Below are 57671 nucleotides of genomic sequence, written 5' to 3'. Positions count from 1 at the left end.
GGTTTATCATTTGATATCTCCGCCGATTCATTCGGCATCAAGGATATTCACGAATCATTTTACAGAATTTACTTAAGTAGAAAGTAGAATCAGAAGCGGAATATTTTGCAACTGGCATTTCGCGCGAATTCGCGCTTGCCGATCAAAATATTCAACTAAACATCGGCTAATTTTAAAGCGAATATGTTAGTATATATAGATATATACTTCCGTCGCGCGACCGGCTGCATAGCGGAATATCCCCGCACCAGTCCTGCCGCACGACGTCGGAAAAGCCTGCCACGACGCCGTTGAACGCATTCGCCTTGACTTTCCCGCAGCTTTCCTGTTTATCGCGCCCAATCCGCGACGAGTAACAGACTCCGAGCCGCCGACCGGGACTGGATTCCGGAGGTCAACATCCGACAGCGCGCTGCGCCCTCGGGTGCTTTTTGGCTTTGCGTCTTGTTTTCGTCAAGGAAAAGCACGACGTTCCAGGGCATCCCAAAACTCCCCGAAACGTATCAAGGAAGAGCCGATGTTTGAGAACCTCCAGGACCGTCTTGGTTCCATCCTGAATGGACTGACAGGCCGTGGCGCGCTTTCGGAAAGTGATGTTTCCGCAGCGCTGCGGGAGGTTCGCCGTGCGCTTCTGGAAGCCGACGTTTCGCTGGAAGTGGTCCGCTCCTTTACCGACCGCGTGCGTGAAAAGGCCGTTGGCGCCGAGATCCTGAAGTCGATCAAGCCCGGCCAGATGGTCGTCAAGATCGTCCATGACGAGCTCATCGAGATGCTCGGCGGCGAAGGTGTCGGTGTCGACCTTCATGCGGCAGCCCCGGTCGTCATCATGATGGTCGGCCTGCAGGGCTCCGGCAAGACCACGACGACGGCGAAGATCGCCAACCGTCTGACGACGCGCGAGAAGAAGAAGGTGCTGATGGCATCGCTCGACACGCGCCGTCCGGCAGCGCAAGAGCAGCTTCGCCAGCTCGGCGCCCAGGCAAACATCGACACGCTGCCTGTTATTGCCGGCCAGTCTCCGACCGATATCGCCGCCCGCGCCGTTCAGGCCGCCAAGCTCGGCGGCCATGATGTCGTCATTCTCGACACCGCCGGCCGTACCCATATCGACGAACCTTTGATGGTCGAAATGGCCGACATCAAGAAGAAGTCGAGCCCGCACGAAATCCTGCTGGTCGCCGATAGCCTGACTGGCCAGGACGCCGTCAACCTCGCCCGCAACTTCGACGATCGCGTCGGCATCACCGGCCTCGTTCTGACCCGCATGGATGGCGATGGCCGCGGCGGTGCGGCCCTTTCCATGCGCGCCGTTACCGGCAAGCCGATCAAGCTGATCGGCGTCGGCGAACGAATGGGCGAGCTGGAGGAATTCCATCCCCGTCGTATCGCCGACCGTATCCTCGGCATGGGCGACATCGTCTCGCTCGTCGAGAAGGCTGCTGAAAACATCGACGCCGAAAAGGCGGCTGCCATGGCCGCCAAGATGGCCAAGGGCAAGTTTGACCTGAACGACCTCGCCGACCAGCTGCGTCAGATGCAGAAGATGGGCGGCATGGGCGGTATCATGGGCCTGATGCCCGGCATGGCCGGCATGAAGGACAAGATGGCCGCCGCCGGCTTGGACGACAAGCTGTTCGGCCGCCAGATCGCCATCATCCAGTCGATGACCAAGGCCGAGCGCGCCAACCCTGATATGCTCAAGCATTCGCGCAAGAAGCGCATCGCTGCCGGCTCCGGCACGGATGCGGCTGCCATCAACAAGCTTCTGAAGATGCATCGGCAGATGGCCGACATGATGAAGATGATGGGCGGCAAGGGCAAAGGCGGCATGATGAAGCAGATGATGGGCGGCCTTGCCGGCAAGATGGGGCTGGGGGGCCTCGGCGGCATGGGCGGCATGCCTGATCTCTCGAATATCGACCCGAAGCAGCTTGAAGCGCTGCAGAAGCAGGCGGAAGCCGCGGGTCTCGGAAAACCGGGTGGGGGTATGCCCGGTCTAGGCGGAGGCTTGCCGGGCGGATTGCCCGGTCTTGGCGGCGCAAAGCTGCCGGGCCTTGGTGGTGGTTTCCCGGGCCTGCCCGGATTGCCCAAGAAGAAGTGAAAGGATCGCCTGCCCCATGATTGATCCAGACGTCAAAGCCCAGCTTTCGAGCTACCGCCAGTCGATCGACAATATCGATGCGGCGCTCGTTCACATTCTGGCCGAACGCTTCCGCTGCACCAAAGAGGTCGGCGTGCTGAAGGCTAAGTACAAGTTGCCGCCGGCCGATCCGGCGCGCGAGGAATACCAGATCGCTCGCCTTCGTCAGCTTGCCGAAGATGCGCATCTGGACCCGGATTTCGCCGAGAAGTTCCTGAACTTCGTCATCAAGGAAGTCATCCGGCATCATGAGCAGATCGCTGCGGACCACGCTGAACAGAGCGCCGCAGCCCGATAACCATGCCGCTCAACAGAGCGGTTCAAGAAAAGCCTAAGGAGTAAAGAATATGGCACTGAAAATTCGTCTCGCACGCGGTGGTTCCAAGAAGCGCCCGTACTACCACGTCGTTCTCGCCGATGCCCGCAGCCCGCGTGACGGCCGCTTCCTCGAGAACCTCGGTTCCTGGAACCCGATGCTCGCCAAGGACGACGAGAAGCGCGTTCAACTGAACGGCGAGCGCATCAAGCACTGGCTCGACCACGGCGCCCTGCCGACCGACCGCGTCCTGCGCTTCCTCGACGAAGCCGGCATCTCCAAGCGCGAGACCCGCAACAACCCGGAAAAGGCAAAGCCGGGCAAGAAGGCTCAGGAGCGCGCTGCCGAAAGGGCTCAGAAGGCTGCTGACGCTGCTGAAGCTGCTGCTTCTGCCGAATAATCGGTTTCGACCCAATCCTGACGGGCGGCATGGCGACATGCCGCCCGTTTTCGTTTCCATTCCCGCGCACTTCGTTTATGAGAAGCGTGATCTCAGCTTCTTGCCTGCGTTCGAATGAAGGACCCCATGACCAAGCTTGAAAACCCGGTGCTGATGGCGACCATCGGTGGCGCCCAGGGCATTCGCGGCGAGGTGCGTGTAAAAGCCTACACGGCCGACCCGACCGCGCTCGGCGATTATGGCCACCTGCACAGCATGGATGGGCGCATTTTCGAGGTTCTCGAATTGCGCGAGATGAAGAATATGGTCGTCGTCCGCTTCCGCGGCGTCAACGACCGCAACGCCGCTGAGGCGTTGAACGGCCTGGAACTCTACATCGAACGCGACAACCTGTCGGATGAGGAACTGGAGGACGACGAGTTCTTCTATGCCGATCTGGAAGGGCTCGAAGCCTTCGACGATCAAGGCATCAGCTACGGGACGGTGACCGGAGTCTTCGATTTCGGCGCCGGCGATCTTCTGGAACTCAAAGGCCCCGGCAAGCGTCCGGTGCTGATCCCCTTTTCGGAAGCCTCCGTGCTTGAAATCGACCTTGAAGCCGGCAAGCTGCTCATTGATCCGCTTGCCGCCGGCCTTATCGACGATCCCGACGATCTGAAGGGCCTCACTCCCGCCAAGCCGAAGAAAAAGAAGTAGGCGCCATGGCTTTCCGGGCGACCGTTCTGACACTTTACCCGGAAATGTTTCCGGGTCATCTGGGATTTTCGCTAGCAGGCAAGGCGGCAGAGCGCGGACAATGGTCGCTTGATGCCGTGCAGATCCGCGATTTTGCCACTGACAAGCATCGCACCGTCGACGACACGCCGGCTGGCGGCGGCGCCGGCATGGTGCTGAAGCCCGACGTGCTCGCCCGCGCCATCGACAGCACTTCTGAAAATGACAACCGCCCGCGCCTGCTGATGAGCCCGCGCGGCAAGCCGCTGACGCAGGAGCGCGTGCGGCAGCTGGCGGCCGGCGACGGAGTGATCATCCTCTGCGGCCGTTTCGAAGGCGTCGACCAGCGTGTGATCGAGGCACGCGAACTCGAGGAAGTCTCGATCGGCGATTACGTACTGTCAGGCGGCGAGCCGGCGGCCCTGATCCTGCTCGACGCGATCGTACGCATCCTGCCTGGCGTCATGGGCAATGACCTCTCCGGCCTGCATGAAAGCTTCGAAGGCGGGCTTCTGGAACATCCGCATTACACCCGCCCGCAGGAATGGGAAGGCCGCGAGATTCCGGCGATCCTCACTTCCGGCAATCACGGCGCCATCGAGAAGTGGCGCCATGAACAATCCGTCTCGCTGACGAAGAAAAGGCGGCCAGACCTGATTGGGGCGCAGAAGCCCGAAAAAGCGGGCTGATTTCACAAATTTGTCGTCCAAGGGATGACAGGTGGAAGTCTTTCGTGTAATGGCGCACGCGGAAATGGGGTTTAACCCCGTCTGCCAGCAAACAAAGAATGGCGAATCCGCTCCCGCCCGCAAGGGCAAACTCCGGAGGCATCGACCGAAGGACCGTATGAGCGCTCTGGCTGTTTCAGAAGAACCAAAGGTTAAGACGATGAACATCATTCAGCAGCTTGAGGCCGAACAGGCCGCCAAGATCGAAGCCAAGCGCACCCTTCCCGAATTTTCCCCGGGCGACACCGTCCGTGTCAACGTGAAGGTCACGGAAGGCAACCGTACCCGCGTTCAGGCCTATGAAGGCGTTTGCATCGCCCGCTCCGGCGGCGGTCTGCAGGAAAATTTCACGGTCCGCAAGATCTCCTACGGCGAAGGCGTCGAGCGCGTATTCCCGGTCTACTCCCCGATGATCGAAAGCGTCGAAGTCGTTCGCCGCGGTAAGGTCCGTCGCGCCAAGCTCTATTACCTGCGCGATCGTCGCGGTAAGTCGGCTCGTATCGTCGAGAACACCGGCACCCGCGCCCGCAAGCTCAACGATGCCGAGCGTCAGGCCCTTGCTGAGGAAAAGGCACGTATCGAAGCTGAAAAGGTTGCAGCAGCACAGGCTCTCGCCGCCGAAAAGGCAGCAGCAGAAGCCGCTGAAGCAAAGGCCGCCGCAGAAGCTGCAGCCGCTGCTGAAGGTTCGGCTGAATAAGCAGCTCGCGAAAGCGAAATCATTGCATGGGAAAGGCGGTCTTTGGGCCGCCTTTTCTTTTTTGCGCTGATCGGCGACGCCTGCAGCCTTGCCATATCAGCATCTTCCGTGACAATTCTGCCGTTCAAATATTGGGGAGCCACACCATGTTCTTTCGTCGCACCGTACTTGCCGGCCTGACCGTCGCAATGCTTTCGCCGCTCGCAGCCTTCGCCGCCGGCCTTCCGGATCTTGGCGGCAAGACTGTCGTCGTGGTGACGGAAAACGCCTATCCGCCGCTGCAGTTCGTCGACCCCAAGTCCGGTCAGCAGATCGGCTGGGAATATGACGCAATGAACGAGATTGCCAAGCGGCTGAACTTCAAGGTCGAATACCAGAACACCAGCTGGGATGCGATGATCCAGGCTGTATCCGACGGCCAGTACAACATCGGCATGACCGGCATCACCATCAAGGACGACCGCAAGCAGAAGGTCGACTTTTCCGACCCTTACATGCGCTCGCAGCAGTTCATGCTGGTGCGTGGCGACGAGAAGCGCTTCACCGATGCCAAGAGTTTCGGCGCCTTCAACGATGGCCTGATCGGCGCCCAGCCCGGCACCTCACCCTTCTATACCGCCGTCTATGAAATCCTCGATGGCAACGAACAGAACCCGCGCATCAAACTCTTCGAAACCTTCGGCGCAACCGTGCAGGCTCTGAAGACCGGCGATGTCGATCTCGTCCTGACCGACGGTGTCGCTGCCAAGGGTTATGTCGATTCCTCGAATGGCGGGCTGAAGGTCGTCGGCGAACCGCTCGGCACCGAAGACTTTGGCTTTATCTTTCCGAAGGGTTCCGATCTCGTCGCTCCCGTCAATGCCGCCATTGCCGACCTGAAGGCGGACGGCACCTTTGATGCGCTGAACAAGAAGTGGTTCCTCAACTACAAGATGGGCCAGTAATCCTCCGAGCGATCGCAGATGGCACTACCACCGTCCCCGCGACATGAGAAGGACGACCGTCCCTGGTGGCTGGTCGTCCTTATCCTGATCGGCATCCTCCTCGCCGTCGTCATCATCACCAACGATATCTACGCGCAGGTCTTCCGGACCGTCGTGAATGGTGCCGGTATCACCGTGTTCGTGACGCTCGTTGCCTTTGTGCTGGCAACCGTGCTCGGTCTGGGCATTGCGCTACTTGGCCTCTCCGACAGCATCGTGCTGCGCCAGATCGCCCGCTTCTACATCGAGATTATCCGGGGCATTCCGATCCTCGTGCTGCTCTTCTATATCGCCTTCGTCGGCGCACCGGGCGTTGTAGCAGCCTATAATTTCCTGATCACACCCCTGGTAAAGACCGGCATTGCCGAGCCAATCCTCGTGCGCGACCTGTCGCTGATGTGGCGCGCCATCATCGCCCTGATGATCGGCTATTCCTCTTTCATCGCCGAAATCTTCCGCGCCGGCTTCCAGTCGGTCGATATCGGCCAGATCGAGGCGGCCAAGTCGCTCGGCCTGTCGCGCTACCGCCGTTTCCGGCTCGTTGTCTTCCCGCAAGCGATCCGGGTGATCTTCCCGCCGCTTTCCAACGACTTCGTCTCGATGGTGAAGGATTCCTCCCTCGTCTCCGTTCTCGGCGTCGCCGACATCACGCAGATGGGCAAGGTCTATGCCTCTGGCTCCTTCCGCTTCTTCGAGACCTATTCGATCGTCACCTATATCTACCTGATCCTGACGATCGGCCTGTCGCTCTTCCTGCGGCGGATCGAGAAGAAGATGAAGCAGATGCCGCGACGCTAGAGCGCCGTACGATTGGAATTGCCGTTTCGAACAAAAATCGCTATATCCAGCGCCATGGAATCCAAGTTCAGATGCATCGGTGCGCATATTTTCGTGCTGCAGGACCATTATCGCCTGCCGGCACGTTTCTTTGCGTCCGTTTCCGGTGCGCTCAACAGCCGACTTCGTTGATCGAACGACGGCTGGCGGAGCCTGTCCGCCATACCCTTAAATTCCATGCTCCAGCCAAAACGGACTATAGCCATGAGCGCACCGCGTACCCTTTACGACAAGATCTGGGCCGACCATCTGGTCGACGAACAGCCTGACGGCACCTGTCTTCTCTATATCGACCGTCACCTGGTCCATGAAGTCACCTCGCCCCAGGCCTTCGAAGGCCTGCGCATGACCGGCCGCAAGGTTCGCGCGCCGGAAAAGACGCTTGCTGTCGTCGACCACAACGTTCCGACCTCTGCTGACCGCCATCTCGGCATCAAGAACGAGGAAAGCCGCATTCAGGTCGAGCAGCTCGCCAAGAATGCCGCTGAGTTCAACGTCGAATATTATTCCGAGAACGACAAGCGCCAGGGCATCGTCCACATCATTGGGCCGGAACAGGGCTTCACCCTGCCGGGCATGACGATCGTTTGCGGTGACAGCCACACCTCTACGCACGGCGCCTTCGGCTCGCTCGCTCACGGTATCGGCACGTCGGAAGTCGAGCACGTTCTCGCGACCCAGACGCTGATCCAGAAGAAGGCGAAGAACATGCTGGTGCAGGTCGACGGCCAGCTGCCGGCAGGCGTCACCGCCAAGGATATCGTCCTTGCCATCATCGGCGAGATCGGCACCGCAGGCGGCACCGGCTACGTCATCGAATATGCCGGCGAAGCAATCCGCGCGCTGTCGATGGAAGGCCGTATGACGATCTGCAACATGTCGATCGAGGGCGGCGCCCGCGCCGGCCTGATTGCGCCCGACGAGATCACCTTCGAATATATCAAGGGCAAGCCGCGTGCGCCCAAGGGCGAGGCGCTGGAACAGGCGATCGCCTACTGGAAGACGCTGAAGTCTGACGAAGGCGCCCATTTCGACCGTATCGTCAAGCTGAACGCTGCCGAGCTGCCGCCGATCGTCTCCTGGGGCTCATCCCCGGAAGACGTCGTCTCTGTACAGGGCATCGTTCCGAACCCGGACGATATCCAGGATGAGACAAAGCGCGCCTCCAAGTGGCGTGCGCTTGATTACATGGGCCTGAAGCCGGGCACGCCGATGACCGATATCAGCATCGACCGCGTCTTCATCGGCTCCTGCACCAACGGTCGCATCGAAGACCTGCGCGCTGTCGCCAAGGTCGTCGAGGGCAAGACCGTTGCCTCGACCGTCAACGCCATGATCGTTCCGGGCTCCGGCCTTGTGAAGGAACAGGCAGAGCAGGAAGGCCTCGACAAGATCTTCAAGGCCGCCGGTTTCGACTGGCGTGAACCGGGCTGCTCCATGTGCCTCGCCATGAACGACGACCGCCTGAAGCCGGGCGAGCGCTGCGCCTCGACCTCGAACCGCAACTTCGAGGGCCGTCAAGGCTTCAAGGGCCGCACCCATCTCGTCTCGCCGGCCATGGCCGCCGCAGCCGCAATCGCCGGCCACTTTGTTGACATCCGCGAGTGGAACTGATCTCTCTCGCACATCCGAGATGATAAAAGCCCGGCGCTCGCGTGCCGGGCTTTTTTAATTGCGCGAGGCTGAGAAGACGGCGCTTAGAACGTCGCCGTGTACGGATCCGGACCCATGCGAGCGCCGGCGCTATCGAGCTTGGCAATCGCGGCCATGTCTTCGCCATCCAGCTTGAAATCGAAGACGTTGAAATTCTCCTCGATGCGCGAGGGCGTCACCGACTTCGGAATAACGACGAGGCCGGTATCGATGTGCCAGCGTATGATCACCTGCGCCGGCGCCTTGCCGTGCTTGGCAGCAATCTGACCGATGACCGGATTGGAAATGAAACGGCCCTGGCCGAGCGGGCTCCAGGATTCCGTGACGATGTTCAGTTTCTTATGCGCTTCCTGCGCCGCTTTCTGCTGAAAGTCCGGATGCAGCTCGATCTGGTTGATAACAGGAACCACGCCTGTATCGCCGACGATATGGTCGAGATGGTCCGGATAGAAGTTCGACACGCCGATGGAGCGGACGCGGCCTTCTTCCCTCAAGCGCACGAAAGCCTTCCAGGTTTCGCGGTAAAGCCCGCGATGCGGCGACGGCCAGTGAATGAGATAGAGATCGATATAGTCGCTGCCGAGCTTCTTCAGGCTGACCTCGAAGGCACGCAATGCATTGTCATAGCCCTGGTCGGTATTGCGCAGTTTCGTGGTGACAAAGATATCCTTGCGGTCGATGCCGGAGGAGCGGATGCCTTCGCCGACGCCCTCTTCGTTGTCATAACCGGACGCCGTATCGATGTGGCGATAGCCGGCGGCAAGTGCAGTGCGCACGGTCGGAGCCGCGATATCTTGCGGCGTCTGCCAGACGCCGAGACCGACCTGGGGAATGGAATGTCCGTCGTGGAAAGTAATGATGGGCTGAGTGGTCACAATATATCTCCGGAAGTTTGAAGGATTGGCCAAAGACACGAATTGAATGGGGCATGAATTGAAGCCGCGAGGCGGTTTTCCCTGGACGCATTGCAGCCCGCGCGCCCGGTCGAAAGTCCATATAGGACAGAGAGTCCGCAATACAATCAGAGAACGCGGAGGATCGTTCCCTTTCTGAGGTGAGGCAGGATGCGGCGCATGTCGCGGGCACTGATCGCAACACAGCCGGCGGTCGGCTCGTATCCTGGCCGGATGAGATGGAAAAAGATCGCTGAGCCGCGATTGCGCGCCCGAGAGGTCACGTTCCAGTCGAGCACCAGGCAGATATCGTAAAGCCCGTCCTTCCGTTTCATCTCCTCATGGCTCGGTTTGAACGGCGCCTTGACCGGCCTGTTGTAATTCGCATCGGCAGGCTGATCGCACCACAGCATTTCGGGCCGGATGCGCTTGATGGGCAGCGCTGTAGGGAGATGGCCGTTTCGTTCGCCGCGCCGGAAACCGTAGAGCAGCCGCATGGCAGCAATCGGCGTCGCCCCGTCGCCTTCCCGCTTGATCACGGTCCGGCCGCTACGGCCGATCGCGGCGGGCAAGATGAGCGGGCCAAAACGGACGATGGCTCTGTTTGGCTTGCCCGGCGCTGCACGCACCACGAGGGTTGAGGGCTGCCCATTTCGCCTTCGCCTTGCTTTTTCCATTTTTCTCGCATGTTCTTGAATTGCCTTGGGCTTCGATTGAAACCATATGAAACCTCAGGCAGCAACAGCAGCAGATCGCCAATCCTTGCCAAATGTGGAATTTGGCGTAGGAGTATCTGACCAACGCAAGGACGCACCCGCATGACCGCACGCACCATTCTTCTGGTGGATGACGACGACGACCTTCGCCAGACACTGACGGAGCAATTGTCGTTGTATGAGGAATTCACGGTTCTGCAGGAAGCGACCGCGGGCAAGGGCGTCCAGGCCGCCCGTTCCAATCCGGTCGATCTGCTGATCATGGACGTCGGTCTGCCCGATATGGACGGCCGCGAGGCGGTAAAGCTGCTGCGCAAGGGCGGCTTCAAGGCGCCGATCATCATGCTGACCGGTCATGACACGGATTCGGACACGATCCTTGGCCTTGAGGCCGGCGCCAACGACTATGTGACAAAACCTTTCCGCTTCGCCGTGCTTTTGGCGCGCATCCGCGTACAGCTTCGCCAGCACGAGCAGAGCGAAGATGCCACTTTCACTGTCGGCCCCTATCTCTTCAAGCCGAGCCAGAAGCTGCTGACCACAGACAACGGCCAGAAGATCCGCCTGACGGAAAAGGAGGCGGCGATCATCCGCTACCTCTACCGCGCCGAACAGAAGGTCGTGACCCGCGATGTGCTCCTGGAAGAAGTTTGGGGCTACAATTCCGGCGTCACCACACACACGCTGGAAACCCACGTTTACCGTCTACGCCAGAAGATCGAGCGGGACCCGTCCAACGCCGAGATCCTCGTGACGGAGAACGGCGGCTACAAGATCATCCCGTAGCATGTCTCTTTCCGACGATATCCATCTGCTGGCGCAGCTTCCACTCTTCAAGGACATGAACGACGACCAGTTGCGCCTGATTGCCTTCGGCGCAGACCGTCGCGTGATTGCGGCCGGGCAGATGCTGTTCCGTCAGGGCTCGCCCGCCGAAAGCGCCTATGTGATCACCAGCGGCAGTCTCGAGCTCAGCGTGACGGGCTCGGATGGTATGGCGCGGACGGAAGCCATCGCTGGCCCCGGTACATTGATTTCGGAGCTGGCCCTCATAACGCTGGTGGAGCGCAAGTTCACGGCAATTGCCCGCGAAGACACCGGCATCATCCGCATTACGCGCGCGCTGTTCCTTCGACTGATCGAGGAGTATCCATCGGCGGCGCGCATTATGGAAAACCGTATCCGCGACAGCATTGCCGATCTCGCGGCACAGGCCGCAAGCCAGTTTCACCGTTTCAGCTGACGTTTCAGAGGCTGAGATGCACGGTCACCGGCACATGGTCGGACGGTCGCTCCCAACCGCGTGCTTCCTTAAGCACCTCGATGCGCTGCAGATGCGGACCGAGGTCGGGCGAGGACCAGATATGGTCGAGCCGTCGGCCCTTGTCGGCAGCTTCCCAATCCTTCGCCCGGTAGCTCCACCACGTATAGAGCTTCTCATTGGCGGGCACATGCTGACGCATGAGATCGTGCCAGCCGCCACGCTTCATCACCTCGATGAGCCCGTCGGTTTCGATGGGCGTATGGCTGACGATCTTCAGAAGCTGTTTGTGAGACCAGACATCATGTTCCAGCGGCGCGATATTGAGATCGCCGACGAGAATGGCTGAGGTGTTCGGCTCGGCGCTCGCCTTGAGGTTCTTCATCTCCTCGATGAAATCGAGCTTATGGCCGAATTTCGGATTGATCGTGCGGTCCGGCTCGTCGCCGCCGGCAGGAACATAGAAATTATGCAGGCGGATGCGCCGGTTGCCGCGCTCGAAGACCGCCGAGATATGGCGCGCATCCCCGACATTGCAGTAATCCTGCCGATGATCCTCGGCCAGCGGCACGCGGGAGGCGATGGCAACTCCGTGATAGCCCTTCTGGCCGTGGATGATGATATGCTCGTAGCCCATGGCGCGTAGCGGTGCCAACGGGAAGAGGTCGTTCGGAACCTTGGTTTCCTGCAGGCAGAGAATGTCGGGCCGGTGCTTCAGCACCAATTGCTCGACGATCGGCATGCGCAGCCGCACCGAATTGATGTTCCAGGTGGTGATGGAGAAGCTCATGCCCTGCCCTTTCAGATCCCTCTGAAAAGGCTTTAGAGCAAAGGCGTCGGCGAGAAAACCGCTCGCAGGTAAAAGCGGCCGGCGATCAACCGAAAAGCATCAGTCGCGGTTTGCCGAGGTGCCCTTGATATCCTCGTAGGGCACGCGGAATACGCGCTCGTCGAAAGCAACGCCGGTCTTCACGTTGAAGATCATCACCGACGTGTCCTTGCCCTGGTTGTCGGTGATCGTCCACTGGCGCAGGTCATAGGTCTTCGGGTCGAACATCATCGTGATCGTCGAATTGCCGAACACCGTATTGTTGCCGAGCGAGATCGTCGTCAGATCGGACTCTTGCTTCACGCCCTTCACCATGCCGGCGGAAAGGTCGATACGCGGCGCAAGCAGCAGGCTGAGCGGCGTCTTGGAAAGCGGATAGAGATCCCAGGTCTTCAGCTTAATGTTGCCGATCGCGACATTCCTGCCGTCGGCAATGACGCGCATCGGCGACGGATCGTCATAGTTGAAGCGCAGCTTGCCGGGACGCTCGATGAAGAACTTGCCCCCGGTCTGCTCGCCACGAGGGCCAAACTGCACGAACTCGCCCTGCATGGTGGCGACGCCGGAGAAATGATCGGCAATCGCCTGTGCCGTAGCGTTGTTGGCAGCAGGTGCTGCCGCCTGTGCGACCTGAGCGAGAGCGGGAAACGGAACGGCGTTTGCAACGGCCGCAGCAGCAAAGACACCAAGGACGGCGCGGCGGCTTACCGGCAGGCCGGAAAAGATGGATGCGGAGTTGGTCATGTGAACCTCCTGTATGCGATCTGCATGCCGCCGAAAGGCGGCGTCTTCAAGGCGCCGTGATCGCCCGGTGAAAGGTAACGGATTACATGCCCCGAGGTTTCCAACGGCTGGGCTGGGCTGCAAAATTTTCCTGTATCAGCGGTCGAGAATATCCCCGTCCGTCGGCACGAGAATTTCGCGTTTGCCGGCATGGTTGGCCGGTCCGATGATGCCCTCCTGCTCCATGCGTTCGATCAGCGATGCCGCACGATTATAACCGATGCCGAGCCTGCGCTGAACATAGGAAGTGGAGGCCTTTCCGTCGCGCAGCACGATGGCAACGGCCTGATCATAGGGATCTTCCGAATCGGCGAGATTTGCCGTGCCGGCCGGACCGCCACCATAGTCACCATCCTCGTCGTCATCGGCAGTGATAGCATCGAGATATTGCGGCGAGCCCTGCGTCTTGAGATAGGAGACGATCTCTTCGACCTCAACGTCGGATACGAACGGACCGTGGACGCGCTGGATGCGGCCGCCGCCGGCCATATAGAGCATGTCGCCCATGCCAAGCAGTTGTTCAGCGCCCTGCTCGCCAAGGATCGTGCGGCTGTCGATCTTGGACGTGACCTGGAAAGAGATGCGGGTCGGGAAGTTCGCCTTGATCGTGCCGGTGATGACGTCGACCGACGGACGCTGCGTTGCCATGATGACATGGATGCCGGCCGCACGCGCCATCTGCGCGAGACGCTGCACGGCGCCTTCGATATCCTTGCCGGCTACCATCATCAGGTCGGCCATTTCATCGATGATGACGACGATATAGGGCATCGGCTGCAGATCGAATTCCTCGGTCTCATAGACCGCTTCGCCGGTCTGCCGGTCGAAGCCGGTCTGCACCGTGCGTGAGATCGTATCGCCCTTGGCAAGCGCCTGCTCGACACGCGTGTTGAAGCCATCGATGTTGCGAACACCGATCTTCGACATCTTCTTGTAACGCTCTTCCATCTCGCGGACGGTCCATTTGAGCGCGACGACGGCCTTCTTCGGATCGGTGACGACAGGGGAGAGAAGATGCGGAATACCGTCATAAACGGAGAGTTCCAGCATTTTCGGATCGATCATGATAAGGCGGCACTGCTCCGGAGTCATGCGATAGAGCAGCGACAGGATCATCGTGTTGATGGCGACGGACTTACCCGAACCGGTGGTACCGGCAACGAGCAGATGCGGCATTTTCGCGAGATCGGCGATCACGGCCTCGCCGCCGATCGTCTTGCCGAGCGCCATGGCAAGCTTCGCCTTGGAGCTTTCGAAATCACGCGAGGCAATGAGCTCGCGCAGATAGACGGTCTCGCGCGTCTGGTTCGGCAGCTCGATACCGATCGCATTGCGGCCCGGCACGACGGCAACGCGGGCGGCAATCGCACTCATCGAGCGGGCGATGTCGTCGGCAAGGCCGATGACGCGGGACGACTTGATGCCGGGTGCCGGCTCCAGTTCATAGAGTGTGACGACAGGACCAGGGCGGACATGGATGATCTCGCCCTTGACGCCGAAATCCTCGAGCACGCCTTCCAGCATGCGGGCATTCTGCTCCAGCGCATCGGCCGAGAGTGTGGAATCGCGCACCACGTTCTTCGGCTCCGCAAGCAGATGCATGGAGGGAAGCTGGAAGCCCTCCGGCCGGATGAACGAGCCTTGCGCCTCGCGTTCGACGCGGGCGCCGGGCTTCGGACGAGATGAAGCGGGAATGACGCGCGGCTCGGGTTTACCGGCCGATTTGGCCGGCGCGCGGATCATCCAGTCGTCATCATCGTCATCGGGCAGGATATCGGCCGGACGCGGAGGCAAGTCGGTATCGAACGGCGGATCGTCATCCTCGTCCTCGTCGTTGAGCGAGATGGAAGGCGCCGAAACGACCCGACGGCTCGATAGGCCACGCGGCTCCATGGAGGGATCCATGCGTTCGCCACGCGCTGCGGGCTTGGCGCGCACCGGCTCGTTCAGCGTACCGAATTCGTCATCGTTGAAGTCATAGGGTGATTCGAAATCGCCCTGACGGCGCTTGCGCGGTCCCATGCCGAAAAGCCGTCGGAAACGCGCCTGGTTCATATACCACGCGTGTGTCATGGCACCGCTAAAGGCCATCCAGCGGGACCCGTCGTCCTCATCGTCCTCATCGCCAACGACACGCACCTTGCTGCGCGTATCGACATAATCCTCTTCTTCGTCCTCCTCTTCATCGAGCTCGCTGCGGCCGACGATGCCGGCCGCAAAGAGCATCATCCACGCGGTCGGGACAGAGAAGATGCAGCCGACGGCGGTGGCGAAGACACCGGTCGGATAGGCGCCGACGAAGAGTGCCGGAAAACGCAGGATCATGTCGCCGATAACACCGCCGATGCCGTTCGGAATCGGCCAGGTGAGCGGTGGTGGGAAACAGCCGATGACGGCGGAGGAAAGTATGGTGCCTACGAGCCAGGCGCCGGCGCGCGCCGGAATGCGGCTGATGCGACGGCCGGAAATCAGCGCCAGCGCCCAGGCCACGATCGGCAGCATCGAAACGACACTGGCGAGCCCCAGGAACTGCATGGCGACATCTGCAAAGGCAGCTCCGCTATAACCGAGAATGTTGGTCGGCAGGTTGCCGGTGGCATAGGAATAGCTGGGATCGGTGACGTTCCATGTCGCAAGCGCCGCAACCGCGAGCGCCAAGACCAGGAAGACCGCAAAGCCGGCAAGAGCCTGGATCTGTCGCAGCATGAATGCCGAGAAGGAGAACCGGTCAGGACGGCCGTCCATCGCCGGCGACGTGCTTCTTGCCATATGTCAAACCCGTCCAATGCCTGGGGGCACGCGAATCGCCAATGCTTCGTCGCGCCAAATGCGTCCGCTCTACCTAATCAAAGTAGGGTTAAAGCGATGTTAACCATGCATATGCCGGATCGCTAAAAAGAAAAGGGCCCGGACCTTGAGAGGTCCGGGCCAAGAGCGGCTTATGGTTAGATAGGCCGCGACGGGCTGTTCGGCGGCGCCCTTGTGCCGGGCGCCGCAAATCCTGCGATTACGAGTGGTAGGCGGCTTCGCCGTGCGTTGCGAGGTCGAGCCCTTCGCGCTCGGCTTCGACCGAAACGCGCAGGCCGATGATGACATCGACGATCTTGTAGAGGATCGCCGAGCCGATGCCCGACCACAGCAGCGTCGTGAGCACACCCTTGGCCTGGGCCAGGACCTGCGTTGCCGTGCCGGCGTAGGAGGCAGCGAAATCGGCCGTCGAGTAGTCGACGATACCGGCGCCGCCGAGGGCCGGGTTGACGAGGATGCCGGTACCGAGAGCGCCGACGATGCCGCCGATGCAATGGACACCGAAGACGTCAAGGCTGTCGTCATAGTTGAACTTGTTCTTCACGACGTCGACGAAGAAGTAGCAGACCGGCGAGACGATGAGACCGAGGACGATCGACCCCATCGGGCCGGCAAAGCCTGCCGCCGGGGTGACAGCGACGAGGCCGGCGACAGCGCCGGAAGCGCCGCCGAGCATGGAAGCCTTGCCGCGAGCGAAGCTTTCGACGATGCACCAGGACACGGCGGCAGCGGCCGTCGCGACGAAGGTGTTGATCATGGCGAGCGATGCATAGGCATTGGCTTCGAGGTTGGAGCCGGCGTTGAAGCCGAACCAGCCGACCCAGAGCAGCGATGCGCCGACCATGGTGAGCGTCATCGAGTGCGGAGCCATGATCTCCTTCTTATAGCCGGTGCGCTTGCCGAGCATGATGGCGCCGACGAGGCCAGCGATACCGGCATTGATGTGAACGACCGTGCCGCCGGCAAAATCGATTGCACCATAGGAGAAGATCAGACCGGCCGGCGAGGTGTAGGAGCTCGGACCGCCCCAGAACCAGACCATGTGCGCCATCGGGAAGTAGATGAAGGTAACCCAGAGCACGACGAAGAGCATGACGGCCGAGAATTTGATGCGCTCGGCGAATGCACCGACGATCAGGCCGGGCGTGATGCAGGCGAAGGTCATCTGGAATACAATAAAGGTATATTCAGGGATGGCGACGCCCTTCGAGAAGGTTTCTGCGAGCGACGAGGTGTTAACCCCGGCGAGGAACGCCTTGGAGAAGCCGCCGACGAAGCTGTTCAGCGAGCCGCCATCGGTGAAGGCGAGCGAATAGCCGTACGTCACCCAGATCAGCGCCACGACGGCAGTGATCATGAAGACCTGCATCAGAACGGAGAGCATGTTCTTGGCACGCACGAGGCCGCCGTAGAACAGCGCCAGGCCCGGGATCGTCATCAGGAGGACGAGCGCCGAGGAGACGAGCATCCAGGTATTGTCACCCTTGTCCATGGTGAAGGCAGGCGCAGCGGCAGCTGCAGCGGCCGGGGCTGCTTCCTGCGCGAAAGCGACGGCCGGCGCCAGGAGGGCAGCCGAAAGGGCGCCTACCCGTGCGATGTTGGAGGAAAACTTCGAAATTGACATTGGAAATGGCTCCTTGATCTGCCGTTCTTTACAGCGCTTCTGAATCGGTCTCGCCCGTACGGATGCGCACGGCATGGTCGATCGAGTAGACGAAGATTTTGCCGTCACCGATCTGGCCGGTCTTGGCAGATGCTGCGATGGCCTCGACCGCCTTGTCGACGATCTCGGATGCGACCGCGATTTCGATCTTGAGCTTCGGCAGGAAGCTGACCGCATATTCAGTGCCGCGATAAATTTCCGTGTGCCCCTTCTGGCGACCGTAGCCCTTCACTTCGGTCACAGTCAGGCCCTGGATGCCGATCGCCGTGAGGGCTTCGCGGACCTCATCGAGCTTGAACGGCTTGATAATGGCCATCACAATTTTCATCTGGTTTCCCATCCTTCGTTATCCTCGGCGCGGAGCCGACTCTCCTTGCCGCTGACGGTTTCCTGACCAGCGACCGGCGATAGACATTCAAAGGACGTGCCAGATTCGTGACGGCCAATAAGTTATTGAAATATAAAGGCTATAATTGAAGACGCCAATAAACAGGCAAATGATGGGCCAATAAGCGCACAAATAATGCGCAAATTTATAAATATGCACATTATTTATTCATTTGCCTTTTTCCGAATCAGGCCCTCCTGCGCCACCGACGCGATCAGGACACCGGATCGGGTAAACAGGCTACCACGGGTCAATCCCCGGGCGCCCGAAGCCGACGGACTGTCCTGCGTATAGAGCAGCCAGTCACCGAGCTTGTCGGGACGGTGGAACCACATGGCATGGTCGAGACTTGCGACCTGCAGGTTCTGGTCGAAGATGGACGTTCCGTGGGCATGCAGCGATGCATCAAGCAGCGTCATGTCCGAGAGATAGGCAAGGACGGCGGCCTGATAGAGCCTGCTGTCCGGCACGGGACCGGCAGCACGAACCCAGACATCCTGCCGTGGTTCAAGCTTCTCGCTCGTAAAATAGTGCTTGAGCGAGACAGGCCGGATTTCGATCGGCCTCTCGCGCTCCCAATATTTGCGCACAGCCGCCGGAGCATGAGCGAGATACTGTTCCTTGATCTGCTGTTCGCCGAGCAACGTTTCCGGCATCGGCACCGGCGGCATGGAGATCTGGTGGTCGAATCCCGGCTCCTCCACCTGGAACGAGGCCGAGAGCGCGAAGATCGCCTTGCCGTGCTGGATCGCGACGGCCCGGCGTGTGTTGAAGCTTGACCCGTCCCGGATGCGCTCGACCTGATAGATGATCGGCACCGAGGGATCGCCGGGGCGCATGAAATAGGCGTGCAGGGAGTGAATGAAGCGATCGTCCGCCACCGTGCGCTGCGCCGCCATCAACGCCTGCGCGATCACTTGTCCGCCGAACACTCGCTGCCAGCCGACCTGCGGACTGCGGCCACGAAAGATATCGACCTCGATCGGCTCGATATCGAGCGTCGAAATCAACGTTTCCATGGCGGTCGGCTTATCCGTTTGTTCCGTCATTTGTTCGGCTCCCGGCGGTAGGAAGTGGTAACCTGATGATCTATATAGATCGCATCTGATCGTAGAAAGTAAGAGGAGCGGGCTATGCTGGACATGCTGGTTGTGGGCGGAGGTTATGTCGGCCTGTCCGTGGCCGTGGCGGTCAAGCAGGCGGCGCCGCATCTCGCTGTCGCTGTCGTCGAGGCCGCTCCCGAACATGCCTGGAAGAAAGATATGCGCGCTTCCGCCATTATCGCGGCCGCGACAAAGATGCTCGAAATCTTTGGCATCTGGGACGAGATCGAGCCGGAGGCTCAGCCGATCACCAAGATGATCGTGACCGATTCCAAGATGTCCGATCCTGTTCGCCCGATCTTCCTGACCTTCGACGGCGAAGTCGCCGATGGCCGGCCATTTGCCCATATGATCCCAAATGTCGTTATGGTCGGCGCGCTGCGGGGCGCCTGCGAGCGGCTCGGCATCGAAATTCGCCATGGCCTCAGCGCCACCGGCCTGAAGACGGGCGATACCGATATCGAGATCAACCTGTCCGACGGCAGCGCGCTGCAATCGCGCCTGCTGGTCGCCTGCGATGGCGTACGCTCCAGACTGCGCGATTTTGCCGGCATCAAGACCGTCACCTGGGACTACGGCCAGTCCGGCATCGTCACCACCGTCGAGCACGAGCGTCCGCACCACGGCTGCGCCGAAGAACATTTCCTTCCATCCGGCCCCTTTGCCATCCTGCCACTGCGAAACAACCGTTCGTCCCTGGTCTGGACCGAGCGGACAAATGACGCAAACCGCCTTGTTGCAGCCGACGATCTGGTTTTCGAGGAGGAACTGGAACGCCGCTTCGGCCACAAACTCGGCGCTCTCAAGGTGGTAGGCGACAAGCGCGCCTTCCCGCTCGGTCTCACACTCGCCCGCTCCTTCGTCGCACCGCGCTTTGCGCTGGCCGGTGATGCCGCACACGGCATTCACCCGATCTCCGGCCAGGGCCTCAATCTCGGCTTCAAGGACGTAGCCGCCCTTGCCGAAACCATCGTGGAAGCCGATCGCCTTGGGCTCGATATCGGCGCCATCAACATCCTGGAGCGCTACCAGAGCTGGCGCCGGTTCGACACTTTCCGCATGGGCGTCACGACAGATGTGTTGAACCGGCTGTTTTCCAATGACATGGCGCCGATCCGCATCGCCCGCGACTTCGGCCTCGGCATCGTCGATCGCCTGCCCGGCCTGAAATCCTTCTTCATCGGCCAGGCGGCAGGAACGACTGCCAAGGACAATCCGAGGCTGCTCGCAGGTGAGGCGATTTAGAGCTAAAGCTTAGTCTTCGAGGCTTCTGGCTTCCGAAACCAGCATGATCGGAATGCCGTCCCTGATCGGATAGGCAAGACGGGCCTTTTCCGAGACCAGCTCGTTATGCTCGCGATCATAAGAAAGCCGCCCCTTGGTGAGCGGGCAGACGAGGAGTTCGAGAAGTTTGGGATCCACCCGACTGAGTTTTTCGTCCATCGCGCCCTCTACTGCAGCACGGTATCGGAATCGCCGAAGACGCGGGCTAGCACGATTTCGGTGATGGCGATCAGGGTTTCCGCCCTCGTCTTGAGGTCGGGCGCTTCGAGCAGCGCCTGCTTTTCGGCGGGGCCGAATGGCGACATCATGGCGAGCGAATTGACGAGGGTAAGGTTGCTCGCCCGCTCCACGCTCTCCCAGTCCGCCTCGAGTTTGTTGGCGTCGAGATAGGCCTTGAAGGCCGTCAGCAGCGCGCCGCGGTCGACGGCTTCTTCTTCGTTCTCCGCAGAAAGATCTGATATGAACGGCGCGATACGGAAGCTGCGGAACGGCTGGCCGTGCGATCGCTCCTCCAACAGCCGGAAGCGGCAGACGCCCGTCAGCGAGACAATATAGCGCCCATCACCGGTTTCGGCATAAGAGGTAATCCGGCCGAGGCAACCGACAGCCGCAAGCTCGGGAGCATGCGTCTTATCTTCATGCTCGCCATGTGCCGGCTGCACCATGCCGATCAGACGGTTTCCGGTCAGGGCGGCATCGAACATCGCAAGATAACGCGGCTCGAAGATATTGAGCGGCAACTGTCCGGCGGGCAGGAGAAGCGCACCGGTCAAGGGAAAAACTGCAATCTCATCCGGTAGATCGCCGGGCTTCAGATATCTCGCATTGCCGACTTGCATGAAGAACTAGTCCCGCACTCTTTCGGCGGGCGCATCTTCGGCGCCCGTCCTCACGAGGAATGTGGTGCCCTTGCGTAAAAACGCAAGGGCGGATGCGGCAAAGTCAGGAAAACAGGATCGAGGAAAGCTTCCGGCGGGCTGAAACCGTCGCCGGGTCCTTGAAGCCCCAGACCTCGAAGAACTGCAGAAGCTGGCGACGCGCACCGTCATCATCGAAGGCACGATCCTTGCGCATGATGGTGAGCAGGTGTTCGGCCGCCTCCTCGCGCCTGCCTTCGACATTGAGGATCTTGGCGAGTTTCAGGCGGGCTTCGTGATGATCGGGGTTCGACGCCAGCTCGCGCTCCAGGGCGACGGGATCACCGAGCTTACGGGCTTCTTCGATCTGGTCGAGCTTCTTCAGGATCGCCTGGATACCTGCATCCTTGCCAAGCTCTTCCGGCAGCTCGCTCAGCATCTGGCGGGCCTCACCGTGCTGGTCGGCTGCGATCAGGCATTCAGCCATGCCGGCAAGCGCCTTGGCATTTTCCGGGTCGGCCTGCATGACGGCACCATAAAGCTGGCCCGCTTCATTGATGTTTCCGGCAGCGAGCAATTCGCCAGCCTGCGCCAGATAAGCCTCGATCTCTGCAGTCTGGTCAGCATCCGCAGGACCTGCGAGGCGATCAATAAACTGGCGAACCTGGCTTTCGGGCACCGCGCCCATGAAGCCGTCGGCCGGGCGGCCGTTGACGAAGGCGATGACGGCTGGAATGGACTGGATACCGAGCTGGCCGGCGATCGAGGGATGATCGTCGATGTTCATCTTGACCAGCTTGACGCGGCCTTGACCTTCATTGACAACCTTTTCCAGGACCGGCGTCAGCTGCTTGCACGGGCCACACCATGGTGCCCAGAAATCGACCAGCACCGGCTGGTTGCGCGAATCCTCCAGAACGTCCTTGGTGAAATTCGCCGTCGTTGTGTCCTTGATATAGCCGCCGCCCGTCGCAGGCTGAGGTACGGCGCCATAGCTTGCCGTTGCCGACATCTGGTTGCCAAAGGAACCGTTATAAGGATTGTCGCTGCCGCTCATAGGTATCTCCCGCCGCGCCGATCTGCCGGCGTCTCTGATAGCGCTAAAATCGTATGTCAGGACGTCACTTTCAAGACAAGCGGCTTATGCCCAGTCGCTTCCATGAATCGTATCAGATCGGCGCTGGCGATCGAAGTCGTCGCATCGTTGGAAAGCGGATGGCAGTTGATGACGTCATCGCGCATCAGATCCGCATCGAGTACGAAGGTGACATCGTTGCCGGTATCATTGATCGCGCCGAGCGCGGTAACAGCGCCCGGAATGACACCAAGATATTCCATGAGCTTCTCGGGCTTGCCGAAAGAGACGCGGCCGGAAGCGCCGATAAGGGTATGAACCTGCTTTAGGTCGACAACAGCGTTTTCCTCCACCGTCAGCAGGAAATAGCGATCTTTTTTGTCCTTCACGAACAGGTTCTTGGTGTGCCCGCCGGGAATCTCATCCCGCAGCGCCACCGATTCGGCGACGGTAAAGACGGGTGCATGGTCCTTGGTCGTGTGGGCGATGCCGAGGCCATCGAGAAAAGCGAGAAGATCCTGGCGAGTCCTGGGCTTATTTTCGGTCATCGTCATCCATCAGACAGGAGAAAAGCAGATTGGACTGTCTGCTTACGTCCGCCTCATGCGCTTGGCAATCATCAGGACCGACGCTTTGCCCTGCATTCGCGGCGTTTCCGAAGCCGGTTTTCCACCGCCAGAACTTTTCTTCGTTTTTCCGTCATTTCCCTGTTGCATTTGAAAATCGTTTGGGCGATATAGCGCCCGTCGCCGCAAGGTGGCGCCCACGGTCCGCTACTTACTACCCCGGACCGGTGCGGATTTGAGCGGGTGTAGCTCAGGGGTAGAGCACAACCTTGCCAAGGTTGGGGTCGAGGGTTCGAATCCCTTCGCCCGCTCCAGTTTCTCCTTCTACGTCAGTAAATGGTTGGCGTCACGTGATCTTGTGACGCATTACAGGTGCATCCGGTGTTGTCATCACCGGTCGTCCGTTTTCTGCCTTTGTGAGATACTGGCGACATCCGATCCTCCTGACAGCGTCGGCCAAATCACTCCCCATCGCAGCATATCGGCTATCGCTCGCGGTACTAGTTGCGGCCCCCGATTGATCCTGCTCAATGCAAACCACGCCGGTATCTGGCTAGGTTTTCCTGGCGCAGACGAATGATGTTCACATCGTTCGGCCTCGATAGGCATTGCACACACTTTTTGCCAGATCGCCGAGATGAGTTTAATATCGTTCAGCCTCGATAGGCATTGCACACACTTTTCGCCAGATCGCCGAGATGAGTTTAATGTAGCCGGAGCTAGATCTACATGCTTGTCAAAGATGTCATGACGACAGCCGTGGTCACATTGTCACCTGACAATAGCGTTCGGCATGCAGCCAAGCTGATGTCCGACCAGCACGTGAGCGGTCTTCCCGTCGTCGACGATGGAGGGCGCTTGGCGGGCGTGATCAGTGAAGGCGATCTGATCCGTCGAACGGAACTGTCAATCAGCGCGTTCGTCCTGAATGCGAACATGGAACTTGGTCCCGATGACAGGGCAAACGCTTTCGTCAAGCGATGCGCGTGGAGAGTGGGCGATGTCATGACGCCCGATCCTGTCACGATCGACGAAGATGCTCCCCTTTCTCGTGTTGCGGAACTCATGCAGGACCACGGCATCAAGCGCATTCCGGTTCTTCGGGCCGGCAAACTGATCGGCATCGTTAGCCGCGCCGACCTCCTGCAGGTCATTTACTCGGCAAAACCGGACGATACGGCAGCTGGTGACGAAGCCATTCGACGCAGCATTCTCGTTCGACTCGGTGAAAACACCGGCCTGGAGGGATTGAACCTGTCAGTTACCGTCGCTGACGGTATCGTGCATTTTTGGGGCAACCTTGAGACAGCAGCTCGCCGCAGGGCCGCGCGGATCCTGGCGGAGGGCGTCAACGGTGTCCGCGGCGTGGTGGAGCATTTCCCGGAATCTCCGCCTCAATAGTGCAGCAGCAACAACATAAGACTGCACCGGCCCGGAACGAGCCGGCGAAATTCAGCAATGTCATTTTGATGGGAGACTCAAATGGCTTCACCTGAAACGGCAGTGATGAAAAAAGCCGCCTCGGTAGTGTCATCTGTGGGAGTGCCGCTTTCGTCCGGGGAACTCCGCCTGATGGATGCCTACTGGCGAGCGTCGAACTATCTGTCGGTCGGCCAAATCTATCTGCTCGACAATCCCCTGCTTAAAAAGCCTCTGGCGCGCGCGCATATCAAGCCGCGATTGCTCGGGCATTGGGGAACGTCGCCCGGCCTGAACATGCTTTACGTGCACCTCAATCGGGTGATCAAGCGCGACAATCTCAACATGATCTACGTAATCGGTCCTGGCCACGGCGGACCGTCGCTGGTTGCGCATGCCTATCTGGAGGGAACCTACAGCGAATTCTACCCGAATATTGGCCAGGACGAAGAGGGCATGAAAAGGCTGTTCAAGCAGTTCAGCTTTCCCGGCGGCATCCCGAGCCACGTCGCTCCTGAAACACCGGGGAGCATTCATGAAGGTGGTGAACTCGGTTATGCGCTCAGCCATGCCTATGGCGCAGCCTTCGATAATCCCGATCTGATCGTCGCCTGCGTTGTCGGTGACGGCGAAGCCGAAACCGGCCCTCTCGCCACGGGATGGCATGGAAACAAATTCCTCAATCCGGCTCGCGACGGATGTGTTCTGCCGATCCTGCACCTCAATGGCTACAAGATCGCCAATCCCTGCTTCCTTGCGCGTATTCCCAAGGAGGAATTGATGAAGTTTTTCGAGGGCATGGGGTATGCGCCCCTCTTCGTGGAGGGCCATGAGCCCGATCAGGTACAGCAGCAGCTTGCCGCAGCCATGGATACTGCCGTCGCGACGATCAAGAAGATCTGGGCAGAAGCGCGGGATAAGAAGAGTATCCGCCGTCCGGCATGGCCGATGATCGTTTTCCGTACACCGAAGGGCTGGACCTGCCCCTCCGAAATCGACGGCAAGAAATGCGAAGACTACTGGCGCTCACATCAGGTTCCGATGGGCGACATGGACAAGCCGGAACATATCAAGGTGCTTCAACACTGGATGAAGAGCTACAGACCCGAAGAGCTTTTCGATGACGAAGGCAGGCTGCAAGCTGAATTGGCCTCGCTGGCGCCGGCGGGGCATCGACGGATGAGCGACAATCCGCATGCCAACGGCGGCCTGATGCTTCGCGATCTCAAGATGCCGGATTTCCGCGATTATGCCGTCTCAGTGCCCAAACCCGGATCGGTGAACGCGGAATCCGCTCGTGTCATGGGCAAGTTCCTGCGCGATGTGATGAAGCTCAATCTTAACAGCAAGAACTTTCGACTGTTCAGCCCTGACGAGAACAATTCCAATCGCTGGCAGGACGTGCTGGAAGTGACCGATCGCTGCTATATGGCCGAGATTTATCCTGAAGATGATCACCTGTCGCCCGACGGACGCATCATGGAGGTGCTAAGCGAACATCAATGCCAGGGCTGGCTCGAAGGCTATCTGTTGACTGGGCGGCATGGCTTCTTCTCCTGCTACGAAGCCTTCATTCACATCATCGACTCGATGTTCAACCAGCACGCCAAATGGCTGAAAGTGTGCAATCACATTCCCTGGAGACGGCCGATCGCATCGCTCAATTATTTCCTGAGTTCGCATGTGTGGAGGCAGGATCACAATGGCTTTTCTCACCAGGATCCGGGCTTCATCGACCATGTGATCAACAAGAAGGCGGAGGTTATCCGGGTCTATCTTCCGCCGGACGCCAATACGCTCCTGTCCGTTACTGATCATTGTCTGCGCAGCCGCAACTATGTGAACGTCGTTGTCGCAGGCAAGCAGCCGGCTCCGCAATGGCTGACGATGGATGAGGCGATCAAACATTGCACCGAAGGTCTCGGCATCTGGGAATGGGCGAGCAATGATCGCGGCTCAGAACCGGATGTGGTCATGGCCTGCTGCGGCGATGTGCCGACCTTGGAAACACTCGCCGCCGTCCAGCTGATCCGTGAGCACCTTCCTGACTTGAAGGTGCGCGTCATCAATGTCGTCAATCTGATGAAACTACAGCCCTCGAGCGAACATCCCCACGGGCTTTCGGATCCCGACTTCGATGCGCTCTTCACGAAGGACAAGCCGATCATCTTCGCATTCCACGGATATCCCTGGTTGATCCATCGGCTGACGTACCGGCGAACCAACCACAAAAATCTGCATGTCCGAGGATACAAGGAAGAGGGAACGACTACGACCCCATTCGACATGGTCGTTCTGAACCAGCTCGATCGCTTTCATCTCGTTGAGGATGTCATCGATCGGCTGCCACAGCTCGGAGCGCGTGCGGCCTATTTCAAGCAGGCGATCCGCGGCAGGCTGATCGAGCACCGGCAATATATCGAGACACACGGCGATGACATGCCACAGATCAGCGGCTGGACATGGGATGTCAAGAGCACGGGAAAAGTGAAGGCGGCGACCTCCACTGAGGGAGACAATGCCTAGGCGACAGGGTGCGCACAAATCATGCCGGCAGGCGTCCGATCAGAGTCGCCTCCGGATGCTCGACGAAACCATCTGACTTCCTCGGTTTGCCTATCATGTCGGAGCAGCTGTCCACCGATCCCGAACTGAACCGGATGCCGACGGATGAAGATCTCGGCCGCCTTCAGTTCACGACGTTGCTCTACTATCTGCAATGCACGAATCCGGATAACGGATTGGTGCGCGACAAGACGCAGGCCGGCGCCCCGGCAAGCATTGCGGCGATAGGTATGGCGCTTGCCACCATTCCCGTCGTCGTGGAACGCGGCATCGTCATTCGCGAGTTTGCCGCCAAGATCGCCCGGCGGCGACTGGAATTCCTGATGTCCTGCCATCAAGGGCCGGAACCGGACGCGTCAGGTTACAAGGGCTTCTTCTACCATTTCCTGGATATCGAAACGGGACGGCGGGTCTGGCAGTGCGAATTGTCGACGATCGATTCTGCCTTTCTCTTCGCCGGCGCCTTGACAGTCGCGGCATATTTCGATGCGGACACCGAGGACGAGGCGAAGGTACGCGCACTTGCCATGTCGCTCTACGAGCGCGTCGACTGGAACTGGGCGCGCAACAACGGCGCCACGCTTACCCATGGCTGGCGGCCGGAAAACGGCTTCATTCCCTATCGTTGGCGCGGCTACGACGAAGGTCTGCTTCTCTACATTCTCGGTCTAGGCTCACCGAGCCACCCGCTGCCTCCGGAAAGCTTCACGGCGTATACGGAGAGCTACGAATGGCGGAATATTTTCGGTCGCGAGCTACTTTATTCCGGTCCGCTCTTTACACATCAGCTTTCGCATATGTGGATCGATTTTCGTGAAATTCGCGACGATTTCATGCGCGAGCATGACAGCGACTATTTCCGCAACAGCCGCCATGCCACTTTCGTTCAGCAGGAATACGCAATCCGCAATCCGCTGAACTTCAAAGGCTACGGCGAATATTGCTGGGGCTTCACGGCAAGTGACGGACCGGGTTGGACGAAGCGGACTATCGACGGGATCGACCGGGAATTCTTCGACTATGTTGCGCGTGGCGCACCCTATGGACCGGATGACGGAACCGTATCTCCCTGGGTCGTGGTCGCCTCGCTGCCATTCGCTCCGGAAATCGTCATCCCGACCGTGCGAAATTTCGCTCGAATGAAGCTTGGCATGACACGCCTTTACGGATTCAGGCCGTCGTTCAACCAGACCTTTACGATGGGAAACAAGGACGAGGGATGGTGGGTCAGCCCTTACCATTTCGGAATCGACCAAGGGCCTGTCGTCTTGATGGTCGAAAACTATCGAACCGGCCTGCTGTGGAACATCATGCGTCGGTGCGAGCCGGTCGTGGTCGGGCTAAGACGGGCAGGGTTTTCAGGCGGCTGGTTGTGACGCCCTCGAAACCTCGGCAAAGGGACGAGTGGATCGTGAACAAGGTATCGCCAAGTCCCTGGAATGTGTGCGTGCTCGCGCGCACCGGCAAGCACGGCGCCGTGGAGTTTATCGGCACAGCGGCGGATACGCTTGAAAAGTTACGCGATAACTGGCCGCGGCCAGGACGGGCCTACAGACATGCCTTAGATAGCTGTCAGGATGTCATTCGAGGTTGGGCTCCGAGCTACCTTGCACGGACCGCTTTCGAGGAAGTGGTCAAAGAGGCCGGTCTTCATCTTCACTTCTAGCGCCGAACAAGAAGCCGTAGTCACTCTCTCTGTTTTGGCTCGACCCACGTCCAGGGACCGTCAGAACGAAATTCGAGAACGGCGTCATAGGCTGCGCGCGGTGCGCCCGCTTCTGCATAGTTGACGCACGCAATCCCTCGTTCCGCCAGGAGCCTGAGAATGTCGGGCAGAAGTTCGTGGCCGAAGATGGCATCGGCTTTCTCAAGAAGAACGTGGGATGGTGCCGCGATAACCGCGCTTGCAAGTACAATGAGCCGTTGTTCGCGGGGCGACAGCACGGTTGACCAGTCTTGCTCGCTGTCGAGATCGGTGGTCGTCAGGTGGCGCTTGAGACCGAACTCTCTTAGTAAAGCGAGGATTTGTTCATCGGCCTCCTCCGCGGGCAACCACCGACACGACCGTCGAGGCCATGAAAGCGCTTGCATAGAGGATTGCCTGACGAGCAAATTCCGTAGTCTGTCTGTCAGCGATCGCGGTCATGAAGTGTCGGCCGACGAAACTGTTGACCACGTTCAGGGCACTGATGCCGCCAAAAAGAGCGATCAGGCAGATGAGAAGGAACTGGGCTCGTCTGCCGACATCGGATGTCATGAATAGTTTAACCGCGCGGAAGAATCGCGTTGCCGTCACCTTGAGGGGAATTTGCTGCTGGCCCATGCCCGTCCTCCCGGCTTGCGTGTAGGACGAATTATAGCGTGAAATGCGGGTGGCGGAGAAACTTCAGGACAGCACAATGCGCGGGCGACCGATCCAGCGCTACACGCTGCATTTGCTGTTCTTGCGGCTTGAACAGGTTGCGCCGGCGGTTCAACCGTCCAGGTCCCCTTGATCTCGGAGCTCCAGCACGGCTCGATGCAAATTGGCCCACGAGAACAAATCTCTTGCGAATGATTTCCATTGGTTCACCCTGTCGTTGATTCTTAAAACCGGTCAATCCAATAGCTTGATCAATTTTCGTAATTTATTTCAGTTGATTGGTTCATTTTGTGAACTTATTGTCAGGGCAAAACCACGCACGACGGGATCAGGATTTGTATGTTCAACTCATCGCAGCGCGAGCTTCTGCGGGTCATAAGTGAGTCCGGTCCCCTAAGCCGGACTGATCTTGCCTCTGCGATCGGGCTCAGCAAAGCGGCGATGAGTGGCATTGCCCGCGAGCTGATCGATCGCGGCGTGCTGCACGAGACGGAAACCGTCTACGGTCAGGGCCGACCCTCCGTGCTGCTCGACCTGAAACCCGAATGCGCCTTTTTCATCGGCATTTCGCTTCTGGAAGATCCCGCGCCGATGATCCTCAGCGATCTTAACGGCAATATCATCGCCCGTCAGCAACTGCCCTACTCCAGGGATCCCAAGATCATTGCCAATGCCATTGCTTATGGCCTGCCGGAAATCCTGAAGGGCCATCCGCAGGCGAGCTCGAAGCTTGCCGGCATCGGCGTGGCGTTGTCCGGCTTCGTCGATGAAAAGCAGGCGACCTGCGTGCAGTCCACCCTGCTCGGCTGGCAGGATGTGCCGCTTGCCGAAATCATCCGCCAGGCAAGCGGCGTCGATACCTTCATCGAAAATGATGCCAAGGCAGTGGCCGTCAGCGAAAAGCTCTTCGGCATTGCTCGCGACACGCCGAATTTCTCGGTCGTGTCGCTTGGAGATGGCATCGGCTGCGCCCATGTCATCGACGGCAGGCTCTATCGCGGCAATCATGGCGGTGCGGGCGAAATCGCCCATGCGACGATCGAACCCGGCGGCGCACCCTGCCGCTGCGGCAAGCGAGGCTGCCTGGATACGGTCGCCTCCATGAAGGCAATCAAAGAGATGGCGCGGGCCGCCTGCCTGAAATGCACCTCGCTATCGGACCTGGAAGAGGAAGCTTCACTCGGCACCGCCGAGGCGATCGCCATCATCCACAAGGCCGGCGCAGCCCTCGGCCTCGCAATCTCGCACCTGATCCAGATGAACGATCCCGGCATGATCCTCGTAACGCATGTCGAAGGCTCCTTCGATGGCCTGTTCGGCACAGTCGTGCAACAGGCGATCGAAGCCAATGTTCTTCCGCGATATGCAGGTCAGACCCCGATCCGCACCCGTCGCGTCGATAGCGACGTCTGGGCGCGCGGCGCGGCCAGCATTGCCGCCCACAATTTTCTGATCGGTCCTAATATCAACTGAGGTTTCCAATGCGCATCGCCGTCGGTGGCATTCACATCGAATGCAGCACGTACAATCCCGTCCTGAACGAGGAGAAGGATTTCCGGGTGGTGCGTGGCGAGGGACTGCTGGCGGCCCCCTATTTCGCATTCCTTGGGGATTACGACGCCGAATTCCTGCCGACGATCCATGTCCGCGCCATTGCCGGCGGCCCGGTCGCGCGCCACACCTATGAGGCCTTCAAAGCCGAATTCCTGGAACGCCTGAAGCCACTGCTGCCGCTCGACGGCCTCTATCTCGCCATGCACGGCGCCATGTATGTCGAAGGCATGGAGGACGCGGAAGGCGACTGGATCAGTGCAGCCCGCGCGCTCGTTGGCGATCACTGCATGGTCTCGGCCAGTTATGACCTGCATGGCAACGTCACCCAGCGCATCCTCGATGCGCTCGACATGTACTCCACCTATCGCACTGCGCCGCATATCGATGTCGAGGAGACCATGCGACGCTCGGTCTCCATGCTGGTGAAAAGCCTGAAGACGGGCGTGAAGCCAATCCTGCTCTGGGCGCCGATCCCGGTCGTTCTGCCGGGCGAACGCACCAGCACCGTCGATGAACCGGCAAAGAGCCTTTACGCCGAACTGCCCGGCATCGACGCGCTAGACGGCGTCTGGGATGCTTCGCTGATGGTCGGTTACGTCTGGGCTGACGAACCTCGCGCCACCGCTGCAGCCATCATGACCGGTACCGACCGCAGCGTACTGGAGCGTGAGGCAAAGCGTCTGGCGAAGGCCTATTGGGACGTACGTGAAGAATTCGTCTTCGGCTGCGAAACCGGCTCGATCGAGGAATGCGTCGCCAAGGCGGTCGCCAGCCCTACTGGTCCCGTCGTGCTTGCCGAATCCGGTGACAACCCGACTGGCGGCGGCGTGGGCGACCGAACCGACGTATTGGCCGAACTGATTGCAAATGGCGCCACTGGTGTCGTCTTCGCCAGCATCGCCGATAAGGTGGCCGCCGAGACCTGCTATGCTGCGGGCGTCGGCGCCTCTCTGGAGCTGACGGTCGGCGCCTCGCTCGATACCAAGGGCAGCAAGCCAGTGACGGGACGTTTCATGGTGAAGTTCCTGCACGAAACCGCTGACGCGGCAGACCGCCAGGCCGTCGTTTCCATCGGCGGCATCGATCTGGTGCTTTCCGCCAAGCGCCGCCCCTATCACAACATCGTCGATTTTACCCACCTCGGTCTTGATCCGCGCACGGCAAAGATCGTCGTCGTCAAGTCGGGTTATCTCTCGCCGGAACTCGCACCGATCGCCAATCCCAACCTCATGGCGCTCTCGGCCGGTGTCGTCGACCAGTTCGTCGAGCGCCTGCCGCGCCTGCGCAAAGAGCACCCGACCTATCCTTTCGACAAGGATTTCAGCTTCGAGCCGCAGGCTCTCCTTTCTGCGCGCTCCGCGAACCGCTGAGGCTTGAGAGGCGAACCAATTGATTTTTGGTACCGCACGCTTGCCACGCGTGCGGTTCTCATCAAAACGTGAGCCTACCTTTGAATCTGCCGCAAAACCGTGCCATTCGACCAATAAACAGGCAGATATTTATTTGCACAAAAAAGCGCTTGACGATCCACCGGATTTGGTTTGCATTGAACCAATATTAAATTGGTTCAACCAATCATGGACGAAACGCAAGGCAATTCGAACTATGCGCTGGAGAAGCTGAGGGCTCTCCTGCAGTCGGATAGTCTCGATGCCGATGGCAAGCTGCCAACCGAGCGTACGCTCTCCGAAATCCTCGGCGTCAGTCGCCGCTCCATCCGCCGCGCGCTGGAGGTGCTGGAAGCCGAAGGCCGCATCTGGCGTCGGCAAGGCTCCGGCACCTTCGCCGGCAAGCGGCCGGACAGTTGGAGCAACCATGTCGATTCCATCGTCGCCGACACCGATCTCATGGAAATCATGGAAGTGCGCCTGCGCGTCGAACCACAGCTTGCCCAGCTTGCGGCCATGCGCGCCAAGGCCGCCGATGTCGAGCGTATGTATGATCTCGTGAAGAAGATCTACGAAAGCACCGATGCCGACGGCCGCGAACTCTGGGATGGGGCGCTGCATCGCCAGATCGCCCAATGCGCCGGCAACACATTCTTCCTCACAATCTTCGACGTCATCAACCGCGTGCGCCAGGACGAAGCCTGGCAGATGATCCGCGAGCGCGCCCGCAGCGCCAGCCGCACGCGCGAAGTCACCCATGGCCAGCACACAGCCATCGTCGACGCTATCGCCGCCCGTGATCCAGGAAAAGCCGGCGAAGCCATGCGCCAGCACCTGCTGACGCTGCAGGAAAGCCTCATCCGCATCACCTCTCTCGACCATGGCGAAGCGGTGGCCGAGAAGGAGCCCACCTGAGCGGGGAAAAAGCACGGCGGAGATAACCGCCGGCTCGGCACGACAAACGTGAAACAAAAACATAACAGAGGAGAATGAAATGAAATTCGCCAGATTGCTGACGACCGCCGCAACGGCAGCGCTTTTTGCGCTTCCCGCTTTCGCGGTCGAACTGAAGATTGGCCTGCAGGACGACGCCGACGTGCTCGATCCCGCACAGTCGCGTACCTTCGTCGGTCGCATTGTCTATACCGCGATGTGCGACAAGCTCGTCGATGTCTCGCCCGACCTGAAGATCGTGCCGCAGCTTGCGACGGAATGGAACTGGTCGGCTGACGGCAAGGCGCTCACCATGAAGCTCCGCCAGGGCGTGAAGTTCCAGGACGAAACGCCCTTTAACGCCGAAGCCGTCGTCGCCACCATCGAGCGCAACATGACCCTGCCGGAATCGCGTCGCAAGAGCGAGCTGAGTTCCGTCCAGAAGGTCGAGGCGTCAGGCGAATATGAAGTCAAGTTCACGCTGAAGAGCCCAGATGTCACGTTGCTTGCCCAACTTTCCGACCGCGCCGGCATGATCGTCTCGCCGAAGGCCGCAAAGGAACTCGGCGCGAAGTTCGGCGACCATCCCGTCTGCGCCGGCCCCTTCAAATTCGTCGAGCGCGTCCAGCAGGACCGCATCGTGCTCGAAAAGTTTCAGGACTACTGGAACAAGGATAATGTCTTCATCGACAAGATTACCTACCTGCCGATCCCGGATTCGACCGTGCGTCTCGCTAACCTGCGCTCCGGCGATCTCGACATGATCGAACGCCTGGCCGCAACCGACGCCGAAACGGTCAAGAGCGACGCGAACCTCGTCTACAAGGATGTCGTCAACACCGGCTGGCTCGGCATCTACGCCAATGTCGGCAATGGCGCACGCGCCGACAACCCGATGGGTAAGGACAAGCGTCTGCGCCAGGCCTTCTCGCTGGCAATCGACCGCGATGCCGCCATGCAGATCGTCTTCGAAGGTACCGGCGTTGCCGGTAACCAGCCCTTCCCGCCGAACAGCCCGTGGTTCGACAAGGATGTTCCGGTTCAGGCTCGTGACGTCGAAAAGGCGAAGGCCCTCGTCAAAGCAGCAGGCTTCGACCGCGTACCGGTCGAAATGCAGGTTCCGAACAGCCCGGTCACGATGCAGATGATGCAGATCATCCAGTCCATGGTCGCCGAAGCCGGTTTCGATGTCAGCCTGAAAGCGACGGAATTTGCCACCCTGCTCAATGAGCAGACCGCCGGCAATTACCAGCTCAGCCGCTCCGACTGGTCCGGCCGCGTCGATCCTGATGGCAATATCCAGCAGTTCGTCACCTGCGGCGCCGGCCTGAACGACAGCAAATATTGCAATGCTGATGTCGACAAGCTGCTGAACGAGGCTCGCCAGTCTCCTGACGATTCCGTGCGCAAGCAGAAATACGATGCCGCGACTGCAATCCTCAATGACGATTTGCCGATCATCTTCCTCGGCCACCAGTCGTGGATCTGGGCGCTGCACAAGAACATCACCGGCTTCGTTGCTTCGCCCGACGGCATGATCCGCCTGGTCGGTGTGAAGAAGGAAGGCTGATAGCCACACGCTTCAGGGACGCGGCGGCCCTCGCCGCGTTCCGCTGATGGTATCGGAGCGCCCATGTACAGGTTCATCGCCAAGCGGCTGCTGGTCGCCATTCCAACTCTCTTGATCATTTCGGTCTTTGTCTTCTCGCTGCAGAAACTTCTGCCGGGCGATCCGGTTCTGGCCATGGCCGGCGAAGAGCGCGATCCGCAGGTGCTGGAATTCCTGCGGGAAAAATATCACCTCAACGACCCCGTTCCTTACCAGTATTTCTACTGGCTGGGCTCAGCCCTGAAGGGCGATCTCGGAATTTCATTGCGCACTAACCAGCCGGTTATCGAGCTCGTTGCAGAAAAACTGCCGGTCACTATCCAGCTTGCGATCATGTCGATGATCTTCGCCTTTGTGATCGGCGTGCCGATGGGCATCCTGGCGGCCGTCAAGAAGAACACCATCATCGATTATCTCGCCAACATTATCGCTCTGTCGGGCCTGTCGATCCCAAACTTCTGGCTCGGCATCATGCTGATCCTGCTGATTTCGGTGAACCTCGGCTGGCTTCCGGCTTCGGGCTATGAGCCTTTCTTCTCCAATCCGCTACGCTCGCTCCAGACCATGCTGATGCCCTCCTTCGTGCTCGGCAACGCGCTCGCCGCCACGCTGATGCGCCACACCCGTTCGGCCATGCTGAGCGTCTTGAGCGCCGACTACATTCGTACCGCCCGCGCCAAGGGGCTTCCGGAAAGCTCGGTGGTGCTGGAACACAGCTTCCGCAACGCGGTCCTGCCGATCGTCACACTGACCGCTCTGCTTTTTGGCGAGCTTCTCGCTGGCGCGGTTCTCACGGAGCAGATTTTCACCATTCCAGGCTTCGGAAAACTCATCGTCGATGCCGTCTTCAACCGCGATTACGCCGTCGTCCAGGGCGTCGTCATCTGCACGGCAATCGGCTTCATCCTGATGAATCTAGTGGCCGACGTTCTCTACGTTCTCCTCAATCCGCGTATGAGGGCTTCGCTATGACCGCAATCGATCAAGTCGTTGCCGCACCCATCGCCTCAACCGAGCAGCGTGCGCCGAGCCGCGCCTGGCGCAAGCTCAAAGCTAACAAGGGCGCGCTCGTCGGCCTCGCCATCATCGCCTTCTTCGCAATCCTTGCCATCATCGCGCCGCTCCTGCCGCTCCCCGATCCGAACGCCACGAGCTGGTCGACGATCCGCAAGGCGCCGTCAGCGGCCCATTGGCTCGGCACCGATGATATCGGCCGCGATATTCTCTCGCGCATGATCTGGGGTGCGCAGGCCTCGCTGATGGCCGGCGTCTTCTCGGTGGCGATCGCCGTTTTCATCGGCGTGCCCTTCGGCCTGATCTCAGGCTATTTCGGCGGCTGGATCGATATGATCATCTCCCGCATCACCGAAGCCTTCCTGGCGATGCCTTTCCTGATCACCGCGATCGCGCTTGCCGCCTTTCTCGGCCCGAGCCTCAGTAATGCGATGATCGCGATCGGCCTTTCGGCCATGCCGATCTTCGTGCGGCTGACGCGCGGGCAGGTGCTGGCGGTCAAGACTGAGGAATATATCGAAGGCGCGCGCTCCATAGGGCTGCGGCACTTCAGCATCATCACCCGCTATATCCTGCCGAATGTTTTCGCGCCGATCCTTGTGCAGGCGACGCTGACGATCGCGACCGCCATCATCGCCGAAGCCAGCCTCTCCTTCCTCGGCCTCGGCCAGCAGCCGCCGACGCCGAGCTGGGGCTCGATGCTGAACGTTGCCAAGAACTTCCTGAACCAGGCACCGTGGATGGCGATGTGGCCAGGCATTGCCATCTTCCTCGTCGTTATCGGTTTCAATCTTTTGGGCGACGGCCTGCGCGATGCGCTCGATCCGCGCGAAGCATGACCCTTCGAAAGGACATATGAAATGACCGCATTCACGACCCGCCCCGAAATTCTGGGCACATTCGGCGTCGTCACCTCAACGCACTGGATTGCTTCGGCCGTCGGCATGAGCATCCTGGAAAAGGGCGGCAACGCCTTCGATGCGGCGGTTGCTACCGGCTTCACCCTGCAGATTCTCGAGCCGCACCTCGTCGGCCCCGGCGGTGACATGCCGGCGATCATTTATTCGAAGAGGAAAGACAAGGTCGAGGTCATCTGTGCCCAGGGCCCTGCGCCGGCAGGCGCCACCATCGAGCACTATACGTCCGAGGGCCTGAGACTGATCCCCGGCGACGGCCTGCTGGCAACCGTCATTCCCGGCTCCTTTGATGGCTGGATGCTGATGCTGCGCGACTACGGCAGGCTGAGCGTGCGCGACGTGCTGGAGCCGGCGATCTATTACGCCGAAAACGGCCATCCGCTGCTGCCGCGCGTCTCCGCAACCATCAAGGGGCTTGCCGAATTCTTCGAAAAGGAATGGCCGACCTCCTACGAAACCTGGGTGCCTGGCGGCTCGGTCCCCGAACCGCATTCCAGCTTCAAGAACCCGGTTCTCGCCGAAACCTGGAAACGCATCATTGCAGAAGCGGAAGCAAAGCAGGGTCGCGAGGCGCAGATCGAAGCTGCCCGCGACGCCTTCTATCGCGGCTTCGTCGCCGAGAAGATCGCAAACTATCTGAAGACGGCCGAAGTGATGGATGCCAGCGGCAGCCGCCACAAGGCAGTGTTGACGGCGGATGACATGGCAAACTGGTCGGCAACGATCGAAGAGCCGCAGACCTACGACTATCATGGCTGGACCGTCGCCAAGATCGGTCCCTGGGGTCAGGGCCCTGTCTTCCTGCAGACCCTGTCGATCCTCAGGGATATGGATATCGCCTCGATGGAGCCTGATGGAGCCGACTTCGTCCATACCGTGACCGAAGCCATGAAACTCGCCTTCGCCGATCGAGAGATCTACTACGGTGATCCCAAATTCGCCGAGGTGCCGCTCGATCAGCTTCTCTCGGACACCTACGCCGCCGCCCGCCGCAAACTCATCACAGACGAAGCCTCCTTCGACCTGCGTCCCGGAAAGCTGTCCGGCTTCGAGCGGCAATATGACGCAACAATGGAGATGCTCGGCGCCGATTCCAAGACCGGCGCCGTCTACGAGCCGACCATGGCGCACCTGACGGAAAAGCGCGGCGACACCGTCCATATCGACGTTATCGACCGCGAAGGCAACATGGTCTCGGTCACCCCCTCGGGCGGTTGGCTGCAATCCTCGCCGATCATTCCAGGCCTCGGCTTCTGCCTGAATTCGCGCGCCCAGATGTTCTGGCTGAAGCCCGGACTGCCGACATCGCTCGCTCCCGGCAAGCGCCCGCGCACGACACTGACACCTTCGCTCGCCCTTTATGAAGGCCGCCCGACGCTCGCCTTCGGCACGCCCGGCGGCGACCAGCAGGAACAGTGGCAGCTCTCCTTCTTCCTGCGCTATGTGCACCACAAGATGAACCTGCAGGCGGCAATCGACCAGCCCCTCTTCCACACCTCGCATTTCCCCGGCTCCTTCTATCCGCGCACACGTGAACCGGGCGGTCTGATGGTGGAAGGCAATTTCAGCGCTGCCGTACTCGACAGTCTGCGTGCCCGCGGCCACAAGCTCACCGTCGCCGAGCCCTGGACCATCGGCCGCCTGACGGCAGCCCGCCGCGATGCCGACGGGCTGTTGCGTGCCGCCGCCACACCGCGCCTCATGCAGGCCTATGCGGTCGGGAGGTAGGTATGACCTGGTCCATCGTCGCCCGCGATCCCAGCACAGGTTATCTCGGCATTGCCGTCGCCACCCGCTTCTTTGCGGTCGGCGGGCTGGTACCACATATCCGCGGTGGTATCGGCGCCGTCGCCACCCAGGCCTTCGTCAGCCCGCTCTACGGCACCGACGGGCTTGCGCTTCTTGCCGAGGGCAAGGCGCCGGATGAGATCATCGCCGAACTGACCGCCCGAGACGCTGGCCGCGATCAGCGCCAGCTTCACCTGATCGATGCCCAAGGCCGCAACGCCGCCTTCACGGGCGCAAAATGCATCGACTGGGCCGGTCATCTGATTGATGACAATGTTTCCGTCGCTGGCAATATGCTGGCAGGTCCTCAAGTCGTCGCCGAGACGCTTGCCACCTACAAGCAGGCAATGGACAAGCCTTTCATCGAGCGCCTGCTCGAAGCCATGCAGGCCGGCGAGGATGCCGGCGGCGACAAGCGTGGCAAACAGTCTGCCGCCCTCCTCGTCCATCGTGATCAGGATTATCCCTGGCTCAGCATCAGGGCGGACGATCATCCTGACCCGCTCGCGGAATTGCGCCGGCTCTACGCGGTAGCGCAAGAACGCTACATGCACGTCGCCGAGACGATGGCGACGAAGGCCAATCCCAATGGAATGATCGACAGGCGCGAGATCGATGAGAGGATCGCGGCGCTCGAAGCCGCGCGCATTGCTGAAGGACGGCCGTCCGCCTCACTTGCCACGCCTTTGAAGACCTGAAATCCCAGCGCTCTGGCACAAAAAGAATAAGGGAACGATATGAGTGATCAGCCTGCAACATCCGTCTCTCCGGTTCTTTCCGTCCGGAACTTGACAACCTCCTTTCTCGCCGACGGCGAGTGGAGATCCGTCGTCCGCAATGTCTCCTTCGATGTCATGCCGGGGGAAACAGTCGCCATCGTCGGCGAGAGCGGGTCCGGCAAGAGCGTCACCTCGCTTTCCATCATGCGCCTGCTCGCCAAGGGCTCAAGCCGCGTCGAAGGCAGTATCACGCTCAATGGGCGCGATATCCTTTCCCTCTCCGACAAGGAGATGCGTTCCGTGCGCGGCAAGGATGCCGCCATGATCTTTCAGGAACCGATGACCAGCCTGAACCCGATCTTCACCATTGGCCGGCAGATTTCCGAGGCACTCACCTGCCACGGCGATATCAGCAAGGCTGACGCGCGCGCGGAAACGATCCGCCTTCTGGAGAAGGTGCGCATTCCCAATGCCGCATCCCGCTTCGATGAATATCCGCACCAGTTTTCCGGCGGCATGCGCCAGCGTGTCATGATTGCCATGGCACTTGCATCGAGGCCGAAGCTTTTGATCGCCGACGAACCGACCACTGCACTCGACGTCACCATCCAGGGCCAGATTCTCGACCTCATCAAAGTGCTGCAGGAAGAGGAAGGCATGTCCGTTCTCTTCATCACCCATGACATGGGCGTCGTCGCCGAGATCGCCGACCGCACCATCGTCATGTATCGCGGCGAAGCGGTCGAAACCGGAACGACGGACGATATCTTCAATCGCGGCAAACATCCCTATACGCGCGCCCTGCTCTCTGCCGTGCCGCGGCTCGGCTCGATGGATGGCCGCAAATGGCCGCTGCGTTTTCCGGTCATCGACACGGCGACCGGCGAACGCCGCGAGCCGGTAGAAGTGGCCGAAACCGTCGACCGCCGTAAGACGCCGATCCTCGAAGTGAAGAACCTCGTCACTCGCTTCGATATTCACGGCGGTCTCCTCGGCCGCAAGACCGGCGCCATTCATGCCGTCGAGGACGTTTCCTTCGAACTCTTCCAGGGCGAGACGCTGTCGCTCGTCGGCGAATCCGGCTGCGGCAAATCCACGACAGGACGTTCGATCACACGCCTGGTGCAACCGAATGGAGGCTCTGTCAGCCTTGACGGCTATGACGTGCTGAACCTCGACGCGATCAGCCTGCGTCAGATGCGCCGCAGCATCCAGATGATCTTCCAGGACCCCTTCGCGAGCCTCAATCCGCGCATGACGATAGGGGCTGCCGTCGCCGAACCCATTGTCGAACACGGCCTCGGCACTCGTGCCCAGGCCCGCGACAAGGCCGCCAACCTGCTCGAACGCGTCGGCCTGAAACCGGATATGATGAAGCGTTACCCGCACGAATTTTCCGGCGGCCAGCGCCAGCGCATCTGCATCGCCCGCGCCCTTGCGCTCGACCCGAAGGTGATCGTTGCGGATGAAAGCGTCTCGGCTCTCGACGTCTCGATCAAGGCGCAGGTCTGCAATCTGCTGATGGATCTGCAGCAGAGCCTCAACCTCGCTTTCCTCTTCATCTCGCACGACATGGCTGTCGTCGAACGTGTCAGCCACCGCGTTGCAGTCATGTATCTCGGCGAGATCGTCGAAATCGGCCCGCGCGAGGAGCTTTTCCGCAATCCGCAGCATCCCTACACGAAGAAGCTGATGGCCGCTGTTCCGGTGCCGGATCCCGCCCGCCGCGGCATCCGCCGCAACCTCGGCACCGACGAACTGAAAAGCCCTGTCCGCCCCGTGGGTTACGTGCCACCGAAGCGTCAGTACCGCGAAGTCGTAGCAGGCCATATGGTGCGGATGGAGGAAGCCGCCTGAGCTGGCTCAGGAGGCTCAACCGAAAGTTTAAGGATGATAGGCATTGCACGGGGTGGACCATATCCCGGGGCTGCGGTTTAATCCCTTTTGCTGCATCGCTTATATCATTTATTCCAGATATTATTTCACTGGTAATTATTAACGCCAATTGCCGGCGTTTGTGTTCTCTTATCCTTGCGAATCAAAAAGGTTTGATTTGCCTGGGGGCAGCCACCATGTTGAAGCATGGGGCGATATAACAGTTGGGCAGGAGCACATGCTGCAACGGATTGAAGACATTGATGCCGCGCTAGTCGACAGGCTGCAGCATTCAGCGTTCAAATATTTCCTGAAATATTCCAATCCTGAAAACGGCCTTGTGCCGGACACATCGATCCCTGGCGTGCCGGCGAGCATCGCCGCGGTCGGCTTCGGACTATCCTCATATCCTGTTGGCGTCGAGCGCGGCTGGATCAGCCGCGCGGAAGCTGCCGAGCGCGTCTTCAACACGCTGCATTTTTTCGCCAACGCCAAGCAGGGCACGGAACGCCACGCGACCGGGCATCGCGGCTTCTTCTACCACTTCCTACACGTGGATACCGGCAACCGCGCCTGGAACAGCGAGCTTTCGACCATCGATACCGCTCTGCTCGTCGCCGGCATCCTGACAGCTGCGCAATATTTCGATGGCGAGGATGAAACCGAGACCGAGATCCGCGGGCTCGCAAAATTCATCTACGAGCGCGTCGACTGGCGCTGGGCGCTGAACAAGGGCGATTGTATCTCGATGGGCTGGAAGCCCTCTTCAGGTTTTCTGCGCTGGCGCTACCATGGCTTCGATGAAGCGATCATCCTCTACACACTGGCGCTGGCATCACCGACTTACCCGATCCCGCAATCAAGCTACGACGCCTTCACGGCAAGCTATTCGTGGATGATCTTCAACGAGCAGCCCTATCTCTATGCCGGCCCGCTCTTCATCCATCTTTTCTCCCATGCCTGGATCGATTTCCGAGGCATCCAGGACAAGCCGATGCTCGAGCGGAACTGGGACTATTTCCGCAACACGCAGGTCGTCATCAACGTCCAGCGCGACTACGCGGAACGCAATCCCGGCCAGTTCGTCGGCTACAACAAGGATATCTGGGGCTTTACGGCTTGCGACGGCCCGCCGCCGACGCGGCGCATGCGCGGTGGCCGCAATCCGAAGGTACTGGGTTATGCAGCCCGCGGTGCTCCGCTCGGCCCCGATGACGGCACGATCGCGCCCTGGGCAGCGCTCGGCTGCCTGCCTTACGACCGGCAGGCTGCCCTGGATGGCACCAAGGCGCTGCTGACGACCTATCCGAACCTGCTCCTGGAGGGCGGCTTCCCCGGCGGCTTCAACCCGACAGTCCAGACCAAGCGGCCTGAGGGCTGGGTCGATGACCGAACCGTGGCCATTGACCAGGGCCTCCTCGTGATGACAGTCGAGAACGCACGTTCCGACTTCATCTGGAAGCTGATGCGCAGGAATCCGGTCATCCGTCTCGGCCTCGAGCGCGCCGGCTTCACCGGGGGCTGGCTGGCAGGCGAAGAGCCGCAAGAACTGGTTCTGAAGGCAGGCTGAACCTAACGCGAAAAAACATGCGCCTTGCCGGCGATATCGAGGCGAACGAGATCGCCCCGCGCCGGCAACGCCACGCTCGATGTCTTGATCAGGATTGGCGGCAGCGCGACAGCCGCAAGCGACACTGCCACCGTGCAAATTGCGCCGCCGAATTCCACATCCACGACACGCCCGCCGTATTTCGCGTTGGCCTCGTCGACGACGACGCGGATCTGCTCCGGCCGCAACATGATTTCCGCCTTGCCCTGATGGACCCCCTCAACCGGCACACTGCCAAGCGCGCAATCGGCAAAGCCGTTCTTGATGATCGCCGGCAGCATCACCGCATCACCAAGGAAAAGCGCCGTCTCGCGATCCCGCGGCTTGAGATAAAGCGTCTGCGGCGTGCCGGCCTGCACTAGCTTGCCCTCGCGCAGTACCGCAACCTGATCGGCAAAGGAGAGGGCCTCGCCCTGATCATGGGTCACGAGAACGGCGGTGATGCCAGCCGTCTGCAGGACGCGGGCAACCGCCTTGCGCATATTTTCCCGAAGGCCTGTATCCAGCGCGGAAAAGGGTTCGTCGAGCAGCATGAGGCGCGGACGGCGACCGAGCGCGCGGGCAAGCGCCACACGCTGCTGCTGGCCGCCGGAAAGCTGATGCGGCCGGCGATCCAGCATACTGTTTTCGAGTTCCACCATTTCCAGAAGGTCGCGGATACGCTTGTCGCGATCGGGCGCCCCGCGCTCGAAACCGAAACCGATATTTTCAGCGACACTCAGATGCGGAAAGAGCGCACCATCCTGCGAAACGATGCCGATGCCGCGCTTGTGGGCGGGAACGCAGGCCGGCCCGTCGGCGAGCACCTCACCATCGAGCATCACCCGGCCGACATCAGGCTGTTCGAAGCCGGCGATGATGCGCAGCAGCGTCGTCTTACCGGAACCGGAGGGACCGACAACCGCCGTGCGGCTGCCCGCCTGCACTTCAAGCGAGATATCCTTCAAGGCCTGAACCGGCCCATAACGCTTGCTGATAGCGTCGATCGTAAGCAGCGTCATTGGCCGGCAGTCCGTTTCGATTGGGCATAGAGCATAAGGGTAAGCGGCAGCGACAGCACGACCATCATGAAGGCATAGGGTGCTGCAGAGACATAATCGATCTCGCTGGTCATCGACCAGAATTTCGTCGCCAGCGTATCGACGCCATTCGGTGACAGCATCAGCGTCGCCGTCAATTCATTGGTAATGCCGAGTGCTGCGAGCGCCACGCTGGCAGCAGCACCCGGCGCTGCGAGCCGCATAGTGATCTGGCGCACTGCCTGTCCCGGCGTCCGGCCAAGCCCCATTGCGGCCCGCTCAAGCTCGACGGGCGCCTGCGCGATGCTGGCGCGCAGGCCGACCATGGCGCGCGGCAGGAAAAGCAGCACATAGGCAACGAGCAGCGTTGCAAAGGTCTGGTACAGCGGCAGGATGAGACGAACGGTGATCGAGACAAGCGCAAGCGCCACGACGACACCCGGCAGCGAACCAACGTAATAATGGCAGGCTTCGAGGATGCGCTGGAGACGGCCCGGCGCGCGCACAGAGAGCCAGGCCATGGGCATTGCGGCAATCGTCGTCAGCACGCCACCGGCGATGGCGAGAACGATCGTCTGCACAAAGGCGCTCGCCACCTCGATGCGCCAGATGCCGAGCCCGCCGAGATAGAGCCAGCGGCCGAGCGTGATCAGCGGCACACCGAGCGTCAGCGCTGCAAGGACGATCGGCAGAGCCACGGCGGGCACGACAAACCAGCCGAGCCGGCGACGGTCTGCCGGGCGCGCTGAGCCGGAGCCAACGCGTGCATATCGCTCATTGCCGCGCAGCAGGATCTCGAGGCCAAGCAGGAACAGGCAGCAGGCGACGAGCACGCCGCCAAGCATGTTGGAAGCCGGGCTGTTGTAGGAAGACTGGAACTGGTCGACGATCGCGGTTGCAAACGTGTCGAAGCGGATCATCACGAATAGACCGTATTCCGACAGCAGGTGCAGTGCGATCAGCAGCGAGCCGCCGCAAATGGCCAGGCGAAGCTGCGGCAGAACCGTGCGGAAGAAAACCCGCCACGGATCGAGACCGAGAGAGGCAGCAGCATCCTCGATCGCCGGATCGAGCCGGCGCAGCGCCGCCGCAACCGGCAGATAGAGAAAAGGATAATAGGCAAGCACCGAAACGAAGACGCCGCTCTGTAAACCGCGCATGCCCGGAAGCAGGCTTACCCAGGCATAGGAGTGTACGAAGGCCGGCACGGCAAGTGGAGCGATGGCCAGCCACGCCCAGAGCCGTGCGAAGGGGATGTCCGTCCGCTCCGTCAGCCAGGCGAGTATAACCGCTAGGACGATCGACAGCGGAACGGTGATCGATTCCAAAAGAACCGTATTGACGAGAAGCTCGCCGACGCGTGGACGGAAAACCAGCGTCTTCACCGTTTCCCAGCCGACATCATAGGTCACCCAGGCGATGAAGCCGAGCGGCACAAGGCTGAAGACCGCGACGATGGAGGCGAGGAGAACGACGGAAGCGTGCGGCATGCGCCCGCGCGGCAAACTCATTCGCGCGGCCCCTGGCGTCACCGGCGCCTTCTTGCCGGATGCAAGCAATCTATTGTCCTGCAGCAAGGCCGATGCCTTCACACGCTGAAAAAGGAAGGCAACCGCTTTTGAGGAGCGGTTGCCGGATTTCGTCATGCCCTAAGGTTTTCTTGAGCCAAAAGCAATAGTTTTGGCCGGAAGAAGACTGCGGCAGAAAGGTTAGATAAGGCCGGCGGCTGTCATCAACTCCACGACCTTCTTGCTGTCGAGGGTCGAGGCTTCGACCTTTGGAGCGTTGAGGTCGGCAAGCGGCACCAGCTTGTCATTGGAGGCCGCGTTCTTACCGACAGCATATTCAAAGGAATCTCCATCCTTGAGCACTGTCTGGCCGGCCTTGCTGGTGAGATACTTGATGAAAGCCTGGGCCTCCTTCATGTGCTGCGTCGACTTCAGGATACCGCCGCCCGAAACACTGACGAAAGCGCCCGGGTCCTGGTTCTTGAAATAATGCAGGCCGACATTCTTGCTGTTCTCACCGGTCTTCGCCTGATCGCCGAACCAGTAGTAATGATAGATGATCGCGCCTTCGACTTCGCCGGCATTGACGGCCTTCATGGCGACGCTGTTGCCCTTATAGGGAGTGGCGTTGTCCTTGAGGCCCTTCAGCCATGTCTTGGTGGCTTCTTCACCCTTCAGCTGCAGGAAGGCCGCGACGATTGCTTGGAAGTCAGCACCAGCGGGTGCGGCACCCCAGCGGCCCTTCCAGGCCGGATCCTGAAGTTCGACCATCGACTTCGGCAGCTTGTCTTCGGTCAGCTTCGTCTTGTCATAGACAAAGACGGTCGTGCGGGCTGCAATGCCGGTCCACATGCCGTCGGCGGGGCGATACTGTTCCGGAACCTGATCCAGCGTATCCTTCTCGATCGGCGCGAAGAGGCCGGCACCGTCGACCAGCGTCATCGCCGGCGAGTTTTCGGTCAGGAACACGTCGGCGGGCGAAGCGTCGCCTTCCTGGATGATCTGATTTGCGAACTGCATGTCGCTTCCCTGGCGCATGGTGACCTTGATGCCGGTCTCCTTGGTGAAGGCATCGATCCATTCGCGGCCGAGGCTTTCGTGCTGGGCATTATAGACGACGATGCCTTCGGACTCCTGCGCATTGGCGCTGCCTGCGAGCGCGGTGGCGGCGAGAAGTGAAGCGGCAAGTGCAAATGCGCCGGAAAGACGGTTAAGAGCAATTTTCATGATGGCCTCCGTGTCGATGTCACCCGAGCTCCCAAGGGTGATGGCAGGCGTATATTTTTGTTGACTGATTACTTCAAGTTTCGAGGTCAAAAAAATCATCACATTATCTTGACTCAATCTTTCATCTTCACAGGGAATAAATCCGGATTTCGTCAAAAAACGCGACGCCGGTGAGGCGTCGCGTTTTTGTGGTTCCAATGCGTCAGCTTATTCGACGTCGAACTTGACGCCCTGCGCCAGCGGCAGGGTCTTGCCGTAATTGACGGTGTTGGTGGAACGGCGCATGTAAGCCTTCCAGGCGTCCGAACCGGATTCACGGCCGCCGCCCGTCTCCTTCTCACCGCCAAAGGCTCCACCGATTTCAGCACCCGACGGACCGATATTGACGTTGGCGATTCCACAATCCGAACCGCGCGAGGAGAGGAAGGTCTCGGCCTCACGCATATTGTTGGTGAAGATCGAGGACGACAGGCCCTGCGGCACGGCGTTGTGCAACTCCAGCACGGTATCGAAATCGCTATACTTAATGACGTAGAGGATCGGCGCGAAGGTTTCGTGCTCCACCGGGCCGATCTGCTCCGGCATTTCGACGAGCGCGGGGCGAGCATAGAAGGCTTCTGCCGAACCATTCTCGACGCGCTCACCTCCAACGACAGCGCCGCCGGCGGCCTTTGCCTGGCCAAGAGCGCTCTGCATCTTGTCGAAGGCCTGACCATCGATCAACGGACCGACCAGTGTGCCGGTTTCCAGCGGATTGCCGATCGTCACCGAACCATAAGCCTTCTTCAGCCGTGGCACGAGCTGGTCATAGACGCTCTCATGCACGAAGAGACGGCGCAGCGTCGTGCAGCGCTGGCCCGCCGTGCCCATCGCCGCGAAAGCAACACCCCGCAGCGTCAAGTCGAGATCGGCCGTCGGGCAGACGATCGCGGCATTGTTGCCGCCGAGTTCCAGGATCGCACGGGCAAAGCGCTGCGACAGGCGCGGGCCGACGGCCCGGCCCATGGCTGTGGAGCCGGTCGCCGAAACCAGCGGGATCTTCGGGTGATCGACCAGCACTTCGCCGATCTCGCGGCCGCCGATCAAGAGCGTCGAGAGGTTTGCCGGCGCCTTGCCGCCTTCGGCGACGAAACGCTTCAACGCCTTCTCGAACAGGGCCTGAACGGCGAGCGCCGTCAGCGGGGTCTTTTCGGAAGGCTTCCAGACGGTGGAATTGCCGCAGACGATGGCAAGCGCGGCATTCCACGACCAGACGGCAACCGGGAAGTTGAAGGCCGAAATGATACCGATGGCGCCAAGCGGATGCCAGCTTTCCATCATGCGGTGCTCGGCCCGCTCGGTGGCAATCGTCAGGCCGTAAAGCTGGCGGGAAAGACCAACGGCGAAATCGCAGATATCGATCATTTCCTGCACTTCGCCGAGGCCTTCCGAAGTGATCTTGCCGACCTCGATCGAAACCAGGCGGCCGAGCGCCACCTTGGAGGCGCGCAACTCTTCGCCGAGCAGGCGGACCAGCTCGCCGCGCTTCGGCGCCGGAACGGCCCGCCACTCGAGGAAAGCCTTGTGTGCCGCATCGATCGCCGCCTTGGCGTCGGCGACGGAATGTTCCTTCAGCTTGCCGATTTCCTTACCTGTGATCGGCGAAGTGACGGACAGCGTACCGCCCGTATAACTCCTGGCATCGACGCCGAGATCGGCGAGCAGCTTGGCGGTTTCGGTGGCGAGATCGAGGACGGCGATGTTCATTGTCGTGGTTCCAGTCTTGTTGTTCTCAGAAACGGGCATCGGCGAAATGGGCGACCTGAGCGCCGGCTTCGTACCATAGTTCCCTAAGCGCGCGGAAGCTCTGCTCACGAGGGTCGGTCAGCGGCAAAGGTAGATCCGCTTCACCAATGCGGCCAAGAATATGCTCCGCCAATGTGCGGCCGAACACCGTGCCGGGCGCAATCCCGCGGCCATTATAGCCCGAAAAGCCGACGACATTGGGCGCGAATTTGTGGAAACGCGGCAGGGCGTTGTCAGTCATGCCGATCTGCCCGTACCATTCGCACTCGAATTCGGCATCGCCGATCTCGGGGAAGAGCCGCTTCAGCGCGCGCTTGGCCCAGCCCTTATGCACGGACAGGCCGGTGTTGCGTAAAGCGCCCACGCTGCCGAAGACGAGACGGCCGGCCTGATCCATGCGGAAAGACGAGAGAATTTCCTTCGTATCCCATACGCCCTCGCGATTGGGCAGGATCGACTGACGCAGGTTATGGCCGAGCGGCATGGTGGCGAAATTGAAATAGGGAAGAAACACCTGTTCGTTGCGCACCTGTTCCCAGGGACCGGTGCTATAGGCATCCGTCGCCACGATGATCCAATCAGCCGTTACCTGCCCATGTGCCGTCTTGACCAGCCACCGGTTGCCTTGCCGCTCGGTCGCAATGACAGAACTTGCCGTGTGCAGCACAACGCCCGCCTTTTTAGCGGCATGCGCCAGCCCGCGTGCATAGGCAAGCGGTTGCAGCGTGCCGGCCCGCATGTCGAGCAGCGACCCGGCATAGGCATTCGTGCCAATGCGTTTTGCAGTCTCATCGGCATCGAGCAGTGCGACAGGCGCACCCCGAGCCGACCACTGCCTGTAGCGCTCCTCGACTTCCTTCAGACCATCGGCGCCGACGGCGCAATGTAGCGTGCCCTGCCTTTCGAGCTCGCAGGCCATGCCGTGCTTTTCGATCAGCTCCATCACCAGCCGTGGTGCGTTGCCGAGCAGATCGAGCAGCCGCTCGCCGTAGACAGGGCCGAGCACGCCGGGCAGATCATCCGGCATGACCCACATGCCGGCATTGATGAGACCGACATTGCGGCCTGCCCCGCCGAAACCGATCTCCTTGGCTTCGAGGAGCACCACTCGCGATCCGGCCTCGGCCAGATGCAGGCCGGAGGAAAGACCGGTATAGCCACCACCGACGATGACGACATCGGCCTCGACGGCACCTTCCAGTGCAGATGTGATGGGCGGTTGAGGAGCAGTCTTTTCCCACAGGCCGTGGGAGCGCGGATCATTGAGCATCGGACAGTCCAGTCAGGATCGAAATCGGTACTCTAGCGCCGCGCCCGCCCCTGCGGAAGCGGCCGATTGTCAGGCGACCGTCTTCAGCTTCAGGCCGGAAAGGCCGAGCTCTTCCATGGCCATATCAAGCGAGGCGGCCTGCCGCTCGGCATAAAGCGCGAGCTCGTCCAGCACGTCGGCGCCAAGCGCCTCCTCGAAAGCCGCCCGGTTCGAGCGTGTCGCATAATTCTGCTGCTGGTCCGTGCCGAGATTCGACTGAAAGATACCGGCCGCGCTGACGGGCAGGAAATCCTCGTAGATGACAGGATCGAACCGCAGATAGCCCTTGGCGATAAGCGTGTCCGGATCGGAGGGCAGCTGGCCCTTTGCCGCAATACCTTCGGGCGTCGCCGAATAGTGGAAGAAGGCCAGTCCTTCGCGCCGCAACTCGTCCCAATTGTCCGGCAGCGTCTTGAATCGTTCGGCGAGCTCGGCATCATAGTCGCCGGCCTTGGCTCCGGATGCGCCGACCTGCACTTCGCCGCGCACCGAGGCGAGCAAGCGATCGTAGAGCGCCCGGCCCTTGATCGTCAGCGCAACGCCACGCTGTTCTATCTCGCCAAATCGAGCCGTATGCGTGCCTGCCTTCATGCCAGCAGCATCCGTGAAGGCAATCGGCTCTTCCAGCGCCTTGAAACTCGTCTGCCGCAGCAGGATATCGCAACTACGCCGCGGCGGTCCTTCGATAACGGCCTTCGGCGTGATGCCGCGCTCCGGCATACGCCGCTGCACTTCATCGATATCGAGCGTGCGCGGCGTGAGATGGTTGATATGCGGTCCCTTGAAGCTGACGACATCGGCAATGAGGCGGTGCGCATCATGCAGGCGCTTGTAGGTTTCGGCGCTGACGGTTGCTTCACCATGCCAGCGGAAGGTTTCCAGCGCCTCCGCAACGAATTCCGCAGCCTCCATTTCCGTCAGTCCGCCGGCCTTTTCATGCTGCTCGACGAGTGCAATGGCGCGCGGTGTGTAGATCTGCCGCTTTGCAAGGATATCAGCGGCTTCGGCGCGCAATTCCTCGTCCTCGATCAATTCCAGCCGCAGCAGAGAAGTAAAGACACGGAACGGATTGACGTTCAGCGCCTTTTCTTCGACAGGCCTGAAGCAGGTAGAATGCACCGGAACACCGGCGACCGAGAGATCATAATAACCGACCGACTGCATACCCATGACGGCAAAGAGCCGTCGGATGGTGAAGAGTTCCTCAGCCGTTCCGAGACGGATCGCACCGTGGCGCTCGACATCGATGCGCTCGAGTTCACCTGCACGCCGAAGCCGCTCGCTGAGTTCCTGGTCCGCCGCGAGGACTTCGGCGTTGACCTCCCCCACGAGCTCGATCAGCGTCCCGTATTGCGGCACCTCCATCCGGTACATCTGCGACATGGCTTCAGTGAAAAGCGAACGGATGCGGTCCGTGGAGACGAAAGCGCCGGGCATGAAAGAACTCCGCGTTCATTCCGATTTTGCAGGATGAAGTTCTTTACAAGGGCCTCCGAGCTGTGAATATCGACGTTTCGGAAACAGCTCATTCTCAAATGGAATGATAATGCTCTCACCAAGACGCTTTTTGCCGTCGATTTCCCATCTCGCCGCATTCGAAGCGGCAGCCCGTACCGGCAGCGTGACGGCAGCGGCCCGCGAACTCGACCTGACCCAGAGCGCCGTCAGCCGCCAGATCAAGGCACTGGAAGAACAGCTCGGTGTGGAACTTTTCCTGCGCGAGCGCCAGACCGTGCGCCTCACTCTTGCCGGCGATGCCTATGCGCGTGAGATCCGGGAAGCGCTGCGTCGCATCTCCAGCGCCTCGCTCAACCTGCGCGCGAACCCGCATGGCGGCACGCTGAACCTTGCCATCCTGCCGACCTTCGGCACCCGCTGGCTGGCGCCGCGCCTCGGTCGCTTCCTCGCGGCCAATCCGGGCGTGACGATCAATCTCGTCACCCGGCTTTCCTCCTTCGATTTCCGCCTCGATTCCATCGACGCCGCCATTCATTTCGGTCATCCGCATTGGCCAGGCGCTGAACTTGCCTTCCTGATGTCGGAGCGCACGCTGCCTGCCTGCAGTCCGGGTTTCCTCCGGCAGAATGCGATCTCTCGCCCGGAAGATCTGCTGACAGTGCCCCTCCTGCATCTGACAACCCGCCCCGATGCCTGGGAGCGCTGGTTTGCCGATAATGGCGTGGCCTTCGAAAGCGTCCATGGCATGCTGTTCGACCAGTTTGCCACCGCAGCACAGGCGGCCATCGCCGGCCTCGGCGTTGCCCTTCTGCCGACCTTCCTCATGCAGGAGGAGTTGAAGCGCGGCGATCTCGTTGCTGCCGTCGATCGTCAGATGGAAAGCCGCGAGCGCTATTACCTCGCCTTTCCACCGGAACGCGCCGATTATGCACCGCTTGCCGCCTTCCGCGACTGGATCGTCTCCGAAGCCCGTTCGGACGAGCAGACGTAAGGAACGGCTTGCATCGCAGCAACGGTTTCGACCATTATGCGCGCCATCAGAATTCGATGCAGGAAAGTCCCATGAAGCCGATTTTCGTCCAGCTCCAGTGCGCCCCCGGCAAGACCTACGAGGTCGCTGACGCCATCTACAAGACCGAACTGGTCTCGGAGCTCTATTCGACATCAGGCAATTACGATCTGCTGCTCAAGGTTTACATCGAAGAAGGCCAGGATATTGGCAAGTTCATCAATGACAACATCGCCAATATCCCGGGCATCATCCGTTCGCTGACGACATTGACCTTCAAGGCATTCTGAAGCTATTAACCATTCTGCCAATAAAGCCGGACGAGGTGCATCCTCATATACCGCACCTTAAGGGCCGGCATGGCTGGTCATTCCCACAGAGAATAGGTGGGAAATGTCCCTCTCCATGATAGAGACCGTCGAAAACAGGCCGCAGCCGAAAGCTGCGCCCCTCGTCGTACATGTCGTGCGGCAGTTCCTGCCCAACCGCGGCGGCCTTGAGGACGTGGTCGCTAACCTTGCCCGCCAGACGCTGAAACGCGGCTACCGCGTCCGTGTTGTCACCCTCGATTCCCTCTTCACCACGCCCGACGATAAGCTTCCCGCGCTCGAAACCATCGACGGTATCGAGGTTGTGCGTATCCCCTGGACCGGCAGCAGCCGGTATCCGCTTGCGCCGCAGGTTTTCCGCCATATCGGCGATGCCGATCTCATCCATGTCCACGCGATCGACTTTTTCTTCGATGCGCTCGCCTGGAGCCGGCTTCTGCACCGTAAGCCCATGATCGTGACGACCCACGGCGGCTTCTTCCACACGAAGAAGTTTCTGGCGATCAAGAAAGTCTGGTTCCGGACGTTGACCCGGCTTTCGGCGATGGCCTATCGCCGCGTCGTCTGCTGCAGCGCCTCCGATCTCAACCAGTTCATCCAGATCGTCCCCGATGGCATCGCCATCGAAAACGGTGCCGATATCGGCAAATTTGCCGACGCGGCTTCGCGGAGACCTGAACGACGCATCGTCACCCTCGGCCGCTTCTCGGTCAACAAGCGGCTCGATCATCTGCTGGATGCAATGACGGCACTCGCCAAGCGCGATGCTGGTTGGCACCTGGATATTCTCGGCGCAGAATCCGATCTCGATGCCGCCGATGTCAGGCGCGAAATTGCTGTAAGATCGCTGGAAAAATCCGTCAGTCTAATGATTTCGCCGGATAACCAAACAATCCGCGATGTGATCGCCAAGGCATCCCTTTTTGCTTCCGCTTCGGAATACGAGGGCTTCGGCCTCGTTGCACTGGAAGCGATGAGCGCTGGCTTGCAGCCGGTGCTGAATTCCAACGAAGCCTACCGCGTGCTTGCCGGGCGACATGAGGCGATCGCCCTTGCGGACTTCACGAAGCCGGATGCAGCGGCAGATGCGATCGAGGACGCCTATCGGAAAGTCGCCACCGAGGGTTCGGCCCTGCGGGAGAGCCTCATGCAGGCAGCCCACGCCTATTCGTGGGACGCCGTGGCCGAGCGCTATATCGACCTCTACCGGTCGATCGAGATTACAATCTAGAAAATCAGGAAAATCTCAGGCTTTCGCCAGTCGGACGATCTCGTCGAGCACCAGCTTGCGCGATTCCGGCGGCGTCAGGTTGTGATCGGCATCCTGCAGCATCACCACCCGCACATTCGGGTGCCGGGTAAACTTGTGACCGCGCGGACCAAAGTGGAAATACATGTGGTCGAGGCCAACATCGCCTTCGCTGTAGATCAGCGTCAACGGCACCTTGCGTTTGCCGAGCGCCGTAAAGGACTGACGCACTTGGCGTGCGATATGACGACGGCCAGGAATAAGTTCGACGAGCGGCGCAATGCGCGGCGAAAGCCGGCGGCCGACCGCGATGAAGATGTTCTGCAGAGCCGCGAAGACATCGACCTCGCCGCGGAACAGGCGTCTGACCGTATCGAGCCGCATCATTCGCTGGCCGTAGTCGTCGACGCTACGCGGAACGGAGACGACATGCTCGCGCCGCACCGGCATCTCGGGATCCCAGTAGTAGACGAAGGGATTGATGGAAACGATCGCCTTCAGACGCTCATCCTCGATGCCCGCGCGCAGGGCAACATAACCGCCGCTGCAGCGACCTGCGACCATGATCGGTCCTGCGACATAGCTTTCCAAGAGATCCAGCGAAGCAAGCGCGTCTTCCGTTTGCGTCGCCGAATAGAGGACCTGTTCCGGCGCATCCGGGCGCGGAACGCTGTCACCGACATTGGCGGAATCGAAGCGCAGCGAAACGACGCCCTGGCGAGCGAGCTCGCGCGCCATATCGACAGTCGTACGACCCCAGCCGGCATGCCGGTCATAGGCCGTCGACATGAAGAGCACGGCATTGCCCTTGATCTCGCCCTGCGGCCGGCTGATGACGCCGATCAGATGCTGGAAGGCTCCGAAACGAACCGGAATTTCCTCAAAACCATCACCCGCGAGCGGCTGGTTTTCGACCTCCTGCGGAGAGTGATCCGCGGATGTGGCAGGCGCGGTTGTCTCGACAAGCCATTCAGTGAGCAACGCGATAACTGCCATCGGCGTCTTGGCAAAGAGCGGGTTCGTGACCAGCTCGTCATAACCTTCGAAAACGCGTTGCTCGACATTGCCGCCGAGCGCTTTCAGCGCGTCGGCGAAGGCCGTATCATCAACCCGAACCGGGCGCTCGAGGATCAGGTAATTCGGTGCTGCGAGATCCTGCGGTGAACTGATATTGAGCTTGCCGATTTCCGCAGCGATCGCGTCCGGCAGGGTCAGACCGGCGATCTGCACCTGGGCGCTCGGCGCATGCTCCTTGCCGAGACCGAGGTCGGCATGGATAATCCGCGACCACATATTGATTTCGCGCAGATGCCCCCTGCCGCTCAGAATAGGCGCAAGCAGCACAACGCTGTCGACACCCTCGATCGAATGGCCGGTCAAATGAGCGAGCGTGCCGCCGAGGCCCTGACCGACAAGGATGATCTGCGAGCAGCCACTGAGCGCCTTCAACTTTGAAGCGGCTGCGCGGATGGAGTTCTTCCAGATTTCCAGGCTCGGCGTCTGATTTCCAAAATCGAGTGCGTCACCGGTGCCCGTATAATCGAAACGCAGGCTCGCCACGCCGATGTCGGAAAAATGCTCTGCCGCTACACGATAGAATTTTCGCGTGCACATTTCCTCGAAACCCCAGGGGCTGACGAAGAGAACGGCAGCGGAACGTTTTGCGACGTCAGCCTTTTTCGGCATGAAGAGACCGATCGTCCCGTCGAAGACAACCGGAAGGGCGGCGGCGCGACCGGCGCCTTCTGCCGGTTCGCGCGAGAATTCTTCGTTGACCGGCTTCTTCTCGTCCCCTTCTGAGGTCGGCGGGGTGATAAAATTGACGGCACGCCTTGCCGGTCCCTGCAGCAGCGCCGGCATCTTGGCGAGGATCGAGCGCAGCACCTGGATATCTTCGGCCGGAACGGCGCGGAGGACTTTCAACGCAGAAAAATACGCAAATGTGCCAGCGATGATCGCAGCGACGAGACCAATCGGACCCTGGACGAGCTCAAGTGCAGTAATGGCACCGCAGGCGCAAAATACCGCCGCGAGAGTAATCTTCGTAAGGCTGAGATAAAGGCCCGAAAGCTGAGTTCCGAATCCCGTTTGTCTGACCATCATTACCGACATCGCAACAAATACGGCTATGCGCACAAGCGCGGCACCCTCGGCGGCAAGACTAGGTACGATGAGTAAACAACCCACTACCATCAGGAGGCCACCTATCACACTGATTTTCAACCGTACATTGGCCTTGTCGATTGAAAGCAGGTACAGGCTGAGAACCTGCATTAGCGTGTAGGCAGGCGCGACAAGCGCAAGCAGGGCAACAACTCCGCCGCTTCGGTCGAAGGCTTCGCCGAAGACCACATGCACCAGTTCGCTGGAGATCGCAGCAAGCCCGAGGCTCATGGGCAGCACAATATAGGCCATGCTGCGGATGACAGCGGCAAAGGCCTCGACCGGGAACTTCGAGTCGGCGCTGGTATGCCGCCGTTCCGAATAATAAGGGAGCAGGCTGCCGCTCATCTGGATGGGAAGCTGCAGCGCGATATTGGCGATCGACAGGCCGGCAGCATAGAAGCCGACCATTTCCACCGACCAGAACTGCTGCAGGAAGAGCAGTTCGATGCGGTTGAGGAAGATCGAATCGATGATGAACTGCATTGACAGGATGACCGAGGACGACGCCAGATATTTGAGCGAGACGCCGCAGCGGTCACGACGGGTAACGAGGATCGGCAAGGTAGCGACGAAAAGCACGAGCTGGCCGAGCGCATAGCCGACAAGCACGCCCAGCACCCCATAAAAAACGGCGCCGACCGCCACGCCCACAAGCTGGAAGACCGAGACGATCAGAGTCAGCTGGAAGAACGTGCCGAGCCGCTTCTCTCCAATAAGGTAGAATTTGACGAAGGAGCCAATTGCCTGGATGAAGAAGAGGATGCCTGTCACCAGCGCCACCGACGGCGCGGTATCGGCCCAGTGCATTTCCTCCGATGTCAGGAAGAACAGGGCATAAAGCCCCAGCAGCACCAACGTGGAGCAGACCATGAAGGTGACCAGGATCGAGGCAAATCCCCTGCGCTGTTGGAAGCTGTAGCCCTGCGCTGAAAGCTGCGGCAGCGTTTTCAGAAGCGTGATGCTGGAGCCGAGCTCAGCAATCGAGGCGCCGGTGACGACGAGCCAGAGCGAAAAGGCAACGATACCGTTGGCCTCGGGGCCAAGCAGGCGCGCGGTTATGATCGAGGAAGCGAACCCCGTTACCAGAAGCAGCATGCCCGCCGCTGCATTCATCACCGAATTTGCAATAATGCCCTTCGACATCCGTCCATCCGCTAGAAGCCGCACCGCGGCCGAGACAAACCATCTCTAAATTGAAACCGTTAAAATAAAGGGGAGTGGTGTCCTCAGCTTAACTCGCCTGCATCGCAGAAAGCCGTGAAAGCGCCTTGTCGTAACTGTGGTCGGCGAGATGACGCACCAGATAGTCTCGCGCGCCCTCCGCCTTCCGCTTCGCAGCGTCGGGATCGGAGTAGATGCTCCTCAGATGCATTGCTGCAGTTCCTGGCGAAGGATCGGCCCAGACGGCAGCCTTGAGATCGGCAAATTCCGGATGGTCATCGACAACAGGGATGAGTGAGGGCTCGACCAGCCAGGTATTGTCGGGGTCGCAAAAATCAGTCGTCCCCGACCATCCGGTCGATACGACGGGCGTGCGATGCATGATCGCTTCAGCCACCGTCAGGCCGAAGCCCTCCGAGCGATGCAGCGAAAGATAGGCGTTGGAATCGCGGATAATGCCGTTGATCTCCGAACTCGCCAGATTGTCGGTAACGATCCTGATCTTCGGGTCGCCCTCGACGGACCGCATGAGCGTCCGAAGCGCCTCATCCCTTCCCGGGTTGCCGCTCGCCTTCATGAGCAGGAAGGCGCTGGGGCATTCGGCGCTGAAGAGCCTGAAGGCTTTGATCGCCGCCTGCGGGTTCTTGCGGTTGATCGACGAGCCGGCACTGAAGATGAACGATACGAGGAAAGCATCCTCGGCAATTCCGAATTTCTGCCTGATACCGTCAGCTGCCGGCCGCTCGGTCACCGGGTGCGGCACGACAACGACAGGTGCAGTAGTATGCGGCGCGATTGCCCGTCTGGTGAATTCCGAGGGAACGAAGACGGCGTTCATATAATGCATGGCATTGCGCCATTCCGCCGGCACCACTTCAAGCTCCCAGGCCCAATAACCGATATTGAAGGCACGGGTAAAATTCCCGAGGCCTTTCTTCAGGATGGCGCGCGGCAGCATGGGAGGGTTGAGATGCCATATGCGGCTTCCCGGCTGGCCATCGGAGA

At 60.2% G+C, this 57671-nt stretch carries 52 protein-coding genes and 1 tRNA gene (2 of these 53 cut by a window edge); 30 read left to right on the top strand and 23 right to left on the bottom strand.

Translation table 11 applies throughout. From position 1 onward, the window contains the following. A protein-coding gene (locus tag H4W29_RS10510; protein WP_183749420.1) for a hypothetical protein crosses the window boundary here: on the bottom strand, positions 1–31 show its 5' end (the start). Its footprint begins 194 nt before the window's first position; the window shows 31 of its 225 coding nt (coding positions 1–31); its start codon is at positions 29–31; its stop codon lies beyond the left edge, outside the window. Between the two features lie 486 nt (positions 32–517). Between H4W29_RS10510 and ffh the strand changes: the two genes are divergently transcribed. The 9 genes from ffh (at position 518) to leuC (ending at position 8429) form a co-directional block, all read left to right on the top strand. Then, positions 518–2101: a signal recognition particle protein gene (ffh, locus tag H4W29_RS10505; protein ID WP_192728862.1), complete on the top strand. Its 1584-nt coding sequence runs from the start codon at positions 518–520 to the stop codon at positions 2099–2101. Positions 2102–2117: 16 nt separating this feature from the next. Beyond that, positions 2118–2438: a chorismate mutase gene (locus H4W29_RS10500; protein ID WP_037101839.1), complete on the top strand. Its 321-nt coding sequence runs from the start codon at positions 2118–2120 to the stop codon at positions 2436–2438. Between the two features lie 49 nt (positions 2439–2487). Next, the gene (gene rpsP / locus H4W29_RS10495) at positions 2488–2856 is read left to right on the top strand and encodes a 30S ribosomal protein S16 (protein ID WP_192728861.1); all 369 of its coding nucleotides are present in this window, start codon (positions 2488–2490) and stop codon (positions 2854–2856) included. Between the two features lie 126 nt (positions 2857–2982). Beyond that, positions 2983–3552: a ribosome maturation factor RimM gene (gene rimM, locus H4W29_RS10490; RefSeq protein WP_112545711.1), complete on the top strand. Its 570-nt coding sequence runs from the start codon at positions 2983–2985 to the stop codon at positions 3550–3552. A 5-nt stretch (positions 3553–3557) separates the two neighbouring features. Continuing rightward, the gene (trmD, locus tag H4W29_RS10485; RefSeq protein ID WP_192728860.1) at positions 3558–4259 is read left to right on the top strand and encodes a tRNA (guanosine(37)-N1)-methyltransferase TrmD; all 702 of its coding nucleotides are present in this window, start codon (positions 3558–3560) and stop codon (positions 4257–4259) included. A gap of 199 nt (positions 4260–4458) precedes the next feature. After that, positions 4459–4995, top strand: coding sequence for a 50S ribosomal protein L19 (rplS, locus tag H4W29_RS10480; RefSeq protein ID WP_037070794.1), 537 nt, complete (start codon positions 4459–4461; stop codon positions 4993–4995). A gap of 146 nt (positions 4996–5141) precedes the next feature. Next, on the top strand, positions 5142–5939 hold the full coding sequence (locus H4W29_RS10475) for a basic amino acid ABC transporter substrate-binding protein (protein WP_192728859.1): 798 nt from the start codon (positions 5142–5144) through the stop codon (positions 5937–5939). A gap of 18 nt (positions 5940–5957) precedes the next feature. Beyond that, entirely contained in the window at positions 5958–6776 is an 819-nt protein-coding gene (locus tag H4W29_RS10470) for an amino acid ABC transporter permease (RefSeq protein ID WP_192728858.1), read from the top strand. Positions 6777–7019: 243 nt separating this feature from the next. Further along, positions 7020–8429, top strand: coding sequence for a 3-isopropylmalate dehydratase large subunit (gene leuC, locus H4W29_RS10465; protein WP_192728857.1), 1410 nt, complete (start codon positions 7020–7022; stop codon positions 8427–8429). Positions 8430–8512: 83 nt separating this feature from the next. Here the strand turns inward: leuC and H4W29_RS10460 are convergent, their stop codons facing one another. Together H4W29_RS10460 and H4W29_RS10455 are read right to left on the bottom strand one after the other, a co-directional pair. Beyond that, positions 8513–9343: an aldo/keto reductase gene (locus H4W29_RS10460; protein WP_192728856.1), complete on the bottom strand. Its 831-nt coding sequence runs from the start codon at positions 9341–9343 to the stop codon at positions 8513–8515. 146 nt (positions 9344–9489) lie between these two features. Then, on the bottom strand, positions 9490–10038 hold the full coding sequence (locus H4W29_RS10455) for a L,D-transpeptidase family protein (protein ID WP_192728855.1): 549 nt from the start codon (positions 10036–10038) through the stop codon (positions 9490–9492). A 141-nt stretch (positions 10039–10179) separates the two neighbouring features. Here H4W29_RS10455 and H4W29_RS10450 point away from each other — a divergent pair, with 141 nt between their 5' ends. Both H4W29_RS10450 and H4W29_RS10445 read left to right on the top strand, forming a co-directional pair. Further along, positions 10180–10863 (top strand): response regulator transcription factor, encoded by a 684-nt coding sequence (locus H4W29_RS10450; RefSeq protein ID WP_112564470.1) that lies wholly within the window; start codon positions 10180–10182, stop codon positions 10861–10863. A 1-nt stretch (position 10864) separates the two neighbouring features. Further along, positions 10865–11320, top strand: coding sequence for a cyclic nucleotide-binding domain-containing protein (locus H4W29_RS10445; protein ID WP_192728854.1), 456 nt, complete (start codon positions 10865–10867; stop codon positions 11318–11320). 4 nt (positions 11321–11324) lie between these two features. On the opposite strand, the gene H4W29_RS10440 is transcribed toward H4W29_RS10445, so the two are convergent. The 6 genes from H4W29_RS10440 to tesB all read right to left on the bottom strand — a co-directional run bounded on the left by H4W29_RS10440 (position 11325) and on the right by tesB (position 18858). Continuing rightward, a complete protein-coding gene (locus H4W29_RS10440; protein ID WP_192728853.1) occupies positions 11325–12128 on the bottom strand; it encodes an exodeoxyribonuclease III in 804 nt (267 codons plus the stop codon). Between the two features lie 99 nt (positions 12129–12227). Beyond that, on the bottom strand, positions 12228–12911 hold the full coding sequence (locus tag H4W29_RS10435) for an outer membrane lipoprotein carrier protein LolA (protein ID WP_192728852.1): 684 nt from the start codon (positions 12909–12911) through the stop codon (positions 12228–12230). A gap of 135 nt (positions 12912–13046) precedes the next feature. Next, on the bottom strand, positions 13047–15719 hold the full coding sequence (locus tag H4W29_RS10430) for an FtsK/SpoIIIE family DNA translocase (RefSeq protein WP_192728851.1): 2673 nt from the start codon (positions 15717–15719) through the stop codon (positions 13047–13049). A gap of 238 nt (positions 15720–15957) precedes the next feature. Next, positions 15958–17382, bottom strand: coding sequence for an ammonium transporter (locus tag H4W29_RS10425; protein WP_192728850.1), 1425 nt, complete (start codon positions 17380–17382; stop codon positions 15958–15960). 28 nt (positions 17383–17410) lie between these two features. Beyond that, entirely contained in the window at positions 17411–17761 is a 351-nt protein-coding gene (locus tag H4W29_RS10420; RefSeq protein ID WP_007814595.1) for a P-II family nitrogen regulator, read from the bottom strand. 212 nt (positions 17762–17973) lie between these two features. Further along, positions 17974–18858 (bottom strand): acyl-CoA thioesterase II, encoded by an 885-nt coding sequence (gene tesB / locus H4W29_RS10415; protein ID WP_192728849.1) that lies wholly within the window; start codon positions 18856–18858, stop codon positions 17974–17976. 84 nt (positions 18859–18942) lie between these two features. Here tesB and H4W29_RS10410 point away from each other — a divergent pair, with 84 nt between their 5' ends. Continuing rightward, positions 18943–20157: a ubiquinone biosynthesis hydroxylase gene (locus tag H4W29_RS10410; RefSeq protein WP_192728848.1), complete on the top strand. Its 1215-nt coding sequence runs from the start codon at positions 18943–18945 to the stop codon at positions 20155–20157. 9 nt (positions 20158–20166) lie between these two features. Here the strand turns inward: H4W29_RS10410 and H4W29_RS10405 are convergent, their stop codons facing one another. The 4 genes from H4W29_RS10405 to H4W29_RS10390 all read right to left on the bottom strand — a co-directional run bounded on the left by H4W29_RS10405 (position 20167) and on the right by H4W29_RS10390 (position 22676). Next, complete coding sequence (locus tag H4W29_RS10405) at positions 20167–20355, bottom strand: Trm112 family protein (protein ID WP_112545684.1); 189 nt, start codon at positions 20353–20355, stop codon at positions 20167–20169. An 8-nt stretch (positions 20356–20363) separates the two neighbouring features. Further along, positions 20364–21035 carry an LON peptidase substrate-binding domain-containing protein gene (locus H4W29_RS10400; RefSeq protein WP_192728847.1) on the bottom strand — a complete coding sequence of 224 codons (672 nt, stop codon included), beginning with the start codon at positions 21033–21035 and terminating at the stop codon, positions 20364–20366. 103 nt (positions 21036–21138) lie between these two features. Then, positions 21139–22110 carry a thioredoxin gene (gene trxA, locus H4W29_RS10395; RefSeq protein ID WP_192728846.1) on the bottom strand — a complete coding sequence of 324 codons (972 nt, stop codon included), beginning with the start codon at positions 22108–22110 and terminating at the stop codon, positions 21139–21141. Between the two features lie 56 nt (positions 22111–22166). Further along, complete coding sequence (locus H4W29_RS10390; protein WP_192728845.1) at positions 22167–22676, bottom strand: prolyl-tRNA synthetase associated domain-containing protein; 510 nt, start codon at positions 22674–22676, stop codon at positions 22167–22169. A gap of 257 nt (positions 22677–22933) precedes the next feature. Between H4W29_RS10390 and H4W29_RS10385 the strand changes: the two genes are divergently transcribed. From H4W29_RS10385 to H4W29_RS10365, 5 genes are all read left to right on the top strand, one after another. After that, positions 22934–23008, top strand: a tRNA-Gly gene (locus H4W29_RS10385). A gap of 415 nt (positions 23009–23423) precedes the next feature. Continuing rightward, positions 23424–24095 carry a CBS domain-containing protein gene (locus H4W29_RS10380; RefSeq protein ID WP_192728844.1) on the top strand — a complete coding sequence of 224 codons (672 nt, stop codon included), beginning with the start codon at positions 23424–23426 and terminating at the stop codon, positions 24093–24095. Between the two features lie 81 nt (positions 24096–24176). Continuing rightward, complete coding sequence (locus H4W29_RS10375) at positions 24177–26639, top strand: phosphoketolase family protein (protein WP_192728843.1); 2463 nt, start codon at positions 24177–24179, stop codon at positions 26637–26639. Positions 26640–26734: 95 nt separating this feature from the next. After that, positions 26735–28054: a glucoamylase family protein gene (locus tag H4W29_RS10370; protein WP_192728842.1), complete on the top strand. Its 1320-nt coding sequence runs from the start codon at positions 26735–26737 to the stop codon at positions 28052–28054. Further along, positions 27979–28344 (top strand): DUF982 domain-containing protein, encoded by a 366-nt coding sequence (locus H4W29_RS10365; RefSeq protein WP_312872301.1) that lies wholly within the window; start codon positions 27979–27981, stop codon positions 28342–28344. The genes H4W29_RS10370 and H4W29_RS10365 overlap by 76 nt, the downstream gene beginning before the upstream one ends. 20 nt (positions 28345–28364) lie before the next feature. Here H4W29_RS10365 and H4W29_RS34325 read toward each other — a convergent pair whose 3' ends face one another. Further along, entirely contained in the window at positions 28365–28730 is a 366-nt protein-coding gene (locus H4W29_RS34325; protein ID WP_246517160.1) for an ABC transporter family protein, read from the bottom strand. After that, positions 28708–29001, bottom strand: a complete 294-nt coding sequence (locus tag H4W29_RS34320) for a hypothetical protein (RefSeq protein WP_246517159.1) — start codon at positions 28999–29001, stop codon at positions 28708–28710. The genes H4W29_RS34325 and H4W29_RS34320 overlap by 23 nt, the downstream gene beginning before the upstream one ends. Positions 29002–29379: 378 nt before the next feature. Here H4W29_RS34320 and H4W29_RS10355 point away from each other — a divergent pair, with 378 nt between their 5' ends. The 10 genes from H4W29_RS10355 (at position 29380) to H4W29_RS10310 (ending at position 42407) form a co-directional block, all read left to right on the top strand. Continuing rightward, complete coding sequence (locus H4W29_RS10355) at positions 29380–30513, top strand: ROK family transcriptional regulator (RefSeq protein ID WP_192728841.1); 1134 nt, start codon at positions 29380–29382, stop codon at positions 30511–30513. Between the two features lie 8 nt (positions 30514–30521). Then, a complete protein-coding gene (locus tag H4W29_RS10350; RefSeq protein ID WP_192728840.1) occupies positions 30522–31964 on the top strand; it encodes a M81 family metallopeptidase in 1443 nt (480 codons plus the stop codon). A 207-nt stretch (positions 31965–32171) separates the two neighbouring features. Continuing rightward, positions 32172–32897, top strand: a complete 726-nt coding sequence (locus tag H4W29_RS10345) for a FadR/GntR family transcriptional regulator (protein WP_192728839.1) — start codon at positions 32172–32174, stop codon at positions 32895–32897. A gap of 79 nt (positions 32898–32976) precedes the next feature. Then, positions 32977–34485, top strand: coding sequence for an ABC transporter substrate-binding protein (locus H4W29_RS10340; protein WP_192728838.1), 1509 nt, complete (start codon positions 32977–32979; stop codon positions 34483–34485). A gap of 63 nt (positions 34486–34548) precedes the next feature. Next, positions 34549–35496 carry an ABC transporter permease gene (locus H4W29_RS10335; protein WP_192728837.1) on the top strand — a complete coding sequence of 316 codons (948 nt, stop codon included), beginning with the start codon at positions 34549–34551 and terminating at the stop codon, positions 35494–35496. Further along, positions 35493–36377, top strand: coding sequence for an ABC transporter permease (locus H4W29_RS10330; protein WP_192728836.1), 885 nt, complete (start codon positions 35493–35495; stop codon positions 36375–36377). The genes H4W29_RS10335 and H4W29_RS10330 overlap by 4 nt, the downstream gene beginning before the upstream one ends. A 21-nt stretch (positions 36378–36398) precedes the next feature. Then, on the top strand, positions 36399–38183 hold the full coding sequence (locus tag H4W29_RS10325; RefSeq protein ID WP_192728835.1) for a gamma-glutamyltransferase family protein: 1785 nt from the start codon (positions 36399–36401) through the stop codon (positions 38181–38183). Positions 38184–38185: 2 nt separating this feature from the next. Further along, positions 38186–38941 (top strand): DUF1028 domain-containing protein, encoded by a 756-nt coding sequence (locus tag H4W29_RS10320; protein WP_192728834.1) that lies wholly within the window; start codon positions 38186–38188, stop codon positions 38939–38941. A gap of 39 nt (positions 38942–38980) precedes the next feature. Beyond that, entirely contained in the window at positions 38981–40819 is a 1839-nt protein-coding gene (locus tag H4W29_RS10315) for an ABC transporter ATP-binding protein (protein ID WP_192728833.1), read from the top strand. Positions 40820–41075: 256 nt separating this feature from the next. Then, positions 41076–42407 (top strand): glucoamylase family protein, encoded by a 1332-nt coding sequence (locus tag H4W29_RS10310; RefSeq protein WP_192728832.1) that lies wholly within the window; start codon positions 41076–41078, stop codon positions 42405–42407. A gap of 2 nt (positions 42408–42409) precedes the next feature. Here the strand turns inward: H4W29_RS10310 and H4W29_RS10305 are convergent, their stop codons facing one another. The 6 genes from H4W29_RS10305 to hglS form a co-directional block, all read right to left on the bottom strand. After that, positions 42410–43447, bottom strand: coding sequence for an ABC transporter ATP-binding protein (locus H4W29_RS10305; RefSeq protein WP_192728831.1), 1038 nt, complete (start codon positions 43445–43447; stop codon positions 42410–42412). Beyond that, entirely contained in the window at positions 43444–45111 is a 1668-nt protein-coding gene (locus tag H4W29_RS10300) for an ABC transporter permease (RefSeq protein WP_192728830.1), read from the bottom strand. Before H4W29_RS10300 ends, H4W29_RS10305 begins: the two co-directional genes overlap by 4 nt. 63 nt (positions 45112–45174) lie before the next feature. Beyond that, entirely contained in the window at positions 45175–46200 is a 1026-nt protein-coding gene (locus H4W29_RS10295) for an iron ABC transporter substrate-binding protein (RefSeq protein WP_192728829.1), read from the bottom strand. Positions 46201–46407: 207 nt separating this feature from the next. Beyond that, positions 46408–47946 (bottom strand): L-piperidine-6-carboxylate dehydrogenase, encoded by a 1539-nt coding sequence (gene amaB, locus H4W29_RS10290; protein WP_192728828.1) that lies wholly within the window; start codon positions 47944–47946, stop codon positions 46408–46410. Between the two features lie 25 nt (positions 47947–47971). Continuing rightward, a complete protein-coding gene (locus H4W29_RS10285) occupies positions 47972–49255 on the bottom strand; it encodes an NAD(P)/FAD-dependent oxidoreductase (RefSeq protein WP_192728827.1) in 1284 nt (427 codons plus the stop codon). Between the two features lie 69 nt (positions 49256–49324). Next, positions 49325–50731 (bottom strand): 2-oxoadipate dioxygenase/decarboxylase HglS, encoded by a 1407-nt coding sequence (gene hglS / locus H4W29_RS10280; protein ID WP_192728826.1) that lies wholly within the window; start codon positions 50729–50731, stop codon positions 49325–49327. A 103-nt stretch (positions 50732–50834) separates the two neighbouring features. On the opposite strand from hglS, the gene H4W29_RS10275 reads away from it, so the two are divergent. From H4W29_RS10275 to H4W29_RS10265, 3 genes are all read left to right on the top strand, one after another. Further along, positions 50835–51743, top strand: a complete 909-nt coding sequence (locus H4W29_RS10275; RefSeq protein ID WP_192728825.1) for a LysR family transcriptional regulator — start codon at positions 50835–50837, stop codon at positions 51741–51743. A 71-nt stretch (positions 51744–51814) separates the two neighbouring features. Then, the gene (locus H4W29_RS10270) at positions 51815–52051 is read left to right on the top strand and encodes an Lrp/AsnC ligand binding domain-containing protein (protein WP_113299657.1); all 237 of its coding nucleotides are present in this window, start codon (positions 51815–51817) and stop codon (positions 52049–52051) included. A gap of 103 nt (positions 52052–52154) precedes the next feature. Continuing rightward, positions 52155–53321, top strand: a complete 1167-nt coding sequence (locus H4W29_RS10265) for a glycosyltransferase family 4 protein (protein ID WP_192728824.1) — start codon at positions 52155–52157, stop codon at positions 53319–53321. A 15-nt stretch (positions 53322–53336) separates the two neighbouring features. Here H4W29_RS10265 and H4W29_RS10260 read toward each other — a convergent pair whose 3' ends face one another. Together H4W29_RS10260 and H4W29_RS10255 are read right to left on the bottom strand one after the other, a co-directional pair. Continuing rightward, positions 53337–56648, bottom strand: coding sequence for an oligosaccharide flippase family protein (locus H4W29_RS10260; protein ID WP_192728823.1), 3312 nt, complete (start codon positions 56646–56648; stop codon positions 53337–53339). Positions 56649–56736: 88 nt separating this feature from the next. Continuing rightward, positions 56737–57671 carry the 3' portion of a glycosyltransferase family 4 protein gene (locus H4W29_RS10255; RefSeq protein WP_192730707.1) on the bottom strand. It continues 244 nt past the right edge of the window, so only the last 935 of its 1179 coding nucleotides appear in the window; the start codon falls outside the window, past its right edge — the gene reads right to left on this strand; the stop codon is at positions 56737–56739.

This window comes from Rhizobium viscosum (genome assembly GCF_014873945.1).
GTDB lineage: Bacteria > Pseudomonadota > Alphaproteobacteria > Rhizobiales > Rhizobiaceae > Rhizobium > Rhizobium viscosum.
The sequence above is the reverse complement of the archived record's forward strand: the minus strand, read 5'-3'. Positions and strand labels throughout refer to the sequence as shown.

Coding starts and splice junctions, on each gene's coding strand:
- ffh (WP_192728862.1), top strand. CDS start 518: ATGTTTGAGAACCTCCAGGACCGTCTTGGTTCCATCCTGAATGGACTG.
- H4W29_RS10500 (WP_037101839.1), top strand. CDS start 2,118: ATGATTGATCCAGACGTCAAAGCCCAGCTTTCGAGCTACCGCCAGTCG.
- rpsP (WP_192728861.1), top strand. CDS start 2,488: ATGGCACTGAAAATTCGTCTCGCACGCGGTGGTTCCAAGAAGCGCCCG.
- rimM (WP_112545711.1), top strand. CDS start 2,983: ATGACCAAGCTTGAAAACCCGGTGCTGATGGCGACCATCGGTGGCGCC.
- trmD (WP_192728860.1), top strand. CDS start 3,558: ATGGCTTTCCGGGCGACCGTTCTGACACTTTACCCGGAAATGTTTCCG.
- rplS (WP_037070794.1), top strand. CDS start 4,459: ATGAACATCATTCAGCAGCTTGAGGCCGAACAGGCCGCCAAGATCGAA.
- H4W29_RS10475 (WP_192728859.1), top strand. CDS start 5,142: ATGTTCTTTCGTCGCACCGTACTTGCCGGCCTGACCGTCGCAATGCTT.
- H4W29_RS10470 (WP_192728858.1), top strand. CDS start 5,958: ATGGCACTACCACCGTCCCCGCGACATGAGAAGGACGACCGTCCCTGG.
- leuC (WP_192728857.1), top strand. CDS start 7,020: ATGAGCGCACCGCGTACCCTTTACGACAAGATCTGGGCCGACCATCTG.
- H4W29_RS10455 (WP_192728855.1), bottom strand. CDS start 10,038: ATGGAAAAAGCAAGGCGAAGGCGAAATGGGCAGCCCTCAACCCTCGTG.
- H4W29_RS10450 (WP_112564470.1), top strand. CDS start 10,180: ATGACCGCACGCACCATTCTTCTGGTGGATGACGACGACGACCTTCGC.
- H4W29_RS10445 (WP_192728854.1), top strand. CDS start 10,865: ATGTCTCTTTCCGACGATATCCATCTGCTGGCGCAGCTTCCACTCTTC.
- H4W29_RS10440 (WP_192728853.1), bottom strand. CDS start 12,128: ATGAGCTTCTCCATCACCACCTGGAACATCAATTCGGTGCGGCTGCGC.
- H4W29_RS10435 (WP_192728852.1), bottom strand. CDS start 12,911: ATGACCAACTCCGCATCCATCTTTTCCGGCCTGCCGGTAAGCCGCCGC.
- H4W29_RS10430 (WP_192728851.1), bottom strand. CDS start 15,719: ATGGCAAGAAGCACGTCGCCGGCGATGGACGGCCGTCCTGACCGGTTC.
- H4W29_RS10425 (WP_192728850.1), bottom strand. CDS start 17,382: ATGTCAATTTCGAAGTTTTCCTCCAACATCGCACGGGTAGGCGCCCTT.
- H4W29_RS10420 (WP_007814595.1), bottom strand. CDS start 17,761: ATGGGAAACCAGATGAAAATTGTGATGGCCATTATCAAGCCGTTCAAG.
- tesB (WP_192728849.1), bottom strand. CDS start 18,858: ATGACGGAACAAACGGATAAGCCGACCGCCATGGAAACGTTGATTTCG.
- H4W29_RS10410 (WP_192728848.1), top strand. CDS start 18,943: ATGCTGGACATGCTGGTTGTGGGCGGAGGTTATGTCGGCCTGTCCGTG.
- H4W29_RS10405 (WP_112545684.1), bottom strand. CDS start 20,355: ATGGACGAAAAACTCAGTCGGGTGGATCCCAAACTTCTCGAACTCCTC.
- H4W29_RS10400 (WP_192728847.1), bottom strand. CDS start 21,035: ATGCAAGTCGGCAATGCGAGATATCTGAAGCCCGGCGATCTACCGGAT.
- trxA (WP_192728846.1), bottom strand. CDS start 22,110: ATGAGCGGCAGCGACAATCCTTATAACGGTTCCTTTGGCAACCAGATG.
- H4W29_RS10390 (WP_192728845.1), bottom strand. CDS start 22,676: ATGACCGAAAATAAGCCCAGGACTCGCCAGGATCTTCTCGCTTTTCTC.
- H4W29_RS10380 (WP_192728844.1), top strand. CDS start 23,424: ATGCTTGTCAAAGATGTCATGACGACAGCCGTGGTCACATTGTCACCT.
- H4W29_RS10375 (WP_192728843.1), top strand. CDS start 24,177: ATGGCTTCACCTGAAACGGCAGTGATGAAAAAAGCCGCCTCGGTAGTG.
- H4W29_RS10370 (WP_192728842.1), top strand. CDS start 26,735: ATGTCGGAGCAGCTGTCCACCGATCCCGAACTGAACCGGATGCCGACG.
- H4W29_RS34320 (WP_246517159.1), bottom strand. CDS start 29,001: ATGGGCCAGCAGCAAATTCCCCTCAAGGTGACGGCAACGCGATTCTTC.
- H4W29_RS10355 (WP_192728841.1), top strand. CDS start 29,380: ATGTTCAACTCATCGCAGCGCGAGCTTCTGCGGGTCATAAGTGAGTCC.
- H4W29_RS10350 (WP_192728840.1), top strand. CDS start 30,522: ATGCGCATCGCCGTCGGTGGCATTCACATCGAATGCAGCACGTACAAT.
- H4W29_RS10345 (WP_192728839.1), top strand. CDS start 32,172: ATGGACGAAACGCAAGGCAATTCGAACTATGCGCTGGAGAAGCTGAGG.
- H4W29_RS10340 (WP_192728838.1), top strand. CDS start 32,977: ATGAAATTCGCCAGATTGCTGACGACCGCCGCAACGGCAGCGCTTTTT.
- H4W29_RS10335 (WP_192728837.1), top strand. CDS start 34,549: ATGTACAGGTTCATCGCCAAGCGGCTGCTGGTCGCCATTCCAACTCTC.
- H4W29_RS10330 (WP_192728836.1), top strand. CDS start 35,493: ATGACCGCAATCGATCAAGTCGTTGCCGCACCCATCGCCTCAACCGAG.
- H4W29_RS10325 (WP_192728835.1), top strand. CDS start 36,399: ATGACCGCATTCACGACCCGCCCCGAAATTCTGGGCACATTCGGCGTC.
- H4W29_RS10320 (WP_192728834.1), top strand. CDS start 38,186: ATGACCTGGTCCATCGTCGCCCGCGATCCCAGCACAGGTTATCTCGGC.
- H4W29_RS10315 (WP_192728833.1), top strand. CDS start 38,981: ATGAGTGATCAGCCTGCAACATCCGTCTCTCCGGTTCTTTCCGTCCGG.
- H4W29_RS10310 (WP_192728832.1), top strand. CDS start 41,076: ATGCTGCAACGGATTGAAGACATTGATGCCGCGCTAGTCGACAGGCTG.
- H4W29_RS10305 (WP_192728831.1), bottom strand. CDS start 43,447: ATGACGCTGCTTACGATCGACGCTATCAGCAAGCGTTATGGGCCGGTT.
- H4W29_RS10300 (WP_192728830.1), bottom strand. CDS start 45,111: ATGACGAAATCCGGCAACCGCTCCTCAAAAGCGGTTGCCTTCCTTTTT.
- H4W29_RS10295 (WP_192728829.1), bottom strand. CDS start 46,200: ATGAAAATTGCTCTTAACCGTCTTTCCGGCGCATTTGCACTTGCCGCT.
- amaB (WP_192728828.1), bottom strand. CDS start 47,946: ATGAACATCGCCGTCCTCGATCTCGCCACCGAAACCGCCAAGCTGCTC.
- H4W29_RS10285 (WP_192728827.1), bottom strand. CDS start 49,255: ATGCTCAATGATCCGCGCTCCCACGGCCTGTGGGAAAAGACTGCTCCT.
- hglS (WP_192728826.1), bottom strand. CDS start 50,731: ATGCCCGGCGCTTTCGTCTCCACGGACCGCATCCGTTCGCTTTTCACT.
- H4W29_RS10275 (WP_192728825.1), top strand. CDS start 50,835: ATGATAATGCTCTCACCAAGACGCTTTTTGCCGTCGATTTCCCATCTC.
- H4W29_RS10270 (WP_113299657.1), top strand. CDS start 51,815: ATGAAGCCGATTTTCGTCCAGCTCCAGTGCGCCCCCGGCAAGACCTAC.
- H4W29_RS10265 (WP_192728824.1), top strand. CDS start 52,155: ATGTCCCTCTCCATGATAGAGACCGTCGAAAACAGGCCGCAGCCGAAA.
- H4W29_RS10260 (WP_192728823.1), bottom strand. CDS start 56,648: ATGTCGAAGGGCATTATTGCAAATTCGGTGATGAATGCAGCGGCGGGC.